The sequence below is a fragment of the Clostridium nigeriense genome (genome assembly GCF_050585245.1).
Taxonomy (GTDB): Bacteria; Bacillota; Clostridia; order Clostridiales; family Clostridiaceae; genus Clostridium; species Clostridium nigeriense_A.
The window spans coordinates 57,672-115,342 of record NZ_JBNOOF010000003.1 but is presented as its reverse complement, the minus strand read 5'-3'; the positions used below and the strand labels follow the sequence as shown (position 1 = coordinate 115,342).

Annotated in this window: 28 protein-coding genes (2 of these 28 cut by a window edge); 1 reads left to right on the top strand and 27 read right to left on the bottom strand. The window is 29.0% G+C overall.

What is annotated here, in order from left to right; genetic code table 11:
- From ACQPUY_RS06555 to ACQPUY_RS06425, 27 genes are all read right to left on the bottom strand, one after another.
- Window positions 1-2,160: the 5' portion of a S8 family serine peptidase gene (locus tag ACQPUY_RS06555; RefSeq protein WP_430840343.1), read on the bottom strand. It extends 2,877 nt beyond the left edge of the window; only the first 2,160 of its 5,037 coding nucleotides appear in the window; the start codon lies at window positions 2,158-2,160; its stop codon lies beyond the left edge, outside the window.
- Between the two features lie 483 nt (window positions 2,161-2,643).
- The gene (locus ACQPUY_RS06550; protein ID WP_430840342.1) at window positions 2,644-7,029 is read right to left on the bottom strand and encodes a glycoside hydrolase family 2 TIM barrel-domain containing protein; all 4,386 of its coding nucleotides are present in this window, start codon (window positions 7,027-7,029) and stop codon (window positions 2,644-2,646) included.
- A gap of 49 nt (window positions 7,030-7,078) precedes the next feature.
- Window positions 7,079-11,299 (bottom strand): alpha-L-fucosidase, encoded by a 4,221-nt coding sequence (locus ACQPUY_RS06545; protein WP_430840341.1) that lies wholly within the window; start codon window positions 11,297-11,299, stop codon window positions 7,079-7,081.
- Window positions 11,300-11,556: 257 nt separating this feature from the next.
- Window positions 11,557-16,848, bottom strand: a complete 5,292-nt coding sequence (locus tag ACQPUY_RS06540) for a beta-N-acetylglucosaminidase domain-containing protein (protein WP_430840340.1) — start codon at window positions 16,846-16,848, stop codon at window positions 11,557-11,559.
- A 364-nt stretch (window positions 16,849-17,212) separates the two neighbouring features.
- Window positions 17,213-21,370 carry a beta-N-acetylglucosaminidase domain-containing protein gene (locus ACQPUY_RS06535; protein WP_430840339.1) on the bottom strand — a complete coding sequence of 1,386 codons (4,158 nt, stop codon included), beginning with the start codon at window positions 21,368-21,370 and terminating at the stop codon, window positions 17,213-17,215.
- Window positions 21,371-21,591: 221 nt separating this feature from the next.
- Complete coding sequence (locus tag ACQPUY_RS06530) at window positions 21,592-21,783, bottom strand: hypothetical protein (RefSeq protein WP_430840338.1); 192 nt, start codon at window positions 21,781-21,783, stop codon at window positions 21,592-21,594.
- Window positions 21,784-22,007: 224 nt separating this feature from the next.
- Window positions 22,008-22,619: a sugar transferase gene (locus tag ACQPUY_RS06525; protein ID WP_430840337.1), complete on the bottom strand. Its 612-nt coding sequence runs from the start codon at window positions 22,617-22,619 to the stop codon at window positions 22,008-22,010.
- A gap of 291 nt (window positions 22,620-22,910) precedes the next feature.
- The gene (locus tag ACQPUY_RS06520) at window positions 22,911-24,671 is read right to left on the bottom strand and encodes a sensor histidine kinase (protein ID WP_430840336.1); all 1,761 of its coding nucleotides are present in this window, start codon (window positions 24,669-24,671) and stop codon (window positions 22,911-22,913) included.
- Window positions 24,643-26,205 (bottom strand): response regulator transcription factor, encoded by a 1,563-nt coding sequence (locus tag ACQPUY_RS06515; RefSeq protein ID WP_430840335.1) that lies wholly within the window; start codon window positions 26,203-26,205, stop codon window positions 24,643-24,645. Before ACQPUY_RS06515 ends, ACQPUY_RS06520 begins: the two co-directional genes overlap by 29 nt.
- 67 nt (window positions 26,206-26,272) lie before the next feature.
- Window positions 26,273-29,332, bottom strand: a complete 3,060-nt coding sequence (locus ACQPUY_RS06510; protein WP_430840334.1) for a glycoside hydrolase family 2 TIM barrel-domain containing protein — start codon at window positions 29,330-29,332, stop codon at window positions 26,273-26,275.
- Window positions 29,333-29,405: 73 nt separating this feature from the next.
- The gene (locus ACQPUY_RS06505; RefSeq protein WP_430840333.1) at window positions 29,406-30,251 is read right to left on the bottom strand and encodes a carbohydrate ABC transporter permease; all 846 of its coding nucleotides are present in this window, start codon (window positions 30,249-30,251) and stop codon (window positions 29,406-29,408) included.
- Entirely contained in the window at window positions 30,244-31,140 is an 897-nt protein-coding gene (locus ACQPUY_RS06500) for a carbohydrate ABC transporter permease (protein ID WP_430840332.1), read from the bottom strand. Before ACQPUY_RS06500 ends, ACQPUY_RS06505 begins: the two co-directional genes overlap by 8 nt.
- 227 nt (window positions 31,141-31,367) lie before the next feature.
- Window positions 31,368-32,678 carry an ABC transporter substrate-binding protein gene (locus ACQPUY_RS06495; RefSeq protein ID WP_430840331.1) on the bottom strand — a complete coding sequence of 437 codons (1,311 nt, stop codon included), beginning with the start codon at window positions 32,676-32,678 and terminating at the stop codon, window positions 31,368-31,370.
- Window positions 32,679-33,004: 326 nt separating this feature from the next.
- Window positions 33,005-33,994 carry a galactofuranose ABC transporter, permease protein YjfF gene (gene yjfF, locus ACQPUY_RS06490; RefSeq protein ID WP_430840330.1) on the bottom strand — a complete coding sequence of 330 codons (990 nt, stop codon included), beginning with the start codon at window positions 33,992-33,994 and terminating at the stop codon, window positions 33,005-33,007.
- Window positions 33,951-35,036: an ABC transporter permease gene (locus ACQPUY_RS06485; protein ID WP_430840329.1), complete on the bottom strand. Its 1,086-nt coding sequence runs from the start codon at window positions 35,034-35,036 to the stop codon at window positions 33,951-33,953. Before ACQPUY_RS06485 ends, yjfF begins: the two co-directional genes overlap by 44 nt.
- A 1-nt stretch (window position 35,037) precedes the next feature.
- A complete protein-coding gene (locus tag ACQPUY_RS06480) occupies window positions 35,038-36,552 on the bottom strand; it encodes a sugar ABC transporter ATP-binding protein (RefSeq protein WP_430840328.1) in 1,515 nt (504 codons plus the stop codon).
- A 96-nt stretch (window positions 36,553-36,648) separates the two neighbouring features.
- On the bottom strand, window positions 36,649-37,635 hold the full coding sequence (locus ACQPUY_RS06475) for an ABC transporter substrate-binding protein (RefSeq protein WP_430840327.1): 987 nt from the start codon (window positions 37,633-37,635) through the stop codon (window positions 36,649-36,651).
- Window positions 37,636-37,909: 274 nt separating this feature from the next.
- Complete coding sequence (locus ACQPUY_RS06470; RefSeq protein WP_430840326.1) at window positions 37,910-44,125, bottom strand: immunoglobulin-like domain-containing protein; 6,216 nt, start codon at window positions 44,123-44,125, stop codon at window positions 37,910-37,912.
- Window positions 44,126-44,439: 314 nt separating this feature from the next.
- Window positions 44,440-46,326, bottom strand: coding sequence for a substrate-binding domain-containing protein (locus ACQPUY_RS06465; protein WP_430840325.1), 1,887 nt, complete (start codon window positions 46,324-46,326; stop codon window positions 44,440-44,442).
- The gene (locus ACQPUY_RS06460) at window positions 46,316-47,527 is read right to left on the bottom strand and encodes a response regulator transcription factor (protein ID WP_430840324.1); all 1,212 of its coding nucleotides are present in this window, start codon (window positions 47,525-47,527) and stop codon (window positions 46,316-46,318) included. Before ACQPUY_RS06460 ends, ACQPUY_RS06465 begins: the two co-directional genes overlap by 11 nt.
- Before the next feature lie 14 nt (window positions 47,528-47,541).
- On the bottom strand, window positions 47,542-49,323 hold the full coding sequence (locus ACQPUY_RS06455) for a sensor histidine kinase (RefSeq protein WP_430840323.1): 1,782 nt from the start codon (window positions 49,321-49,323) through the stop codon (window positions 47,542-47,544).
- Between the two features lie 122 nt (window positions 49,324-49,445).
- Complete coding sequence (locus tag ACQPUY_RS06450) at window positions 49,446-51,422, bottom strand: KUP/HAK/KT family potassium transporter (protein WP_430840322.1); 1,977 nt, start codon at window positions 51,420-51,422, stop codon at window positions 49,446-49,448.
- 324 nt (window positions 51,423-51,746) lie between these two features.
- Complete coding sequence (locus tag ACQPUY_RS06445) at window positions 51,747-52,196, bottom strand: PTS sugar transporter subunit IIA (protein ID WP_430840321.1); 450 nt, start codon at window positions 52,194-52,196, stop codon at window positions 51,747-51,749.
- A 240-nt stretch (window positions 52,197-52,436) separates the two neighbouring features.
- Complete coding sequence (locus ACQPUY_RS06440; protein WP_430840320.1) at window positions 52,437-53,195, bottom strand: HpcH/HpaI aldolase family protein; 759 nt, start codon at window positions 53,193-53,195, stop codon at window positions 52,437-52,439.
- Between the two features lie 136 nt (window positions 53,196-53,331).
- Window positions 53,332-54,600: a PTS ascorbate transporter subunit IIC gene (locus ACQPUY_RS06435; protein WP_430840319.1), complete on the bottom strand. Its 1,269-nt coding sequence runs from the start codon at window positions 54,598-54,600 to the stop codon at window positions 53,332-53,334.
- Between the two features lie 38 nt (window positions 54,601-54,638).
- Complete coding sequence (locus tag ACQPUY_RS06430) at window positions 54,639-54,923, bottom strand: PTS sugar transporter subunit IIB (protein WP_430840318.1); 285 nt, start codon at window positions 54,921-54,923, stop codon at window positions 54,639-54,641.
- A gap of 319 nt (window positions 54,924-55,242) precedes the next feature.
- Window positions 55,243-57,321, bottom strand: coding sequence for a BglG family transcription antiterminator (locus ACQPUY_RS06425; protein ID WP_430840317.1), 2,079 nt, complete (start codon window positions 57,319-57,321; stop codon window positions 55,243-55,245).
- A gap of 274 nt (window positions 57,322-57,595) precedes the next feature.
- Between ACQPUY_RS06425 and ACQPUY_RS06420 the strand changes: the two genes are divergently transcribed.
- Window positions 57,596-57,671: the start of a zinc-ribbon domain-containing protein gene (locus ACQPUY_RS06420; RefSeq protein ID WP_430840316.1), read on the top strand. The gene runs 77 nt beyond the window's last position; 76 of the gene's 153 nt are visible here — the first part of the coding sequence; its start codon is at window positions 57,596-57,598; its stop codon lies off the right edge, out of view.

The window sequence follows — 57,671 nt, the reverse complement described above, 5'->3', positions numbered from 1 at the left end:
ATATTTTACTGAAACATTAAAGTTTTTTAGACTATCACCATCATTCTTTAATTTTAACCCTAATGTTTTCTCCTTATTTTTACCATCAACATAATTTCTATCAAAAGATAGTGAACCAGTAATATAATCTAATTCAATTAAATCTGAATTTTCATCATATGACTTAGTTTTATCTATTACACTTACACTAATATCGCTATGAACTGCCTTATAAGCATCAACTCTTCCTGCCCCAACAGCATTTATTGGATAATCCCCTTTTAAATCAACACAATTGTTCATTAAAGCAACTTTAACTTCTGATGGAGTCATATCTCCATTATTATCTAACATTAAAGCAACTATACCAGCAACATGTGGACTTGCCATTGAAGTACCTGATATTCTTGAATAAGCCTTAGAATAATCAATGCCATCTTCAGGACTATTAATATATTCAGGATAAGTTGAGAATATTCCATCTCCTGGTGCTACAACATCTGGCTTAATAGTTTCATCTGATGAAGGTCCTCTAGAGCTAAAATCTGCTAATATATCTGCCTCTGTTTTTGTTGTACCTGTAATATTAAGAGTTGTCTTTAATACATCTTCATTAGCCTTCGCTTCATTGATTAGAGACTTTATTTTATCTCCATCTTCTTTAGTAATAGCTATGGATGTAACTATCTTTTTAGCTTCTCCAAGATAAATATTAAGCTCTTCATTTTCAATATTATTAGCTATTAATATACCTGCTGCTCCTACATTTAATGCATTAGTATGCTTTTCATTAAAAGTAATTTCTCCTCTATCTATAAGAATTATTTTTCCTTTAGCATCAATTTGAGAAAGTTCACTTTCACTACCTAAACCACCATATACAATTTCATATTCCCCTGCAACAAAATCATCAAGTGATTCAAAATTTCTGCCAAATAATCTACCATTTACTGAATCTCCATTTGATAAGTTAATATCAAATGTTTCTACTTTTATATCTGTGCTACTTGCTCCAACTGAAATTGCTAAAGAAGAAGTTGCTGGTGCACCTATAGTTGAAAACTCTGGACCTGAATTACCATTTGCAACTACTGTAACAACACCTGCTAATGTAGCGTTATTACAAGCAACTGATCCTGGAAATAATGCATCTGTAGTTCCACTTCCTAAAGATAAGTTTATAACATCCATACCATCTTCAACAGATTTTTCAATAGCTGCAATTATTCCTGATGTAGCACCACTTCCATATGGTCCTAAAACCCTATATGCATATAAATCTACATCTGGAGCTAAACCTGTAACTGCAAATTCACTTTCTGAATTTGAACCAGTAGCCCCAATTGTTCCAGATACATGAGTACCATGGGATGTATAATAAGAACTAGTTTGAATAAACTCTACTGCTCCACTTTCAAGCCAATCCTCATATGTTGTTTCCATTGGGTCATTATCATTATCTATAAAATCATAACCGCCCTTATAATTATCTTTTAAATCTGGATGATTATAATCAATACCAGTATCAATAACTCCAACCTTTATTCCTTCACCAGTTATACCTTCTTCTCTAAGCTTGTCCACTCCTATTAGAGGTGTACTTGTTACCATACGAGAATTAGAATTTCCTTCATTAACAGAATAGCTTACTGCCTCTGTTGAAACTGGATCAACATTAACAACTTCATCTTTCCATATTGCTTTTACAACACCGCTTTCTAATAATGATTCTATATCTGTACCTTTTACTTCCATAGAAACACCATTATATGTGTTATAATAAGAATATTTTATTTTATATGTTTGACTTCTTTCTTTAGATTTTTCAGCTAAGAATTCTTCAAATACTTTATGTTCATTTTCAAGCTCTTTGCTGGAATCTATATTTTTTGCCCCATTATTTAATGATTCCTGCATTATAAGTGGAAGCGAGTTAAATTCAACTATTATAGATTGATATTCCTCTGTAGTTGTATCTACCCCTTCTCTTATAGGATTAATTTTTATCTCAGCTGCTGCATTTTCAATTTCTGTTTGATACTTTTCTGCTAAGCTTTTTACTGAATTAATCCTATCATTATTGTAGTAAGCACTTGCCTTTATAGGCGTTAATAATGACATAAATACTGTCATTGCAAGGATACTAGTTGCTATTTTTAGCCCCAATTTTCGCTTTAACATATTTTTCCCCCTTTTTATTGATAATGTAAAAAATCTTTACATTATTTTATTAAATATATATCAAGGTTTCGCAAATTTTTATATAAAAAAACGATTCCTTAATTTCAGTAGTTATAGCTTTAAAAACTCATATCATTATCATTAGCTTAAATCAAACTTTTTCACATTATATATTTTTAGTTTATTTGGAAAATAATGTTGATAGACTTAGTATATATAACAGCTGTATTTTTGTCAATAAATTACTTATTTTTATGACATTTTAGAAATTTATTAAATAATACTCTTGAAAAACTTCTAAAATATTGATTTTTTTAATATTTCCATAAAAATTTTATATATAAAATTTTACTCATTGCCTTCAATACTATAATTCGATATAAATTTACATATTTCATTTTAAAAACAGAAAGCAAGATAAAAGGAACTTACATTATGCAAGTTCCTTTATTACAATTTATTTTTATTTTATAGATTTATAAATTACTTAACTTTAGACTTTCTTTGTCTCATTACAAATATTCCACCTGCTATTAGCACTGCTGCTAATACAATTATTTGAGTACTTGATACTGCTGATCCAGTTGCAGGTAATTTATTATCTTGTTTTCCATCAGTACCATTTTGTTGATTTCCAGAATTGTTTCCATTATCATCAGAATTATCTGGTTTACTTGGTTCTTGTGGGTTACTTGGATTACTTGGTTCTTCTGGATCTGTAGGTTCACTTGGATCTACAACTTCTGGAATCTTTTCAAATTTAGCAGTTAATACCAAATCAGATTCTACTATAAATCTATAAGTAGCCTCTTTACTAAGTTCATTTCCTTCTGAATCAGACCATCCTATAAACTTGTAGCCTTCATTTGCAGTTGCAATTAACGTAGCTTCTTGACCTTCTACATATTTTCCTGCCCCAGCAACTGAACCACCCTCTACAGTATTTACTGTAACTGTATATTCCTTTGGTGCTGGTAATACATAATTTACAGTATAAACATTTTTACTTCCATCCTCTGCACGAACAACTATTATTGATTTATTATTATGAATTGGTAATACAGTTACTGCTGCATTATCCTCTGCTGATGCTTCAACTAATTCAGGTAATTTTTCTAAATTAATTGTATATTCCTTTGTAGCTGGATCAAAGTTTTCTAAAACTTTACCATCTAATTTTATTTCAGTTAAGGTATTTGTCGCTTTAGCTTTTTCTTGTGGTACATATTCATAAACATTTACTTCTGATAATCCAATACAATTGCCTAATTGTGGCTGTTGCATATAAATTCTAATACTATCAGTATTTATTACATTATCTAAGAAATAAGTTGTTTCACCAGCAGTATATGATACTTCTGTTGTATTTGTATGTGGTGCAACTACATAATTCCCATTTTCATCTTTATAGCTAATTTCAACTTTCTTTGGAATTCTTCCACTTAAATTATCTGTAAATAACCATAAATCTAAACGATCTATATCGTATTTATTACTCCAATCAAATTGAACATAGGCTCCTTTAGGTTCACCATTTTCATCTGCTAAATTACGTTCATTCCAGTTTGTCCAACGCTCTTGAGCGTTTGCTGTATCAGCTTTAACTCCATTATTAATTGAGTTTAAGTTATCTGCTGTTACTGTAGGGCTTTGTGATAATACTGGAATATCATCATTTTCACTAGCTTTATTTATAGCAATATTTCTAGCTGCCTTTAATGCTGGTGCTACACGTATACTTGCTGTAACATTATAAGTTTTTCCTAGTAAATCGACAGTACCTGGAACTACTACGTTAGTATTTTCCTTAGAAAAATCTAATCCATCAAGATTCCAATTAACAATAAAGTCTTCTGATTCAGAACCATTTTCTAAATAGCCTTTTAATGTATTTGGTAAGCTTGGTGTTGTTCCAGCATAGGTGAATGTAGAATAATTTTCAATAGATGACACATTGCCTACTACATGTATATTTACAACAACTGCTATATCTGTTCCATCGATCTTACCAGTAGCTTTAAATATTTGTGGAGTACTTAATTGAGATTTATCAAATTCATTCCAATTAACCTTTAAAGTTTCTGTTGTTCCATCACTATATCTAGCTGTAACCTCCTTTGGTAATACTGGATTTTCATCTAATGATACATAATAATCTTTTACTATATCATATGATTCTATATACTTATTATCTCCAGCATTATTAACAGTATTAATAGTAATAGATTTAGATTCTAAACCTTCTCCTGAAACAGTTAGTGTCATTTCTCCAGCATCTTTAGTGGATTGTACAATTACTAAAGCCTTACCATTGAATGCACTTCTAGTACCTGATTTATCTGTTTCTGGTTTATATCTATCAGTATCAGCTGCATTACCATTATCTAAACCAACTATTTTACCATTTCCTTCAAGAGTATAAGTTAATTCATTATTTGCACCTGAAGCTATATTTCCATCTTTATCCACTAAATCAACAGTTATATAAGATAAGTCATATCCATCTGCATCTATTGTAGTATTATCTGCACTTAACTCTACAGTAGCTACATCTCCATAAGTTTTAATTATTGATCTACCTTCTGTATTAGTTAACAAATTACCATCTTTATCATATCCCTTAGCTTCTATTGTTCCTTTTTCATATTTAACATTAAAGCTTGGATACAATGAATCATTATCAAAGGTATAATATTTATAACCTAAACTTGTTGTATTTTCTTTTGCTGTTTTAGTTTCAATAAGTTTACCATTTACGTATAATTCTACTTTATAAGCATCTGTAAATACATCAACTTGTACATTTCCATTTGAAACTGGAATATCTTCTTCATTCCATGTAGGCAATATGTGTAATGTATTTACATCATCATTCCATTGACTTTGATATAAATAGTAAACATCTTTTTCAAATCCAGCTGTATCAACTATACCGAAGTAACTTGATTTTGGTGCTGCACTACCTCCTGAAACACTTCCTGTTCCAGTTCCATTCCAAGGTGTAGGCTCTCCAATATAATCAAAACCTGTCCAAACGAATTCTCCAGCATTATAGTCATTCTTTATTGTATATTTCCATGCATCACTTGCTGAATGTCCCCAACCTACCTTGTTTGCATTATTATCAAACTCAGGTAATTGTAAATCTGAATCACTTTGAGAATTTTTCTCCCTTACTTTATAATATCCTCTACTATGAACTGCACTACTAGTTTCTGATCCATAAAGTATCCAGTTAGTTTTGCTATTTCTTAAACTATTAAACTGACTATCAGTAGCATAGTTAAATCCAACTATACCACCTTCATTAGCTACAACATCTGAAATAGCTACAGCATTTGTATTACCAAGTCCACCCTTACTCTTATTATCTCCAATAGTAACAGGTCTAGTTGTATCTTCTTCTTGAATCCAATCAATAATATTTTGTGCAATTGTAGCATAATTAGATGAATCTCCACCTATACCTTCTAAAACTTCATTTCCTATTGACCACATAATTACTGATGGATTATTCTTTGAAGTCTTAACCATTGTTTTGGCTTCAAATTCTCCCCATGACATTCCTGTTTCTCCATTAATAATTTCATTATCTTCTTCAATTGTAGTATTAAAGTATTTAGCAAAGTCATTTACATTTCCATTTTTAGAATTTGTCCATGTATCAAAGGCTTCATTTATTACTAAAAGCCCTAATCTATCACAAATTTCTAATAATGTTTCACTTGCAGGATTATGAGTAACACGAATTGCATTTACCCCCATCTCCTTCATTATTTCCATTTGGCGTTCTACAGCTCTATAATAAGAAGCTGCACCTAAGGATCCTTGGTCATGGTGCATACTAACACCCTTAAGCTTCATATTTTCTCCATTTAATGAGAACCCTGTATCTCTGTCAAAATTAAAATATCTAAATCCAAAATCTGTATAGTAAGTATCAACTACATTATCATTTACTATAACTTCATTTTTTACCTTATACATATTTGGACTGTCTACTGACCATAAAGCAGGATTATTTACTACTGCAGTTTGTTCAAAATCAGAACTTCCATTTGCATCTATATTTTTAGTTAATTCTACTGTTGTACTAACTTCATCCCCATTAGAATTTACAACAGTAGTTTTTAGTTTAATATCAGTAGCTTTATCTGATTCATTTTCTACTACAGTATCAACTACTACGTCAACATTTCCACCTTTTTGTGTTTCAACATTTGGTGTTGTTACTGTTGTTCCTAAATGTCCAACATGTATTTCATCTGTAACTGTTAAAGTAACATCTCTATATATTCCACTTCCAGAATACCATCTACTTGATGGAACTGGGTTTTTAACCTTTACAGCTATTACGTTTTCAGTTAGTCCATCACATACTAATTCATCAGTAATATCAAAGGCAAATGCAGTATAACCATAATTATGTTCACCTACTAATTTTCCATTCACATAAACTTCAGCATTCATATATACTCCATCAAAGTTTATAGTAAATTCCTTTCCTTCATATTTTTCTGGAACAACAAAATGCTTACGATACCATCCAGTACCTCCTAATAAAAACCCACTTTCAGCTTCACCTTCAACAGTAAAATCCCCTTCAATACTCCAGTCATGTGGTAAATTTAAAGAACGCCAAGATGAATCATTAAAATCAACAGCTTCTGCACCAGATTGATCACCTTTATAAAAACGCCAATCTTGATTAAATACTGTAGATCTTTCTCCATCTTTAATAAAACCTACATAAACTGTTTCTGCATCTTGTGTCTGTCTCGTTTCTGCTTTTACAGTTGTTGGAATTAAACTAGTCATTACAGATACTCCAACTAATAAAGCACAACATTTTTTTTGAAATAGTCTCATCTAAAATCCTCCTCTTATCATGTAATTTTGTTAGTTTATTTGAACAATATTATTTTTCTTTTTTTCTAAATAATATTGCACCAATTGAAGATAATGCAATTGCTATAATACTAGATATATTTCCTAATTCAGAACCCGTATTAGGTAAATTTTGAGAACCGTTATTATTACTGTTATTACCGCTACTATTGTTATTATTTTCGTCATTATTGTTATTATCGTTGTTGTTATTTTCATTACCATTATTATCGTTATTAGCTACAACCAAATTATCAATAGCATTTAAAATTTCTAATTTTATGCTATCTACACTTTCCTGTGTTGCATTTTCATCACTCATTATAGTTTCTGATTTTTTAATTAGAGATTCTAATATTGATACACTTTCATTTGTATATTTATCTAGATCAATAGTTTTTGATTCTTCTATTAAATTTAATAATTCTGTTTTATCTGCTTTTACTACAAGATTTTCTATAGTACTATTTAGTATATTTATAGCCTCATTAACTTCTTCTTGTGTCGCATCTTTATTAGATACTACACTATTTGCAACTTTTAATGCTTGATTAAACTTTTCTAAGCTTTTTGGTGTGTATTTTGATATGTCTACTTTATTTGCACTTTCTATAACTGCATTTAATTCTGATTTATCTATTATAAGAATTAATTTTCCTATTGCATTCTTTAGTGTATTTACAGCTTCATTAACCTCTTCTTGTGTTGCTTCTTCACTAGATGCTAAGTTTTGTGCAATTATGAATGCTTCATTAAATTTTTCTAAGCTTTTTGGTGTGTATTTTGATGTGTCTATTTTATTAGCTTCTTCTATAGCTGTATTTAGTTCTGATTTATCAACTAAATACCCCACTTTTGTTATCTTAATGCTATCAATATTCACTGTTGATTCGTTATTATTAAAAAACTTTAATTTATCTAATCCTTTATTAAGTGAAACTCTAATAGTTTTTGTTTCAAAATTAGGCTCTGTTTTATTACATTCTATTTCCCCTGATATTGATTCATCATTATTTGTATAATATAAAGTATTATTTGCTCCAGCAAAGTATCTTATTTCGATATCATATAATGCTGCTACTTCTGAGTTTACCCACATATTTAGCCATGCATTTCCTCTACTTGTATTACCTAGCCAACCTACAACTTTCCCCTCATTAGCACCTTCTTTATTTTCTATTTCTCCACCTATACCATCTAATTCTAATTTCTCAGCTTCAATTACTATTGGTTCAGATGTTAATATAATAGGATTTTCTTCACTGTTGGATATATTACCATCTGTATCCTTCAATTTAAAAATAACACTTATAGTCATATCCTTCTTTATGTTTTCTATAGTATAGCTATCTCTAGCCCCTACTGAAACTCCATCTACTATAACATCACTAACTTCATAACCCTCATTTGGTGTAAAAGTAAATGTTTTAGATTTTCCTTCTTCTAAAGTAACTGATCCAGATGGACTAATACTACCATTCTCTCCTGCAGTAGCAGTAACAGTATGTGTAGTTTCTTTTAAATCTTTAGGTGTTACTTCAAAAGCATCAATATTTGGTGAAGATTGTGCATCAGCTGTAAATATTAACTCTCCAGCACCAGCTTTTGTTACTGTAACATCAAAGCTTGTCTTTATTATAGGAACTGGATTTTGATTACCTGTTCCTGGTACTGATTTACTACCTGATTCAATATTAGTTCCACTCCAATTAACCTTATTTAGATTACCTTCACTTCTTCCTGATTGATAGGACATATTAAAAGTATATACGCCTGGCTTTTCAGCATAAAAAGGAACTCTTATCTTGTTTCCTGTTTCAAACCAAGTAACCATTTTTCCATTACTTGCTTCAGGTTTTTCTGTTATTCTTACATATTTACTACCTTCTATAGGATTAAGAGTAAATAATTCAGCTTCTAATAGCTTTTTCTCTTCTAAAGTGCTAGGTAATACAAAAGGATTTTCCTCTGTATAAGGTTTATCAATATCATTATCTATAATAGTTACTTCTGACTTCTTATTGAATCCTATTATTGCTCCATTAGTTGGAGTATCTATATTACAATAGAATTTTACATTTCCTGACTTCTCAGTATTATCTATAGTTCCTACAGATATCTTAGCTGTTGTTTGGCCGTCAGCGAATTCTATAGTTTCACTTACATCATTGTAATGTCTACCATGAACAGCACTATCTGGAGAAGTGGAAAAATGCACTGTAGCTTCTCCCTTACTTCCTCCTACTCTTTTTATAGTTATTTCTTTTGTTTCACCTTCATTAACTGTATAATTAGTATTTTCTATTTCAAACATTCCTGCTGCATTATTATTTAAATAATAAGCACCATCTAATCCTATAAATGCACCTGAAGATGAGGCATTCTTTTCTCCTTTAATAACTATTTTCAACGTATGTTGTCCATAATCTAAATCATCAGTTTCATATAAGATTTGAGAAATTGATCTTTTTGCATTATAAGTGTCCACATCTGAAACCTTTTTACCGTCAACCCACACTTCCATAATTCCATGTCCTGGATCAAAAGTACCAATAACCCATGCTTTTGTTCCTGTAAATGTAAAACTTGCATCTTTTCCTTTAGTATTTGAATACATTCCAGTATTTCCTATACCAATATTTTCTTGGGTCCAACTATTCTTATTTTCAAAATTTACATTATCAATAAAGTCTGTACCAGATGGTACTACTGATTTCACTTCGAAATCTTCATCTGCCTTATAAACTTCAACATTTTCAATTAATGGTACAGCTAAAGAACTCTTAATATTTATTCTAATTTTAGTAGCTTTTACTGGTGCACTTCTAACTAATCGTTTTGCTCCTATTGTATATCCTTTTCCAAATTCTTTCCATTCTCCATTAGAATACGTTTCCACTGAAAATTCTGACACTCTTTGTCCTAGCTTTATATATTCTTCAATAGATACAATATCAAAAGTCTTTTCTCCACCTAAATCTATTGTTATATTTCCAGTAGTTTGTCCATCATCCATTGTCCAATAAGTATCATCATTATCATCTAATACATTATTTGGACTGTAATCATTGCTATTTCCTCTAACTGATGAAGCTGTAGCACTAGTTGTTGTTGGCTCCGCTAAATTTTCATCAAATGAGTTATTAATAGAACTTGAAAACTCCTTTATTCTAGCAATATCTTCTGATGTAAAATGTCCTGTTCTATCTGGTGCTACATTAAGTAACAAAGGTTGACCTCTTCCTACTGAACTAAAGTATATATCTGTTAATTGCTCCATAGTCTTTGGACCATTTCCTGAATGCCAAAACCATCCACTTGTTAATGATACATCGCATTCTCCTACACTCCATATATCACCATTTGGATCTCCATTATTAAGATATTGATTTTCATCTCCTGCGCCTGAGTTATATCTATCTCTTATACGCTTTTTGTTAACTTTTGACCAAACTGGATCTCCTGCTTTTCCTGATTCATTACCTATCCATCTTACAGTTGAACCATATGGACTAAATACTACAGCACCAGGTTCTAATTCTTCTATTAAATCAAACCATTCTTCAAATTTATAATTTTGAGCTGCTGCTCCACTTCCTTTAGCACCATCCATCCAAACTTCAACAAATCTTCCGTTATTCCCATACTTATCATTTCCTAGTATCTCTCTTAATTGACTCATATAAAATTCATTATAATCACCATTGCTATCTGTTTCATCATTAGTCCCTGTTCCATAGCCATAAGAAGGTGCATTAGCATCCCATGGTGATAAATAAATTCCCATATCCATATCGTACTTAGTGCATGCCTTAGAAACCTCCTCCAATACATCCCCTTCTCCACCTTGAGTAGCTTGCCAATCAGTGCTCTTTTCTATATCATGTTCTGTAACTGCACTTTTCCATATTGCAAATCCATCGTGATGCTTTCCTACTATAATAATACGTTTGAATCCTGCATCTTTTAATGTCTTTACCCATTCATCTGCATCTAAATCTGTAGGATTAAAAGTATTTGGATCTTCTTTTCCATTTCCCCACTCACTATTTGTAAATGTATTCATCCCAAAGTGAATAAAAGCTGCCAGCTCTTCTTCATGATACTGTAATTGAGACTCATTAGGTGTTGCACCAAATGCTTCTGGTGGCTTTACAGTATTAAGTTCAGCAGCAATTGCAGTTATAGGTAGTATTTGACATGCCATACCTGCAATAATTATAGTAGATACTAGTTTTTTTACCCTTTTCATATATTTTCCCCTCCATAAATCTTATATAAAATATTAATTAAATTTTACCCACTCAATACCTCTGATATTTTATCCCTTCATTTTATTTTTTAGTTTATACTCAATTTATTCCATTAAAGTATAGCATTAATAATAATTAATTTGTTATCATTTGATAAACCTATTAGAAATTTATAGATTTACTTAAGAATTTTTATATATTTATTTATAAATAATTAGGTCTCAGTGACTTCCCCTGAGACCCGGAGAAATGAAAATTACTTTCTTCTTCTTAAGATAGATCCAGCACCAACAAATAATGCTGCAATTCCTGCTAATGCAAGTGCTGAAGTACCACCTGTTAGAGGTAGCTTGCCAGAATTATTATTTCCAGATCCTGATGTATTGCCACCATTGTTGCTTCCATTATTAGAATTATTATCTTTTACTACTAGCTGATCTATTGCTTGTTGTAGTTCAAGCTCTGCTTTTAATATATCTGCTTCTGTAACATTATTATCTTTTAATACTTTCTTAGCTTCTTTTAACTTTTCACTAAGAACTTTAAAGCTTTCCTTTGTATAATCTTTTTTATTATATTTTTCTGCTTTATCAATTAAAGCTTCAAGTCTTTCTTTACTTGGCTTTAATTGTAATTCAGAGAAAGCTTTAAATAGTTCATTATAAGCCGTTGCAACTTCTTCTTCAGTTGCATTATTATTTAAAAGTACCTCTTTAGCAATTTCTAATTTATCTACTAAGGCATTCCATGAATCTTCTGTATAGTTTTCACTATTTAAATTCATTATTTTTTCTATTAAAGAAGTTAATTCTTCCTTAGTATTATTTTCTAATGATAAAGCTTCTATTGCTTTACTTAATCTAGTTACTGATACATCTATAACATCTTGTTTTGCATTTTTATCTGCTAGTATAAATTTAGCTTCTTCTAAAGCCTCTTTAAATTCAGTGACTAATGATTTATCTGCCACATTTGAAAGATCTTCTTCAGATATTGAGTCTGCCTTATCAACTAAAACTTGTAATTGTTCCTTATTTGCAGGCTTTGTTTCAACTACAACTAAAGAGTCAATAGCTTTATTAACATTATTTATAGCATCTGTTACCATATCTTTTGTTGCATCAACATTTGCTAAAACATCATTTGCAGATTCTACAGCCTTTTTAAGAGCATTAATTGTTACTTCTGTATATTCTACATCACTTTCTATAATAGTATTTGCTTTACTTATAACAGCTACTAAATCTTGAATATCAACTAATCCAGTGATTGCATCTAATAAATATTCTCTAGCATTATCAATATCATCTTGAGATGCACTTTCTACATTGTTTAATATAGCTTTTGCATTTTCTAAAGCTTCTGTAAATTTATCAAAGCTTCCAACTGTATAATTTTCTTTTACATACTCATTAGAAGACTCTACTAGTTGTTCTAAATCAGTTATATTTGGTACATTATAATCAGTAATTGTAACTAATTCATAAATAGTAGGAGCTGTTCCTTCCCAATCAATTCTTATTTCATAAATATTATCATATTTAGAATTTAAAATTTCATTTAAACTCTTATCTAATGTTCCAATTTGATTCCAAACTTCTTCTCCAGCTTCATTATACCCTGTTCTAACCATCACCTTAGCATTTGAAATATCATTACCACTTTGAACAATATTAATCTTCTTAACATCAGTATTTTCAGATAAACGATATGTTAAGCTTCCTGATTTTATTTGTCCATTATTAGTATTTGGCTTATAAGCTGTAGTTAAGTTTCTATCATCAATATTTGATGGTGCAAAGCCTTCTAGTTCTATTGGATTAGATACATATGTCGGATTATTAGAATTTGGAATATATTTCCCATCATTTATTAAAATTTCACTTATATTAACCCATCTATGCATATAATTTGCTGTAAATAAGATTCTTACATATCTTGCTTCCTTAGCTGAATCTAACTCACCTCTTACAAAGGCATGAGATATTGGTACTATAGTTGTACTATCTCCATGCTTATATCCAGCATCAACTGGCTTAGAATTCATATCACTATTATTATTTTCAACACCATCTCCAATAGTTATTACATCTGTCCATTCCTTACCATCTAATGATATTTGGAATTTAGCATCTCTTAAATAATTTCTTTCTGTATCTAATACAGCATAAGTAAGATTGCTTATATCAATAGTTTGTCCTAAATCAAACACTATACTCTTATCTTTTATAGGATACGAATCAAATGATGCTTCTGTATTAAAGTTCCTATCAAATATTGATGATACATTTCCATTGATATTAACAAATGATGAATCTAAAGATATTGGATAAACCTCATTAGATTTAACTTCAAATTTATTTAAATTAAAAGTGACATCCTTATTAGCTATTAATCTAATATATCTTGCATTTGCTAAATCACTTTTATTTTGTAAATTAACATCAACCCATTCTTTTGCATTCATAGATGTTTGTAATGTTAATCCATCCATACTTGATACTTCTAAAGCAATTTCACTTAGGTCTTTAATTCTATCTAACTTTACTCCTACATACTCATTTGCATGTAAAGTTATATTTTCTTTTGGAAGTAGCTTAGTTAATTCTTGGCTTACTAAAAGTGAATTTAATTCCATATCAGTATTAGTATATACATACTTACTATTGGCTTTAACAGCTTCTTTAACTGTAAATTCACTAAATTTTACCCACCAATTAGTTCTTTCTAAATTTTTAATACGAATATATCTAGCTTCAACATTCTTTAAATCAATATCAAGAACATCTTTACCTTCTGACTTACCAGTATAGCTTGAATAGCCATCTACTGGAGTCCAATCATTTCCATTAACTGAAGTTTCGATTGCATATTTAACAAGTTTATCTCCACCAGAATTTCCAACAACTATATGAGCACTTTCAAGATTTATTACCCTACCTAAGTCGTATCCTAAATAATCTCCAACTAATGCATCGTCTGAATTTGCATTTCCAGAACCATCTGGATCATACCAAACAAAACTATTATCATCTCCATCATAAAGACTTTCTTCTTTAGTACCTTGAGATATTGTCCATAGACTAGATTTAATTACAGTATAAGTAAATCCTTCTGGTACTTCTTCAGAATTACTCCTATTTACAGTAATATCCTTAATTCCAAACCATTTATTGTCTCTATCTTTAGTTGCAATAACTCTAACTCCCATTGCATCTAAATTTAAGCCTTCTATGGTAATTTTATTAGGTGTTGTATATACTTTTCCTGGCTCTAAATCTACCCACTCTTTACCATCAACTGTATATTGAACCTTAGCTTCTTGCATTGTATCTTCTGCATTAGCAATAGCTCCTAAATTAAACTCTATATTTTTAATATTAATTACTTTATTATACTTAACACCAATATAAGTACCTATTGCTATACTTGCTGGATTTTTATAAACAATTTCTGTTGATTCCTTATTATCTAGAACATTATTTAGATTTCCTGTTGGTACATCTGTTCTATTAGTAATAACTGTTGCTAAAGCTTTATTAGGATCAATTGTACTTGGATCAACTATTCCTAAAACAATAGGTTCTAAATATCCTTCTAAAGATTCAATAAATGGAACAATATATTGAACACCAACTTCTGCATATTCAGTATGATCTACATAATTAAATCCATAAGTTTTTGACTTTTCAAAAGCTGTTTGTGCATTAGAATAGTTTGTCCAAACTTCATTATTATTTCCTTCTTCATTTGAAATAATAGAATTTAAGTATCCAATTGCAGCTGTTGTTGTATCTTCAAAGCAATTTAACCAGTAAATTATTTGATCTCTTGTCTTTTCATTTCCTGGATTATTTTTATAGTAATTAGCTGCATCTTTAAGCTTTGTAAATTCTTCAATTAAAGCTAATGCATCTTCTTTAACATCTTCACCTGCTTCATATTTTTCTTTAAATGCTGTTAATTTTGGAGCTAATTCAACAGATTCTTGTAATGAAGTAACACGATTATCCATATTTTGATTAATCATGTGCTTACTTATTTCTCTTAATGCACTTGAAGCTTCTGTCTCTAAAGCTGTATTATGATCCATATATTTAAATGAATCATTCCAGTTTTTATCTGCTTGCTCCTTAGTCTCCCAAATATTCCATGAATAATCTGCAACTGCAAATAAGGCTGATTTATTTGCCTCTGATTGTTGCATTGGGTTTAACATTATACCTTCAATAAGTGTAGGATCTACCCCTGGATGTAAGAATGTATCATTACCACCCATAATTAAATGTTTCTTAGAATTATCTGAACATGGCCAGTTAATCCAATAATAAGGTGCTCTACCTGTATTATTTTTAAAAGTTTCTGAGAAGCTTTGAGCTACTTCCCCCCATACTTTTCCCCCAGTCATAACTAGTTGAACATTTTCTGGTGCTTGCTTTAAATAACTAAACTCTGTACTTGAACCATTTCCCATATAATCAAAAGGAATATATGGTAATGTAGTTTTCATATCAGGATATTGAAGCTTTACTTCAGTTTGTAACCAAGTAGTTATATCATTTACTAATCTAAGTCCTAGTTCTCCACCTGGATTAGTAAAGTCATCTGCTAGTATTGCTACTTGTCTAACACCTTGATCTATAACCTGCTTAAGCTTAGCTTTTAAATCAGCTAAATCTTTATCATAATTTCTTGCACTAAAGGCATCATTTGATGGAAATGGATGAATTCCATAAACAAATCTAGTTTTAGAAGCATTACCTGCATCTGCTAGCTCTTTAATCCACTTTAATTCATCATCAGTATAAAGTGTACGCCACTCTGTTCTATGCTTAGGATCATCCTTTGGAGCATAGAAATAAGCATTTAACTTATAGTATCCACCATAAGTCATAAGATCTACTCTATCTTGAACTGACCATGGATTTCCATAATATCCTTCTATAAATCCACGAGTTACAACATTTGCGTAATCTTCTATTTTAAAATTTCTAATTTCATTATTATCTATTTGATTTATCACATGGTATAAAGTAGTTAATCCATAAAATGCTGAATCTGTATCTTTTCCAAGAACAGTTATAGTATTATTATCTACTGCTAAAAAGTAAGCATCTGTTTTACTAAAAAGATTTTCTGTTGACATACTATACTTATCGGCATAAGTATCAACAAATTCTCCAGAACTTTCAATACCAACTAAAATATTAGTCTTGTTATTAACAATTTCATTAGAAGTTGAAACTTCATAACTAATATTATTAGCTTTTAAAATTTCATCTTCTAATCTAGCTTTTGTATATTCATCTATGCCAGATTCATATACAACATTTACTCCACTAGTAAGATTAGTAATACCCTCTTGATATTCTATACTTTGTGGAGCAGGGTAAATTTCGTATTCGTTACTATTATTTGTAGTAACTTCAGCTGTAGATGATTCATTAGCTTTAGTCTCTGCTGATACTGTAATAGTACCTAACATATTAGACAATACCATCGCACCTGTTAGCATTACTGATAAATATCTTTTAGATTTCTTTATCATAATTTATCCTCCTTAATATTATTACTATAAAGTTATATGAATATTTAGTTAGCGAATAATTGAAATTCTATTTTTACAAAATATATATTTAATTGTAAAATATGTAATTGAAAAATTCAAAAATTTCTCAATACAGCTTAAAGCATCCTTTTATTTTTATATAAAAAAAGCTGAAAAGGCATAAAAATTCCTTTTCAGCTAATGCTCAAATTTAATTGATTACACGCTTTCTCCTAAAAATTATATATATTTTATAGTTTTTCCATTTTTATTATAATATAGTAAGAAAACTATTTCAATGAATTTATTATCATTTTTGTAAATTATCTATTAGCTTTATAATTAAATCCCTCCTCAAAAAAAATTATAACTTTGCCTTCTTTCTTCCTATTATTATTCCCCCTCCAACTAATAACAATCCAAAAATTATTAATTGAACTGAAGCTATAGTATCTCCTGTTCGTGGTAAACTGTCATTATTATTTTCTCCCCTATTATTTTCCCCAGTAATAGTTTCTTCCTTATTATTTTCTCCATTGCTATTCTCTTCATTATTAGGTTTCTCATCATCTGGATCTTCTTTCTTAGGCTCGTCCCCTTTAACTACTAAATTATTTATTGATTCTTTTAAATTATTAGTAGATATTTCTATTTCAGCTTCGCTTACTTCATTATTGCTTAACACTTCTATAGCTTTTTCTAAAGCTATTTTAAATTTATCAACAGAATCCTCTGTATATTTTGATTGATCTATTTTATTAGCTTTAATTATTAATTCTTCTAACTTATCTTTATTAGGTACCAATCTTAAATCAAGATATGCTTTTACTAAGCTTTCATAAATTTTAGATACTTCCTCTTCCATTGCATTTTCATCAACTATTACCTTATTAGCTTCATTAAGTTGAACTTCTAATAAAGACCAAGTAGACGGCTTATATTTATCTTTCTCTAGTGCATCTATAATTTTAACAAGCTTTATGAGTTGAGTTTTATCACCCTTTTTAAAATCTAGCATATGAATTACCTTAACTAACCTCTTCATTACTGTATCCACTTCTTCTTGCGTTGCATCTTCTTTAGCTAAAATTAATTTAGCTTCTTCTAATGCAGACTCAAATTCATTAACTACAGTTGGAACAACATTTTCAAGTCCTCCATTTGCTTTTACTTCTTCTGCATACTCTATAACTATTGCTATAGCTGTCTTATCACTTTCTTCAATGTTATCATCCTTAAGAATAAGGTTTTCAATTGCCTCTAGGATATCTTCTTTTAATTTATATACATCCTCTTGTGATGCACTTTCATCATTTAATAATGTTTTAGCATTTTCAATTAAAGCAATTAATATTGCTGTACTTTCATCTGTATAATCCTCTAAATTAATAGCCTCAGCTTGTTCTACTACTGCTCTTAATTCATCTTTATTTACTTCTGAAACTGCTTCTTTAGTTATTATTTCATATATCTTTGGAGCAGGATTTGAAGAGCTAAAGGTCACTTTAACTTCAAGTATTTCTTTATTAACTGATATCGTATTAAATTGCTTATCAAGTCTTCCTATTTCAATCCAATTTCCTTCTAAATCCTTAACACTTATAACAGCATTACTTATATTGTTATTATCTTGTAAAAACAATAATTCTTTAATATTTGTAATTCTTGACATTTTATATACAAAAGCATCTCCATCATTAACCGTTTCTGATTGAAAAGCTGTTGATAAATCTCCATCATATAAATAAGCAAAATTCCCTTTTGGAGTACCTTCAACTAATGACACTGAATCATCATCAATCTCCGCTACTGTCTTATTAATTTGAAATTCACAAAGTTGCACCCAGAATCCATCATTTTCTCCGTTAGCTTGTATTTTTATATACCTTGCCATTTTACCTTCTCCATTAACAGAAGCAAGTTTTTTACCATCCTTATCAGTGTATTTTAATTCTCCAAGAGAAGTCCATGATGATCCATCTGCTGAAATCATAAACTCAGAGTTTCTCATATAGTCTTGTCCATTGAAATAAGCATTTATGTCATATACAGGTATATTTTTTCCAAGGTCAAGCTGAATATAATTTCCTTTGCCCGTTGCCTTATCTGACCAATATTTAGTCTCAAGATTTCCATCTAATGCATTTTCTATTACATAGTCTTGATAGATTCCTATATTTTGAGATATTGTTGGATTAGCTTTATATACCGGATTTACTTGAAGATTTTCTATGTTTAAAGTAATAGCCTTATCTAAACTATTTAAAGCTCTAATAAATGTTGCCTCTATAACAGAATTAGATTTTAATGAATTATCTTCAATTGCTGTTTCTAAACTTTTCCACTCAATTCCATTTAATGAATATTCAATAGTAATACCTTCATATTTATCTGCATTAAATTTCACTTCCCTTAACTTCATAGCCTTAGGAAGTGCTATTCCAATATAATCACCTTTATCAAGCTTAATATTATTAATACCTTTAAGTGAGTAATTTCCCCCAGATGCTTCTACAGTATTACTTAATACATCAGCTATAGAACTAATTACCTTTGGTTCATAATTAACTAAAAACGATTTAGAAATAACAGCTTTAGAATCCCTAATAGATTCTTGTACTAATGGTTTTAATCTCTTTGACCCTACTGATACTACATACTCTTTAATAGCTCCATCTTTAACCCTCTTAACCTTAAATGTATTCATTAAATCTAAATTTTCTTGCGCTACTGAATTATAATTAAGCCAATTTTCTATATCTCCATTTTCTGCAGCAATTAATGCTTCCATAGAAGCAACACCAGCTTCTCCTAATGCCTTATATGCATTTAAAAATGGTTCTAATTCATCAAGTAAATTATCATTTGCAACCTTAGATACAATACTTTCATAATCTGAAACCATTGTATTAAATTCATCTAATAATACCTGTGCTGATTGTTTTATATTTTCATTATTTTCAATAGCACTTTTTAAGGTATCTATCTTTTCTGTTAAATACCAAGATTCATCATATTCAAAAGTCCCACTAGCTCCTCCATCATCTTTTAAGTAAGAAGTATTTGAAGCAAACCTCATAAATTCCTCTTTAACTTCTGGTACAAGATTTTCGATTGAGCTCTCCCAACTTTTCATATAGTCAAAAGTATCTGTGTTCCATGTATAATCTGCTATACTATACAAGGCAACCTTTGATGCTTCTGCTTGATTCATTGGATTAGAGAAAAAGCCAGAAACATTATCAAGGTCCTGATTTAAATTATGCAGTGGTGCCATTAATATTCTACTATCACAATAATCATTTACAGGATAGTTCCACCAAACTGCTAAATCCTTATTAACTCCAGTTCTTATCTTAGGCCATTCAAATACCTCTTTTGAAACATTAGACATTGTTGCATGACCAGTCCACATTACTTGTATATCATTATTCAATGTTTCCATGAATGGTTTGAAATACACATTCATATTAGGTCCCCAAGCTGAATTATATCTTGCTGATACAACTATCATTGGAGAAATATCACCCTTTGCTTTAATAAATTCAGTATCTATTTTATTAATCCATTCTGCTTGTTTTTTACCATTAGTCCAATCATCTGTATCATCAAATAATACTCCAAACTGACGTACACCTAAGCTATATAACTGCTCAAATTTATTTATAAGTGCTTGATAGTCTTCATCTGTAAATTTAAGAGTGGCACCAGGATGTACCGTCCAACAGAAATTAAAATTATTATCTTTTCCAACCTTTGCAAGTTCTGCTATCTGGCTTGCCTCATCTTCCGGATATAATTCTTTCCAACTTTGCCTATGATACGGATCATCTTTGGGAGCATAAATATAAGTGTTCATCTTAAACTTACTTGTATCCTCCATAAGACCTAATCTCTCTTCATGACTCCAAGGCTCCCCATAGAAACCTTCTATAAATCCTCTAAACTCAATTTCTGGATAATCAGAAATATTAACTTCTGCAAATCTCCCCTCAGATGTTGATTGCTCTAATATCTGACCTAAAGTTAAAACTCCATAATAGGCTCCATCTTCATCAGAACCTACAATTGATATATTTCCTTTTATATTTTCATCATCACTTGCTTTAAGAATATAAGCTTCTTTTTCACTTAAGACCTGATTTTCATCTAAAACCCCATAACTTTCATAATTGTTTTTATCTGAAGATACAATAATATTGGCTACTCCATCTAAGGCTTCATCTGATATTGAATAGTCTATATTATTTTTTTCTAATATTTCTTTAAGTTTTGTAATAGTAGCTTCCTCTTGTTCTCCCCTAATAACAACATTAACTTCTCCTTCTAATTTCATCCCCCCATCAGATAAATAATTTATATTTTGAGGTACTGGATAAATATCTGCTTTAACTCCTGGTGCTTCCCACTCCGTACTATCTTCTGCATTTGTTACTGTAGTTGATAATGTAGACATAATTATAGTTATTGCACAAGTAGTAGCTATAATATTTAAAATCTTTTTCTTTAATTTCCCTCCCATTTTAATCCTCATTTCTCCCTTCATTTTAAATAATTAATAATAAAATTGTTAAGAAATTGTATTACTCACCTCCTTTAAAAATTAAAGTATAGTAATTAAATATAAAAATGTTAAAAAAGATAACTTTTATATTGATATGTTATCTTATGCCTAAGAAAGATAATAAATTACTTGCAGAAATTATATTAGTATCTTTTAAAGTGAATCTCGTTAATAAAGATTTATCTTCTAAACATATTTAATCTTTTTATTGTATAATGTCTGATTCCTATACTTTTAAATTCATGGAGTAACTCACCTCCAGAACTTGCAACAATAACTTTATTCTTATTTTTAAGCTCCTTGCAAAGCTTTAAGATGCACTTAGTATCATCAGTTAGATGTAAGGAATTATTAATATATAAAATATTCAAGCTGCACCCCTTCTTTATATAATTAATATTAAATAGTCTAGGATTTTAAAATATCTAATTTTTAATATACTTAAATAACGAAACCCAATAAGTGAAGCCTTCTAAAAACTATCAAAATTATTCTTTAACATATTTTTATTAGGCCTCATTAGAGAATTTTACAAGAGATCTATTCTTTTCCACTATTTTTTCATATTTACACAATTATTTTCTTATCTTTATTACTAATAAGCATTCTTATCCCCGAATAATACTAAAAATGTTTTAAATATCAGTTTTATATCCACTAAAATACTCATTTCATTTGCATATTTGATATCAAGCTCCATCCATTCATGAAAGCCAATACTATTTCTTCCAGACACTTGCCAATAGCATGTAAGACCTGGTTTTACTTCTAATCGCTTTAACATCCAAGGTTCAAAACTTTCTACTTCCTTTGGAAGACTTGGTCTTGGTCCAACTAAACTCATATCACCCTTTAAAACATTTATTAACTGTGGTAATTCATCTATACTTGTCTTTCTTATAAAGCTGCCAACTCTCGTTATTCTAGGATCACTCTTAATTTTAAACATAGGTCCTGACATTTCATTTTTATCTTCTAAATTCTTCTTAAGGTCTTCTGCATTTTCTACCATAGATCTAAATTTATAAATTTTAAATTCTTTTCCATTTAAGCCTACTCTCTTTTGAGAAAAAAGTACTTTTCCCTTAGATTCTAACTTTATTAAAATTGATACTACTAATAATACTGGGCTTAACAAAACAATCCCCATTATTGCCCCAAATATATCTAGCGTTCTTTTAAAGATTGAATAAACAATCCTTGACATTACTACACCCCTATTCTTAAGTTTTCTTATCTAATTTCATCATTATATTTATATTTTATAAAAATTATAATTCCGTTATAAATTTATACAATTTTAGCGTAATTTTTTCTTATATATTCTATGATTTAAAATAAATTATGTTACTATAAAAATCCTATTCTTATATATTTTGTTATTTGATTAAATATGCCTAAATTTCATCACTGCTATTTATAAATTAATAAAAAAGAAAACAAAAAGGACCCTTTCACAAGTCCCCTTAAAACATTAATCTAACATTAAATTTGCTCTCTAGAGTTTACCTTTGGGAATCACTATAGTTATGGTAGTTCCCTTATTTAATTTACTCTTTATATCTATTCCATAGTTACTTCCGTAAATTAGCTTAATTCTACTATCAACATTATTAATACCTATACCACTAAAATGTCTATTTTTATTTTCCTTTTTTTCTTTTACTTCATCCAGCTTTTCTTTATCTATTCCCATACCATTATCATATATTTCAATCTTTATATTATCTGTATCATATTCTTTAATAAATACCTGGATTTCTCCCTCTTCTTCAGATGGAAATGCATGAAAGAAGGAATTTTCTATAAAGGGTTGAAGTATTAGTTTAGGAATTAAATATTCATAGCAATCAGGCATTATAAAATACTCTACCTTTATTCTATCTCCATATCTTATATTATTAATTAGTACATAATTTTTTAAGTTTTCAACTTCTTGTTCAATAGTTACAAATTCATCAGTCTTACTAATAGTATTTCTGATCATATTAATAAAAGCATCTATTGCATTTATAGACTTATCTTTACTTCCTTGCCAAATAAGCCATTTTATACTAGATAAAGTATTAAATAAATAATGAGGATTTATCTGCATTTGAAGAGCATGTATTTCTGCTTTTCTCTTTTCTTTTTGGACTTTAACTAATTCATCAACATAGGAATTTATATCTTTTATCATATAGTTATATGTGGATGATAATTCCTTTACTTCTTCTGCTCCACTAACCTCTATATATTCATCAAAATTTCCGTTTCTTACATTAGACATTTTTTCTGTCAATAAATATAAAGGTTTTGTCATTTGCCTTACTAGAAAAAATATACCTACTAAAATACATAATGTTATACCTGTACAAATAAAAGAAATATTCTTAATGTCATACATCTTTCCTAAAGCCTTATGATTATCTACAGTTCCACATATAGTTAAATTACAATATGGTAATCTTTGAATAAATATTGTATCTCCATTATCATCATAACTTTTACTTAACTCTTTACTTTCAATTAACTCATTAATTTTATCTCTAAAATCCTCTTGAGTTTGTCCAATGTTACTCTTCTTATTTGAAGATAAAACTAAATTATTTTCATCTAATAAAACTATATCATTTATTTCTAGTGTAAAATAATCATAAAACTTTTCAAAATCTTTCTCCTTAATAATAAAATATATAACTCCATAAGGCTTATCATCTTGCAAATTCAAAGCCTTTGAAATAACTATTACAGGGCTATCTTTAGTTGTAGAAGTTATTCCCTTTTCAATATATTGATATGTTATTGTTTTATTATTTTCAAGGGAATTCTTACTTATATCTAAATCTAGTATTTCCTGTGAATTCATAGTTAAAGGTTCTGAACTATTTAAATATGTTTTTCCATTTAGACCAACTACTAATACACTCACATTATATGTATTAGATTCTAATGCTGATTTTAACTGTTTTTTAAACTCAAAAATACTTTTTGATATTTCTTTTGTAGATAAATTTGTTTCACCAAAATATGTTCTAAAAGCCTTATGAGAATTTACTGAATCTATTACCTTAACTATTTCACTATGAAAATCAAAAATTTCATCATTTACCTGATCAAAGATTTTCTTTTGAGAATCTCTATAGTTATCTGTGAATATTCCCCTTGAAATATTTATTGTAGTATAACCTACAGAAAGTGAAACACATACTACTCCAATAACTACTACACATAATATTTTAAAGAATAAACTATTTAACTTCAGCTTCCTTTTCACCATCTACCACTCCCTGAACGCACATTAATCTTCTGTAGCTACTTGGTGTATATCCTGTAATCTTTTTAAAGACTCTACAAAAATAGCTATGATCTGAATATCCAATCATTGAACTAATTTCAGATACATACCTTTTATTTTCTTTTAATAATTCACAAGCCTTTTCTATCCTAATTCTATTTAGGTATTCTGAAAAACCTTCCTTACAATGATTGTTAAAATAATAAGACAAATAATAATAGTTAAAATTAAAAGCCTTAGATATATCACTTAATTCTAATGCTTTATCATAATGCTCCTCTATATACTCTAAAATTTCACTTATCCTATCCTCTTCTAAGTTTATATTCTTATTAACAAACTCTTTAAGCTCCAAAATTATATTATTAATTTCAGTTTTAAATTCCTGCAAATATTGGATTTTATCTATCTTTTTAAAATAGTTTTGTCGCAATTCCTCCGCTTCTATATCATAGGTTTCTAAACTTACTATTAAGTTATATAATAAGTTTTTAACTAAATTTTTCAGTTTATATTCATCCATATTACATTCTATTGCTGTATCAATATATGTCTTAATTAAATTTATTGCAGAGGTAAAGTCTTTTCTTTTTATTAAAGAATTGTACTTATGAAAATCAAACTTTTCTAATTTACTTTCTAGAACAACAGTATCCGTATCTAGAACTATTTTATTTTTATAATAAAACTTTTGAGATAAATAAGGTATAACTTTTTCATTATACATTTCTCTAACCTTATTTATATTATTAAACTGTGGAGTAATAACAAAAAATATATTTTCTTGAACAATATTGTTTTCCATATATTTTTCAAGCTTACTAACTATATTCTTATCTTCACTAATCTTATAATTAATTAAGTATAATAAGTTATCTTCATTAATAATAAACTTAACAAAAATAAAGTTATTATTTATAAAAAACTCCTTACTAACCCGTTTTACTTCCTTTAAAATTTCTCTATTCTTCCCATAAGCTTGTTTTATACTAGTTCCAAATAACCTAAAACATGTATTTGGAAAAACACTGAAAAAGCTATTACTATCTATGCTATCATCAAATCCAAGAATATATCTTTCAATAATATTGCTGTAATAATCATCTTCATCTTTAAATATTTCTAATCCTGGAATTCTATCAACTGCCTTATTTAATGTAGCTAAAAGCTGACTTGGACTTAAGGTTGGTTTTAAGATATAATCTACAGCTCCACTTAGAAGTGTATCCTTTACATACTCAAAATTATCATAACTACTTAAAATTATAATTTGAACTTCTGGATATTTTCTTTGAATTATTTTAGAAAAATCAACACCATTTAATATAGGCATAACTATATCAGAAATAATTATATTAGGTTTTAAAACCTCTATTAGTTCTAAGGCTTCTTGACCATTAGTTGCCTCACCAACTATTGTAAATCCTTCCTTCTCCCATTCAATCATATGCTTCATGCCTTGACGCATTATAAATTCATCTTCAACAATTAGAACCTTACAATAATTTTTATTCATCAAACCACCCCGCCAATTTTTACCCCAGTTGAGCAAACCTTACTTCAACTGGGGTGTATTTTCCCTTTTATAACTTAGATATTATAAAGCTTAAATCTATACTTTCTGTAGATGGAATTGTGAATTCCTCATGAACCCGAGCTCCCCAGCTATCATCTCCACCTACACCCATTTGTTTTGCAATTATTCTAACCCATGTATAATTAATCACTGGTAACTCATATATGTGCATTGCATTTTCTAGTTCATAAGCACTATATGGTAAAACACTTATTTCAAATGGTTTATCAATATAACTGAATCTAAGTCCTTTTTCATTTTCGCCCTTTATTTTTAGCCACCTAACTTCTGTTCTATTCCCACATTCTTGAGGTATTAAATATCTTGATAAATTATTTTTAGCTGTATTTTCAAATACTCCTAGTTTTGCTCCATTATTACGATCAATATAATTTTCTTCTGGACCATACCCATAATATTCAAAATTACATAATTCTTTTTTGAATTTAAAATCCATTGAGTATAAAGGAATCTCCGATAAACCCTCTACCCCTTCATAATGAATATTAACTTTTATATTGCCATCTGCTGTAACATCATATTTAACTGTATTACTAGCTTTAATACTTGTTGGCATCTCAAATTTATAAATTAAAGTTATTTCATTATCCTTTTCTTCATATTTAAAGTCTACTAATTTTTGATGTAGCCCTGCTATTTGCCAATCTGAAGTTCTAAAATTATGTCCATTTCCCCTATCATTGTCTGTAGTAGCTCTAAAGAAAGATGTCCTTGGTGCTCTTGTAATATACTCTTCTCCATTATAACAAAGAGAAATTAAACCACCTTCTTGAATTGAAAATATCATTTTAAAGTCCTTACCTACAACTCCTATATTTACATCTCCATGAATTACTTTTAAGTTATTATCCTCTAAAGCTCCCTTACAACCTTTACATTCATTAGAAGTAATATTATATATAGATTGTCCAAAAGCTACTTCATGCCCATTTTCTCCCCATAATTCATCTTTATTTATCCTCATAGATATATTGTAGCTATATTCACCAAAACTTTCAATTAATGGATAATGTATAGTTATATATTTGCTTTCTCCTGGTTTTATATCTATATTATCTAATTTTTCTTCAAATATTTTTTTCCCCTCTTTTTCAATATAAGCTATAAAGTCATAATCTTTTGTTCCTATAAATAAATTATCATTCTTAATAGTAACCCCATTTCTATCTGGCATTATCTTAACATTAGAATAAAGATATTTAACTTCTTGAGCCTTTGGAGATATTGTTCTATCTGCATAAACTATTCCATCTGTACAAAAACAATAATCTGTTGCCCTATCATCAAAGTCACCGCCATATGCTAATGTCTTTACTCCATTTCTGTCTATTTCTATAGCTTGATCAATATAGTCCCAAATAAATCCCCCTTGATACATTTGGTATTTATCCTCAAGATCTGTATAAAGCTTCATTCCTCCACAAGAGTTTCCCATAGCATGCATATATTCACAACTAATATATGGTTTCTTAGGATTACTATTTAAATATTCTTCTATATCCTTAGGCTTAGCATACATTCTACTTTCCATATCACTAGCATCATCAAACTCTCTATTCCAAAAGACACCTTCATAATGAACTAATCTTGTATCATCCTTCTTATGGAAGTGCTTTGTCATGGCTAAGATATTTTCTCCTGCATAAGATTCGTTTCCACAAGACCAAATTAAAATAGATGGATGATTTTTATCTCTTTGAAGCATTGATTCAGCCCTGTCAATTACTATTTCTCTCCATTCTGGTAGTGAACCAGGAACATTCCATTTTGGATCACAAGCCCCCATCTTTTGCCATGAACCATGACTTTCTAAATTAGCTTCATCTATTAAATAAATTCCATACTCATCACAAAGGTCATACCATAAACTTTGATTTGGATAATGAGATGTTCTAACTGCATTAATATTATGTTGTTTCATAAATTTTATATCCCACAACATTTCTTTTTCAGTTATTGCACGACCTCTTTTGCTACTAAATTCATGTCTATTTATACCTTTAAAAACTATTCTTTTTCCATTTATATGCATAATATTATTTTTCAATTCAAAAGTTCTGAACCCAATCTTTTGTGGAACTATCTCAATTAACTTATTATTTTCATCTAAAATTTCAATATATAAGGTATATAAATAAGGATTTTCAGCACTCCAAGACTTTACATCTTTAATTACAGTATTTAAATTTATTATTGTTTTTTCAGAATTAATATTTCCAAAGTCATAAACTAAATTATCTTCCCTATCTTTAAGATAAGACTTTATTTGAAAATTTTTATTTTCATTAGACGCAATTAATTCTAAATCAATATTTAACTTACCATTTTTATAACTTTCATCTAATAATGATTTTATAAATATATCTCTTATATGAATTTCTGGTATTGCATATAAATATACATCTCTAAATATACCTGAAAATCTCCAAAAATCTTGATCTTCTATCCAACTTGCACTACTTCTTTTATATACTTCAACAGCTAATTTATTTTCTTCATCTTCTTTAATATAATTTGTTATTTCAAATTCTGATGGAGTAAAAGTATCTTCACTATATCCAACAAACTTTCCATTAATCCATACATAAAATGCCGTTTCAACTCCTTGAAAAGATATAAAAGTTCTCTTTCTCTTTAATTCATCTTTTACTTTAAAATACTTTACATAACTTCCAACTGGATTGTATTCCTTTGATATATATGGAGGTCTAAGTTCTTCTACTCCATCCCAAGGATACATTGTATTAATATATTGACATTTATCATAGCCTTGCATTTGAATATGCCCTGGTACATTTATATAATCAAAATTACTACAATCATAGTCTTCTTTATAAAAGTCCTTTTCTCTTCTATAAGGATTAATAGCATAAGAAAACTTCCACTTACCATTTAATTTTTGCCTAAGTGGAGTATCATGTCCTAATGACACCTCTTCAATACTTTCATAATATAAATGATCCGAATGAGCATCTATTCTATTTATCTTAAATACTTCTGGATCTTCCAACCATTCTAAGGTTGGCTTAATTTCTGTTATTATCATTTTAAAACCTCCTAAAAATACTTAATCCCCCGAAATCCTTTTTCAAGGATCCCAAGGGATCAATTAATTTCTATTAACCCTTTACTGATCCTGTCATACCTGCTACAAAATGCTTTTGCATTAAAAAGAATATTATTGCTGTTGGTAACGTTGCTATAACAACTGCTGTCATTATTATACCATAATCTGGTGTATAAGATGAACCTAATGCTGATATAACCAATGGTAATGTTCTCTTTTCTGGTGATTGTAGAGCAATAAGTGGCCATAAATAACTATTCCAACTTGCCATAAAGGTTACTATTGTTGCTGCTGCATAAGTTGATTTCATTGTTGGCATATAAATTTTAAAGAAAATCCCAACTTCACTAAGTCCATCAATTCTTGCAGCTTCAATTAAATCCTTAGGAAAGCTTTTTGTATTTTGCCTAAAGAAAAATATTAAGAAGGCAGTAGCAATTGAAATAATTATTACTGAGCCATTAGTATTTATTGATATTCCCTTTAATGGTCCTATACTATTAAATTTACTAAACAATCTAAACAAAGGAACCATTAAAGCTGCAAAAGGAACCATCATAGAAAGTAATATAAAATTAAATACTTTCTCTCTAGTTTTGCTTTTATAAACTTCAAATGCATATCCTGCTAATGATGAAATTATCATAGCTAATACTGTTGTAATAACTGCAATTACTAAAGAATTTTTAAAGGCTATGGTATATTTTAAATCTGATGCTAATAAATTCTTTAAATTCTGTATGAAATAAGTTCCCGGAATTAAAGTCCCTCTTGTTACATCTACAGACTTATTAGTAGTTGCAATTATCATCCAGATAAATGGAAAAATTGAAACAAATGATAATATACTTAAAAAAGCATATTTTAGAAAACTTATTATGCTAAATTTTTTAGTCATTCTTATCACCTCCTGCTTTCAATTGAATAAAGGACAATACTACTATTATTAATACTATTACATAAGATATTGCTGCTGCATATCCGAAGTTTGGTGAGTATTTAAATAATAGATTATAAATATATTGTGAAATAGTTATAGTTGCATTAGCCGGTCCACCATTAGTAATATTCACAGTTTCATCGAATAATTGTAATGTACCAATTGTAGAATTAATAGTTGTAAATAAAATAATAGGCTTTAATAATGGAAGTGTTATACTTTTAAATTTCATAAAAGCACTTGCTCCATCTATTTCCGCTGCTTCATATATTGAATCATCAATAGATTGCATTCCTGCTAAATAAAATACCATATTATATCCTGTCCATCTCCATGTTATTGCTATAATTATAAGAATCTTTGCCCAAATAGGATGTGTTATCCATGCTATTGGTTCTGCAATTAAGTTTATCTTCATTAAAAATACATTTATAAATCCATCTGTAGCAAATAAACTTTTAAAAATTATAGAATAAGCAACTAAAGATGTGACACAAGGTAAGAATATTGCTGTTCTAAAAAATCCTCTTGCTTTTAATTTTTTATCATTTAATAATGCAGAAATAGCAAGAGCTAAAATTATCATAATGGGAACTTGAATTATTAGATATAGGATTGTATTAAATAATGCCTTTTTGAAAGTTGAATCTGTAAGTAATCTTTTATAATTATCTATCCCAGCAAAGCTTAAATTATTACCCATTCCACTTTTCAAGGATATAATAAAAGCTTGTACCATAGGATAAAATACAAAGGCTGTTACTAAAATTATACTTGGTAAAATAAATAACCATGCTTTTCTGTCTAATTTACGTTTTAATGATATATTTCTACTGCTATTTTTCAACCTTATTTCCCTCCTTAGAAAAGAAATAGCTATTTACTAATTTCTCTTTTAATAAATAGCTATTTTTATTATTTATGAATTTATAAAGAAATTATCTATTATCCCTTTTCATAATTCCGAATGAAATGAGGAATTATTACTTTCCTTCAGCTATGAAGTGTTAAAATATCGTAGCAGAGTGACTTGGAGCTTGCGATGGAACACTGATATGATATTTTAATACTTTTTTATTGAGCAACTGCTGATTCAATTTGAGTTTGGAAGGTTTGTAATGTTGAATCAATATCAGCTCCACCTAAGACAGCTTGAATAGCTTCTGTCATAATGTCTTCAATTGCATAAGTGTGTAAGCCATAATTTACTGAAGGTACTTCACTTGTCCATTTAGCAAGATCAGCAAATACTTCTTGTCCACTAAAGAAATCATTTGCTTTTGAATAGTTAGATGCTTCAGCTGCTTTATTTAAAGTACTAACTAAAGTTATTGAGTCTGCTAAGTCATTCATTAAATCTACATTTGATGCAAAGGTCTTACCTAAGAAATCTACTGCCATATCTGTATTTCCAACATTCTTAAGTACATACCATCCACCTCCACCTATTGAAGATGCATTAACTGAATCACTATTAGCACTCATCTTTGGAAATGAAGCTACAGCCCATTTTCCACTTTGATCTTCTGCCTTCTTAATTGAAGGTGCAATCCAGCAACCAGTAACTACTGATGCAACTTCACCATTATTAAATGCTCCAACAAATTGATCCCAATCAGCAACTTGCTTTACAGCTCCTGATTCCGATAAATCTTTATAAACCTTAATAGCATCTTTTAATGCTTTATTATCTGCTATAGAAACTTTTCCATCAGCATCTGTATACCATGCTCCAGCACTTTGTAACATCATTCTGATTTGTCCTAAGTCACTTGGATCTAATGTACACATATCAACTCCAGTTTTTTCTTTAACAGCTTTTCCAATTTCAATATATTTTTCCCAAGTTAAGTCTTGCATATCTTCTTGAGTATAACCAGCTTGCTCTATTAAATCTGTTCTATAAAACGTTGCTGCAACTCCACTATCAAAAGGTATTCCGTATAATTTTCCATCTATATAGTTAACACCAGTTTTATATTCTGCGAAATCATCCGGATTAGCTACTGAAGATAAATCTGCAAATTCATCTTGATATGCTGTTAAATATCCTTGTATTTTGTAATCTTCAATTAACACAATATTAGGAAGCCCTTCATAAGATCCTGATGATAAGCTTGTATTTAATTTTGCAACTATATCATCTTGAGCCATGGTTACAACTTCAACTTCTGCATCTGGATTATCCTTTAAATATATCTCCTTTGCTTTATTTGCTGCCACTATATTAAATGATTCATCCCAAGCCCATATAGTAATTTTATTACTTCCAGTATTAGTCGTAGTATTATCATCCGTTCCACCCGTTGAATTTCCACCACAAGCAACTAGTCCAAAAGTCATTGCTGCTGCCACCAAAATTGATGCTATTTTTTTAATTTTCATTTATACCCCTCCATATCAATATATAATAATGTAAATTACCAACAAAATAACTTATTAGTGTTAGTATTTACAAGTCTTTTGTAATGCTTTACACCTTCTATAATTATATTACCATATGGAGTTATAATTAATTTAGAAAATTATTGATTAAAACTTTTAATATTTTTAGATTATAATTCTAATTTTACATAAAGTTTATAATATTTTTAGATATTTGGATTATTTTTAGATATTTTTTCTCATATAAAAGAACTCATAGGATTATTACTTCCTTCGAGTTCTTGTTATTTTAAAATTATTTCCCATATATATTAGAAATATTAAAATTATGCTTTCTTATCCTTCATAATAATAAATACTCGTTGCAATATTATAAATAAACACAAAAGTGCAGCTATAACAATCTTTGTCCACCAAGAGCTTAAGGTTCCTTCAAAGGTTATTATTGTTTGTATAACGCCCTGTGTTAATACTCCAAGTAAGGTTCCAAATACATACCCCACTCCACCTGTTAGCATTATTCCCCCTATTACAGCTGATGCAATTGCATCCATCTCTAATCCAACTGTATGTTGTCCGTATCCTGATAACATATAAAAACTAAATACGACACCAGCAAGAGCTGAACAAAATCCACTTAATGTATAAACCAAAATTTTTGTTCTATCGACAGGTAGTCCCATAAGCCTTGCAGATTGTTCATTTCCACCTATAGCATATATGGTTCTTCCAAACTTTGTATACTGTAAAATATATATAGCTAATACCAAAACTACTAAAGCTATAACTACACTCCATGAAATAAAACCATTACCAATCTTAATTCTAGCCTGACTTATTTTTGCATAAGTTTCATTGCTAATAGTTATGGTATCTATACTTACAAGATAGCATAACCCCCTAGCCAAAAACATTCCTGCTAAAGTTGCTATAAATGGCTGAATTTTAAATTTAGTAACCAAAATTCCCATAAATGTTCCAAAAATACACCCAATTATAAGCATAAGTATAATAACAACCCAAGGATTCCATCCCTTATTTTCAAGCAGATATGCAGATAGCATACATACAAAAGCAATTACAGCTCCAACAGATATATCAATACCACCAGTAATAAGCACAAATGTAACTCCAATTGCTGTTATAAGCAAAAATGCATTATCAATAAATAAATTTAAAAATGTTTGTAATCTAAAGAACCCATTATATTTAAAAGTTCCAAATGCACATAACACTAAAAATAGAACTATTGTTACTAAAATAGGCAAGTATTTAGTTTGTAATATTTTGTTTTTCAACACTAGTAAGTTTTTCACTATTAGCCCCCCTCTTCTTATCAAACAAATTCCTAAAGATAGCTCTAAATTCTTCTGATTGTAATAAACAAATAGTTATTACAACTAAAGCTTTTACAACTAAAGTTACTTCAGGTGGAACACCAAAAGAATAGATTGTAGTTGTTAGACTTTGGATAATTAAAGCTCCAACTATACTACAAGGAACAGAAAACTTACCTCCTGACATTGAATTTCCTCCAATAGCAACAGCTAAAATTGCATCAAGCTCTATATATAAGCCTAAATTATTTGCATCAGCACATTTAATATTAGAGCTTAATAATATTGCTGCAATACCTGCGCATAAACCTGATATTGTGTAAACAGCAACCTTAATCCAATCAACTTTAATTCCAACATATTTACTTGCTGTAGAGTTACAACCTGAAGATTCTATAAAAAGTCCAAATGCAGTTTTCTTAACAAGAAGCATAATAACTAAAAGACAAGCTGCCACTATATACACAGAAAATGGTAATCCAAAGAGATATCCTCCTCCAAAGAAGAAGTATGGCTTATAATAAATTGTAATAATTTGAGCCTTTGTTATAAGCTGAGCTATTCCTCTACCTGCAACCATCAATATCATAGTTGCAATAATTGGTTGTATCCCTATCTTCCCTATCAATACTCCATTCCAAAAACCAAGAAGAGAAGCTAATACTAACCCAATTATAATTGCTAATGGCATTGGAATTAAACTAACATATTCTTGAACCCCATCTACAAATGTCATCTGTCCACCAATTAAACTTGCTACTACAGCTGCTGTAATTGCTATTACAGATCCAACCGAAATATCTGTACCAGCTGTTGCTATTACAAGAGTTAATCCTATAGATAAAATCATTAATGGAGCTCCTCTATTAATAATATCTATTAAACTTCCAAATAAATGACCATCCCTCATTTCTATTTTGAAAAAACCTGGGGTGAAAAATAAATTAAATAATAAAACTAAAAATAGTGCCACAAGAGGCCAAAACACCTGATGTTTTCTTATACTTTTTAATGCATTCATCCTACTTACCCCCTGCTATAGTATTCATAATAATATTACTTTCTAAGTCTTTACCTATAAGTTCTTTAATTTTAATTTTATCTCTTAAAACTATTAATCTACTGCAAGTTCTAAGCATTTCATCTAATTCTGAAGAAATAAATATTACTGAAATCCCTTGTTTTGCTAAATCTAATACTAATTTTTGAATTTCAGCCTTTGTCCCAATATCTATTCCTCTTGTAGGCTCATCTAAAATTAGAAGCTTTGGCTTTGTTAATAACCACCTTGCTAAAATAACTTTTTGTTGATTACCTCCACTTAGCTCCTTAACAAGTTTTTCTGCTGATGGAGTCTTAATGTCTAATAACTTAATATATTCTTCTGCAATTTTCTCTTGCTCTTTAATTGGAATATATTTAAACCAACCTTTCTTTACTTGAAGAGCTAACATGATATTTTCTCTTATAGATAGATTAGGTATTATTCCTTCTCTTTTTCTATCTTCAGGGCAGTATGCAATTTCATTTTTCATAGCTACTAAAGGATTGTCCATTTTCTTCTTTTTATTATTAATAACTATTTCTCCTGTATCAGCCTTTTCTATTCCAAATAATAAATTAACAAGTTCAGTTCTACCAGAACCTAATAATCCAGCTAACCCAAGTACTTCTCCTTTATAAATAACTGTATCAAAAGGCTTTATAGAATTTCTTTTTCCTAAATTTATTGCCTCTAATAAAACTTCTCTTTCATTTTCACTATTTATATTCTCAACTGGCTTGATATTAGAATTTATCTCACCATAATCTTTTCCAATCATTTTTGCTACTAATTGAACCTTTGATAATTCGCTAGTTTTATATTCTCCAACTAACTTTCCATTCCTTAAAACTGTGATAGTATCTGTAATTTCATATACTTGATCTAAAAAATGAGTAACAAATATTATTCCTATACCTTGAGATTTCAAATTTTTCATTATTTCAAACAACTTTTCAACTTCTTTTTCATCCAAACTTGCTGTTGGTTCATCTAAAATTAATATTTTAGCTTCAATATCAACTGCTCTTGCAATTGCAACCATTTGTTGAATAGCAACAGAATAACTATCTAGGCTCTTTGTTACATCGATATCTATATTTAGCTTTTTCATAGCTAAAATTGCTCTTCTATTTATTTCTTTCCAATTGATTCTGCCAAACTTCATAGGCTCTCTTCCAATAAAGATATTTTCTGCCACTGATATGTTACTGCATAAGTTTACCTCTTGATATACCGTGCTTATTCCAAGCTCTTGAGCTTCGTATGTTGATTTTGGATTTATTTTATTTCCTAAGAAAGCAATATCTCCACTATCTAGCTTTTCAACTCCTGTTAATACCTTAATTAAAGTTGATTTTCCTGCTCCATTTTCACCCATTAGTGCATGTATTTCTCCACTTCTCAAAGTAAAATTAACTTTATCTAATGCCTTTACTCCTGGAAACTCTATACTTATATTTTTCATTTTAAGTAATACATTTTTTTCTTTCATTGCTACATCTCCTTTTTTTAGATTTAACATAAGCTGTTGCAAGTATAAATTTTTCTATGCAACAGCTCACATTAAATTAAAGAAAATTAATCTAAATTAATACTTTCTATTTGGAAGGTCTTGTGCTGCTGTGTCTTGTCTAAATACACCCTCTTCTGATGGAATATACTTAGTAACATCTTTGCCTGCAACTATATCTTCACAAACATCAAAGAATTGTGGTCCAAGTAGTGGGTTACATTCAACTGTAACATTTAATTTACCAGCTATCATAGCTTCAAAAGCACCCTTAACTGCATCAACTGAAACAATTTTTATATCTTCAGCTGGCTTCTTACCATACTCCTCAATAGCTTGTATAGCTCCTATTGCCATATCATCATTATGAGAGAATAAAGCATCAATATTTTCACCATCAGACTTTAAGAAAGCTTCCATAACTTCTTTTCCTTTAGCTCTTGTAAAATCACCAGTCTGAGACTTAATAATCTTAATATCAGGATACTTTTCATTTAATCTTTCTAAGAATCCTTCTTGTCTTCCAACAGCTGCTGAAGATCCAACAGTTCCTTGAAGTTCAACTATGTTTCCCTTTGAATCTATTAATTTAGCAAGCTCATCTGCTGCCTTTCTTCCTTCTTCTACGAAGTCAGAACCTAAATAACAAGTATAAAGATCTTCTGAAACATCAGCTTTTCTATCAACTAATACTAATGGAATTCCTGCATCCTTAACTTCCTTAAATACAGTTTCCCATCCAGATTCAACAACTGGAGATACACCTATAACATCTACCCCTTGAGCTATAAAAGAACGAATTGCCTTTATTTGATTCTCTTGCTTTTGCTGTGCATCAGAGAATTTCAATTCTATTCCTCTCTTCTCAGCTTCCTCTTTAATAGAGTTAGTACATGCAGTTCTCCATTCGCTTTCTGCTCCTAATTGTGCATAACCTACGACAATTTTATCTCCTGAAGTATCTCCACTTCCCTCGCCTTCAGCTTTATTCCCCCCACTAGAACATCCAATAGAAAGAGCCATTGCTCCAGCTAATACTAATGATAATAACTTTTTAAATTTCATTTTTAATCCCCCTCATAAACTTCTTTGATTACGATTACAATTAGATTTTAATATTTTTTACAGAAAATGTATTTATAATAAAAAAGTATAATTTATAAAATTCTGCACAACCAAAATAAAAAACAAGTAAATATGTTATATTAGTTGCTCCGTCGCAAGCTCCAAGTCGCCCTAAAATAACATATTTACTTCTAAAAACTGAAGGTAATATTTCATAAAGAGTAAAAAAGATTGATTACTTAATTAGGCAATCAATCTTTTTTTACTTTAATCTTTATTTATCTTGTTCTCTTTTTACTTTTTCTCTCTTTATAAATAAAACTCCTACTCCAATTACTAATACTGCACCTAAGAAAATTAATGAAGTATTTCTTCCTCCTGTACTTGGTAGATTGTTATTTTTATTATTATTTGAAACATTATTACTATTATTGTTATTCCCATCATTATTACTATTGCTACTGTTGTTGCCATTATTATTTCCATTACCATTATTTCCATTGTTATTGCCGTTATTATTGTTTCCATTATCATCATCGCCATTTCCAGGATTATTAGAATCATCTTCTTTTAAATTACTAATAGCTTCATTTAAAATATCCTCAGCGTTATGAACCTCTTCTTCTGTAGCTTCTTCATTATTTAATACTTCTTCAGCAAGTGCTAAAGCCTCTTTAAGTACCTCAAAACTTTCCTTGGTATATTTTGAAGAATCTATAGCCTTTGCACTATTTATTAAATTAATTAATGCTTCTTTATTCGGTCTTGGCTTTAAATTTAAATATGCTTCTAATAAAGCTGTATAAGCCTTATTAACATCTTCTTCTAATACATTATCATCATTTATAACAATCTTTGCATTTTCTAATTTACTTTGAAGCTTATTCCATTCTTCTAAGAAATACTTATCTTCTTCTAAACTTTCTACTTTATTTGCTAATTCAATTAAATCACTCTTATCTCCCTTAAGAGATGAAAGCAATTTCATCATTATTGTTTTTAAATCCTCTGTAGCTATATCAACTTGTTCTTGAGTCGATGCTTCATCAACTAATATACTTTCTGCATTTTCTAATACTTCTCTAAATTCTCTAACAACACTTGGTATTACATTTTCTAAGTCTTCATCAGTTATCTTTCTTGCTTCTGAAACTTCTATTTCTAAATTATACTTAGCAACATAACTACCATCTCCATAAGCTTTCATTATATTATCATATTCTTCTTGAGTAACTGATAATACTGTTCCATGTCTTGGACCATATGGTGAAGCCCCCTTTGGTAATGAATACTCTGATGTATCTAACTTTACAAATTGTCCTCCCTCTAAACTATCAGTTACTGACGGGTAATATTTTATTCCACTATATTCATCTAATAATAGACACCATTCATCCCTATCATTAAATTTAAAAATAGTTGGTCCTTCAACACCATTAAAACCAGTAACATTTGAATCTACCTTAGTCCATGTTCCAAATATAGCGTCACTCTTTTCTAAAAATACCTTCTTTGTTACTTCATTTTTAGTAAATCTATAATAGGTTCCATTATCTTCAATAATAGTTGTATCAATTACATCTGTTGCTGAATTATTATCTAGCTCTATTGAATAATAAAGCTCTGGTTCAGTAAAAGTATAAAAATCTCTAGTCTTTGCGTAGTAGATTCTATGATGATAATTTCCATTTGAATCTGGTCTATCATTATCCTTTGATGCCCAGAATACTACATACTCTCCAGTTGTTTTGTCATACACTGCCTCAGGTGCCCAAGTACATCCGGCTGTATCAATTGCTACCTCTACCATTCTTTGATTAGACCAATTAACTAAATCAGTAGATTCCCATACCATAATGCTTTGGCTTCCACTACTTTGTGCTGCTCCCCAACCATTTCCATTATATATTTTTAAATCTGTAGCAATTAAATAGAACTTATCTCCTTCTGGCGATCTAATTATAAATGGATCTCTTACACCCTTTTCTCCTAAGTCAGAGGTTAAAATTGGCTTATTATCATTTAACTCTTCCCAATTTAGTCCATCCTTACTTGCTCCTAAATAAATTTGTTCACCATTTGCAAAGTTTTCTCCTATAAAATAAGTAAATATATATCCCTTATAATCAAGATTCTTTACTTTTGCCTTTACTTTAGCAGTAAACTCCTTTGTTACTATTTCATTATCTAAGGTTAATGTTGCAACTAACTTTACTTCCACATCATCATCTTGTCTAGTAACAACTCCTGCCTTAATATCTCCATTATCTTTTGAAGCAATTATAGACTCATCAGATGATGTCCATGTTATATTAGATCCATAGTATCCATTAGTTAATAAAGTTAAATTTCCTCTAACATCATCAATATTGTTAATTATTAATAAATCTTTATCATAGTTTAACTTTTCTAATGCAGTCATTTCTCTTAATACTGTAAAATTAAAAGTTTTTTCAATAGATTTATTAGCATATTTAAATTTAGCTTTTAATACTACATCTTTATTTTCTGTAGAAGCTATTACCTTACCTTCCTTTGATATAACACTTTCATCAGAGCTTTCCCATTCTATACTTACAGCTCCTATTGAAGTTGGAAGCTTTAAATCACTTACTATATTATCCTTGTCCTTATTTCCATTTAATATAGTTTCATATTCTACAGAACTTACTGAAAGATTTAATATTAAATCATCACTTTCGTCATTTAATTCCATAATTTCTTCTGAGTTTAAAGCTTTATTAAATATTTTAAAATCAGCTAATTCTCCACTAAAATAAGGATCAGCAGAATAAAAAGATTTTCCTATATACCCATTAACACTTCCGCTTTTTAATATATCTTCTAATTCATAGCTAATATTTTTGTTTTCTCCTACTAAATTTTCATTTAGATATAGAGATAATGTGTTATTATCTGAATCAAAAGTAATCGTAACCATCGACCATTCATTAGATGTTAATTTTGTTGTGTGAGATGCAGCCTTTTCAGTCTGCCAACCATTTAGATTACTTCCATATGCAAAACCTGATTGAAGCTTAGATGAATTATTAGATGGAGTAACAAATAAATACTTACCACTATCACTTCCTAAGGTATATAACCAAGATGCATTAACTCCACCCTTCCAATTTACTATAGCTGAAATTGTAATATCCTTTAATCCATTTACTGTTCCATCTGGTATCTCAACATATAAAGGATCACTATCATTATTAAATACTAATCTACCATCTTTTACATCTTCGTCCTTTAAATTTTTTATACTACCATTTTTATTACCTGACTTATCTACTAATGTTCCATTTTCAATAGTCATATCATAATGAAGTATATTACTACTCTCTTCAACAACTCCCTCAACTGTAATTGTTGCTTCTATATTTTTATTTTCTGAAGAAACCGCTTGATCACTTGTCATTTTCAATATCGGTGTTCCATCAGCTGCCCAGTGAACATTTCTAACTCTTGCATGTCTACATGGATCATATAGAGGAGATTCACTTGCATAATCACATTTATCTTCATAACACTCCTCTGATCTTGCATGATAAACAAAAACATCATTTCCATTTTCATCAATAGTAAATGAATTATGTCCTGGTCCATATTCTCCTGGAACATCATTAGATGTTAAAACTGGATAAGGATTTTTACTCCAAGACTCTTGCTTCATTAAATCTGAATTTTCATCTGCAGATAAAACTCCCATACAATATTCAACACCAGTTGCAGAAGCTGAATAATAAACAAAGACTTTACCATTTCTCTTAATTACAGCTGGCCCTTCATTTACATTTTCATATATTCTCTCCCAAGCATATTCAGGAGTAGTCAATAACATAGGCTTAGATATTAGTTTCCAAGGCTCATCTGGATTAATAGTTGCCATATATAAATCTGATGCTACACCCTTTTGAGCCCAGATTACATAATGTTCACCATTACTTTCAAAGTAAGTCATATCTAATGAGAAATCTTTAAAGGAGAAACTATCACCCTCAGTTGTTTGGAATACCCCCTTTTCTACCCATGAATTTGGATTCATTGGGTTATTCCCTGTACACTGAAGAACATGAGGTTTAATTCCCCAAACGTTACTAGAACTTGTGCTACCTGTAAAATATACATACCAAACTCCATTTATTTCATGAATTTCTGGGGCCCATATATATCTAAATATTTTACTGGAATTCTTACTATCCCAAATTGTAATTTCCTCAGATTCCATAAGACCTTCTATAGTTTCTGATCTCCTTAAAGTCACCTTGCTATATCCATTTTTATCACTTGATCCATACATAGGATAAGATGCTGTGAAATAATAATATCCATCACTACCTTTTGTAATCCATGGATCTGCCTTTTCCTCAATAAATGGATTTTCATATTCTTTTCTACTAACAGAGCCGTTTACTGTATAGACTCCTGGTTTACTAAAATTAATTTTATCTATATCTTCCTGACTCCATTCAACAGAAAGTGATGCAGTAGAACCATCACTATAATTTCCAGTTACTAATTCTGGTAAGTTAAGCTCTTCATTATTTGAAATATTGATATTAACCTCTTCTATTCCTGTGTTGGATATAACCCCTAGTTTATTAACTACTTTAAAATACTCATCCTTTGTAACTTGAATTATATTTCCATTTATAGCCTTGTCAGGTAAAACTGCACTATCATTTTTTCCTAAAACTTCATACTCTTCTTCAATAGGTTGACTTATGTTTATAAAGTCTTTAGTTGTATTTTTATACTTATTATTACCATCCGCCCAATTTATAATATAATCTCCAGTAGAATTATCATAATAACATTGGGGAGATAATACTTTTATATTGCTGTTATTTAAAGTTATCTTAGTCTCATTATAAAAATTAATTAAATCCTCTGATTCATAGATATAAACGTATGGGGAGCTATCATTATTTGTTGCAATTATTCCATATGTTCCATTATTTTTTCTAAATATAAATGGAGATTTAAGTCCATTTTTATTATCATTTTTAGTAGTGGATGTATTTTTAGCAAATAAAATTCCACTATTAGAATTCAATGCTGTAAAATTGCTTCCATCAATGCTATATCCTAAGTGTAAGCTATTATCTAAAACACCATTGTCTGATTTTGTATAGCTCATTAGGTATCCATAATATTCTTCTATAACTGTTACTAAAAATTCCTTTGTAGCCTTTACACCATTCAATTCAATTTCAGCCTTTAAAGTTATCTCTTTATTTCCTTCTCCCACCGTAGGTCTTGTTACCTTTCCCTCATTAGTTATATAGTCTTCATTGGAACTAGTCCAATTTACTTTAGAGTCCTTACCAGCAGTATTGGGTAATATAAAATCTTTATCTACATAGCCTGCATTTAAATTAAAATTTCTTACTACTTCATTTAAGTCATTTTGAATATTACTTGATAAAACTGTTAAGTTAAAAGTTTTATCAATATTCTTTACACCCAATGTTAATGTTGCCTTTAAAGATACTTCCTTATCACTATCTTCTGGTCTATTAACAACACCACTATTTGAAATATATTCTTCATTAGAAGAAGTCCAAGTTATTTTAGAATAATTTATACTTCCCTTTTGTGGTAAGGATATATCTTCAATAATATTTCTATTTTCTATATTTAAAGCATTACTATCTTCTAATAATGCATTATTTATAGCCTCTTCACTTGCTAAGTTAAAATAATCTTCTTTTATTTCTTCATCTGAAAGTTCCTTATTATACACTTTTACTTCCTTCACCTTGCCTTTATAGAAAATATCTGAATAAGATGATCTTCCTATATAAGCTACTAAATTCTTACCAAAATCACTTACATTTCTAGTTAAAACATCCCCTCCAATATATTTTCCATTGTAATATGCCTTTAATTCACCATTATTACTATCAGTTTTGGGAGTTATTACTGTTGTAAATAAAGCCCAGCTATTATCAGTTTTTTGTCCCGATGAAATTCCTTTTTCTGTTGACCATGGTTGGCTTACATTCACGGAATTAGTAAATACAGATTTGAAACATCCATTAGGCGCTGATGGATTCAAAAGCCAGTATTGAGTTGGTAAACTTTCCATAGTTCCAAAAAACATAGCGCTATAATTTCCTGCACCCGTTTCATTTTTTAACCACACTGAAATAGTTAAAGTATCCTTGCTATCAAAAAGTCCTTTTGGCATTTCAACATAAGCTGCATTACTATTAGCATTTCCCCCTGGTAATGTTAATACACCATCACTAACTTCTGCACCACTTCCATTTAATACCCCATCATTTCCATTTCCAGAAGAATCCTTAATTATAGTCCCAGAAGTAGCTGATGTTTCATTAAACTCATAATATAAAAGTAAATCATTTAAGCTTACCTCAGATTCTAAGTTTAAAGAATATACAACGTTTTCAAAACATGTAGAAAGTACAAATACTATCATCAATAAAGTTGATATACACCGCTTTAGCTTATTCATTAGCATTTACATTTCCCCTTTCAATTTTTTTATAAATATCAGATATATATTAGCATATTTTTCCATATAAGTATTTGTAAAAAAACTAACTGATTTTCGATTTTCTGCACAAAATAAAAAAATAAGTAATTATGTTGTGTTAGCAGCTCCGTCGCAAGCTCCAAGTCGCTCTAACACAAGATAATTACTTCTATAAAATAAAGGTAATAATTCCTCATTCCTCGGAATTATGAATTTTTATTCTATCTTTTCGCTCCAAGTCATCGCAAAATTAATAGAAGCACTTCAAAACTGAAGGTAGTAATTCTTCATTTTTAATTCTAATATGTCCTATTTAACCACTCTCTATCAAAGTCTTGTTCTTCAAATATCTTCTCATCTGTAATTATCATACTTGTTGTGTCTTTTCCACTTAATATATCTTTCGAAAGTTTCATTATTTCTGGTCCGATGAGTGGATTACATTCTATAATGCAGTTTATTTTTCCTTCTTTCATTGCTAAAATTCCTTGCTTTATAGCATCTATTGATACTATTTTTATATCTACGCCTGGCTTAAGTCCGTATTCCTCAATTGCTTCTATTGCTCCAAGAGCCATGTCATCATTATGAGAGAAAACCAATATTTGTAAATCACTATATTTTTTATAGCTTTCATTAAGAAAATTCCACATTACCTTTTTTCCACCTTCAAAGTTATAGTCTCCACTATCAGACTGAACTATTTTTATATTATTATTAGACGATGCTATCACTTCCTCAAAGCCTTTTTTTCTTTCAGTAGTTGGTGTTGAACCTAAAATCCCTTGAATTTCGAAAACTTTTATATTGTTTCCTAAATTATCAATACACCATCTTGCTGCCCGTCTTCCTTCTTCTCTAAAATCTGATCCTAGAAAAGTATTATACAAAGTCTTATCTTCTATATTTATAGTTCTATCTGCTAAGATAACTGGTATATTAGCTTTTTTCGCTCGTTTTAACACTTCCTCAAAGCCATCTTCCTTAACAGGAGAGAATGAAATTATATCTACATCCAAGTCTATAAATCTATTTAGTATATCTATTTGCTTTTCATAATTTAAATCTGCTTCAGCATATATTAAATCAATTCCAAAATCATTAGCTGCATTTTTTATTGATTTTTCATTAGCCTCTCTCCAACCGCCTTCATTTCCAACATTACAAAATCCTAAAGTTATTTTATCACTTTCTTTATTCGTTTCTTTTTGTAATGTGTACTCATTAATATTATCTTTAGTAATTAAGCTACTTCTTAATATAACTTTTTTAGGAATTCCCTTTTCTTTATTCAAAATATCAACTGCATATTGAATTGCTTCTTTCCCACCCGTTGGACAAGTAAAGGTAGAATTAAAAATCCCATTTTCAACTAAATTTAATCCTCCCATTTCTCCTGTTAATCCATCAATACCAATAAACTTTATCTCTTTATTATAATTAGAGTTTTTATATGCATTATATGCTCCTAAAGCCATTGCATCATTATGAGCAAAAACTAAATCAATATCATCATTATTTTCAAAAATCTTTTTCATTTTATCTTCTGCTTCATCACGATTCCAGTTTATACTTATATCACTTACTAAATTTATATTATTATATTGATTAATCTTACTCCTAAAACCACTACTTCTTTCAATAGTTGCATTTGAATCTAAATTGCCTTTTATCTCAACTATATTTCCACCATCATCACCTAATAAATCTATAACACAATCTCCAACTTGCTTTCCTAAAGTACTATTATCAGGGCCTATATATAAGGTATAATCATATCCTTCTACTCCTCTATCTAAAACTATTACGGGTATCTCTTTATAAACTTCTGAAACCTTACTAGTCACACTCTTAGAATTTGCTGGAGAAATAATTAATAGATCTATATCAAAATTCATAAGCTTATCAATATCATCAATTTGCTTACTAGCGCTTCCTACTGCATCTAAATATATCACTTGAATATTATTATAATTACTGGCTTCCTTTTTTATCTCTTCATTTATTTTAATTTGCAAAGGTTCCATTAATTGCGATTGAGAAACACCTATTATAAATGTCTTTTCCTCTTCTTCATCATTTATAATTACTTTGCTACAAACAATAACTCCTATTGTAAATATAGAGAAAACTATAAGTAAAACAATAGCAATAAAATAAATAGAATCCTCATATTTAATCTTCATTATTCATGCACATCCTATAATCATTTGGAGACATTCCCATATGCTTTTTAAATACATTACTAAAATAATGCTGAGTACTATATCCTACTAAACTAGCAATTTCATATATTTTAATAGAAGACTCCTTCATAAGCTCTATGGAGTTTTGAATCCTAACATAAGTTAAGTAATCAATAAAATTCATTCCAAGTTCCTTCTTTAATAAACGTGTTAAATAAGTCTGACTAATTCCAAGTTTGTTAGATAACTTCTCAATAGATAAGTTTTCATTTCCATAATTCTTTTTTATATATTTCTCAACCTCTAAAACTATAGGTGTCTTCTTGCTTTTTTCTAAAACATTACTTTTTAATTTACTAAAGACATCTTTAATCTCCATTGGATTCTTACTTAATAAAGAATTTTCAATTATAATATCAATACTAAATAAACTACTTATTTTCTCTTCTAAATTTAACAAAGTATCTTTCCATAACCTTATAGATTCTACCTCACATAATAGCACTACTCTAGATGATGAATATTGAAATACATATAGATTATTAAAGCTACTCATAAAATCCTTTGAAAGATTAACAATTCCATATGAAATTAATTCTCTTTCATTTTTATTAACAATACCAACAAAATTTTTTTCTAATATTTTGATTAATGCAAGTCCCATATTATTAGAATAATTTATATTAAAATTCTTCATTTTTATTTTTAATTCATCATAATCTAATTTTCCACTTACCCAAGACTTAAAAAAATCATCCTTTAAATAAGAAATATTATTTTCAAGAACCATATTTTTAAAGTTTTCTCTTTCACTTTCTTTCCTCCTGAAAATAACCTCTTCCTTTGCTTTAAAAAGCAAGGTTTTAAAATTATCTCTATCGATAGGTTTTAAAATATAATCAAAAACTTTAAGTCTTAGAGCAGCTTGTGCATAATTAAATTCATCATGTCCTGATATTATTATTACAACTGGATTATATAAAACTCCATTTAACTCCTCTATTAATTGAATGCCATTTAAAAAGGGCATACAGATATCTAATAATAATATATCTGGATTTTTTTCTTTAGCTAAACTTAATGCTTCTTCTCCATCCTCTGCTTCACCAACTAACTCAAATCCCTCGTCTTCAAAGTTTATTATACTTTTAATTCCTCTCCTTATTCTGGGCTCATCATCAGCAATCAAAACTTTAATCAAAGATAACTTCCCTCCTACCCCTTATAATTATTCTCAAATGGTAATGTTATTTCTACCTTTGTCCCCTCTCCTAATTTACTGTAATATCGTAATCCATATATTTGTCCATAAGTAAGTTTAATCCTAGTATTAACATTAGATATTCCATATCCTGAGCCACTTTCTGAATCGATACAAAAACTATTGCTTGTCTCTAACATGGAATTTATATTCTCAAGCTTTTCCTCTGGCATTCCTGCTCCATTATCCTCAACAGTAATTATTATTTCATCATCAATCTTTCTAAAATTAATACTTATGCTTCCCTTGCCTCTCTTTTCCTTTATGCCATGGTAAATAGCATTTTCTACTATCGGTTGAGTAATAAGCTTTAAAATTAAAGTATCTAAAATATCTTTATCAAAGTTTATTTCGTAGCTTAATTTATCTTCATATCTATATTTTTGTATAATTAAATAACTATTAATATGTGCAATTTCATCTTTAAGATTAATTACTTCCTTCCCCTTACTTAATCCAATTCTAAATACTTTTGTTAATGCTCCAACTAAATTAACAATATCTTTTGCATTATAATCCTCTGCCATCCAAGCTATAGTGTCTAAGGTATTATATAAAAAATGTGGCTTTATCTGAGCTTGCAATGTCTCTATCTCTGCCTTTCTTTTACTTCTTTGCTCCCTATATACCATATTAATAAGTTTTTTTATTTCACTTACCATATGATTAAAACTATGACCCAGCTCTCCAAATTCGTTTCTATATCTCTCCTCTTCAAACTTTAAATCTAAGTCTCCAGACTCTACCCCCTTCATTAAAGTTTTTAACTCCTTAATAGGTGTTACTATACTATTTGTAAATAAAAGCGAAAAAAATACAGCTAAAAAAGAAGTAGCTATAGCTATTATCAAAGTAAACCTTTCCATAACTGTTATGTCTTTAGATATATCCTTAAAAGAAAATACACCTATACTCTTCCATCCAGTTACATTACTTGTAGTATACATTATCTTAAAGGTTTCATTATTTATAGATCTTATGAAACTATCTGTCTTACTATCAAAATTATTACTATTTATTCTATATATTATTGGATTAACAGGAGAATATACTATATTATTGTTATTATCTAACAGATAAAAAAATCCTTTTTCACCAATATAATTGTCCTTTATTATATCATCAAACTTTTTTAAATTAATATCAGCCATAACAACACCTATAGGCTCATTAGTATTTTTATCTATAACAGCTTTACTGATAGATATTATATCTTCTGCACTATAACTTTTATATGACCTTAAATTTCGTCCAATAGGCTTACTAAAAAAGTGTACCTTTTCACTTTTATTAATAGATTCCATGTACCATATTTCACTTGTTAGTGAATCTCTTGTTTTTTTCTCTAATTCGTTGCTTATATATTTATCATCATTATTAACAATTAATAATCCAAATATTTCAGAATTTATATCAGTATATACTTTTAAACTTCTTTTTATTCTCTCCTCCAAAGTATTTAATTCATAAGTTTCATTACCTTCATCTGATTGATTTAAAAAGTTTATTATATCCTCTGAATTAGATATATACATAAGAATATTTTCTACTGATTTTATATAGTTATCTATATTTAACTCTATTTGATTTATCATTTGCTCTGTATGCTGATTAACTTTATTCTCAACAATTTTTGTATAAATTAAGTTAGAAAATACACCTAAAGTTGTTATAGGCAAAAAAGTAATAACCAAAAAGAATATCAAAAGCCTACTTCTTATTTTTCTTTTATACATAAATTTCCAAATGCCTCCCCTAACAAAATTATACATTTAACATAGATAAAACGGAAGTACAATCGGAAAGTTTTGGAAAATAATTGTACTCCAGAAGAATTCCTTCTGGAGTACAATTGCTTCTATAATACTTTTTTTCCCGTGCAAGGTTTCATACACTTTGGAAATACTCTTGTTAACTTTGGAACTTCTCTATGTCCTATTATAATAGGTGCTTTTTCTATCTCAACATTACTAGTATCTATTCCAAACCATTTTGATGGAGATACTGTTAGCTTTTTAATTGATAATTTTGTACTTGTTATAAAATTATCCCATCTTGAAAGTTCACTTTCATTTGAAAGAACTTCTTCTAATAGTATAAATTTGAAATCTCCAAATACAAATTCACTCTTTTGATTCATCATATACTTCTTTGGTTCATATTTAATTTCTCCATTTTGGGCTAAGTCTTGAATTACTTTATGTAAAAACATATTTATTCTTTGATCTATTCTAAATCCAAGATTAAATTGAACACTATAAGCTTCATTTGGAACAATAGTTCTAACTACGTATTCTTCTGTATATGGTTCATCTGTTACTTTTATATTTACAAACCAATAAAATTTTGCTCGTTTTGGCTGCTTATTAAATATAGAATAAACTATTTTTTTCTCAATCATCTTATAATTTAAAGATTCTGTTAAATAAACTATATTAGTTGCATAAAGAGGTAATTCTTGATCTTCTTGAAGAGCTTTAAAATGCTCTTTAAAATCTAATATATTAACATACTGTCTAAATCTTTTTCTAATAATAGTCCCATATATCCATATATACATAAGGAAAATAAGAAGTCCTGCAATAATTACAGTTACATATCCTCCATGTAAAAACTTAAATAAGTTTGCATATAGGAATCCGCCTTCAATTGTCATAAATGTAATACAAACTATCCAAGATAAAACTTTTTTCTTCTTATTAAATCTTAAATACTGTGTTAATAAAATTGTTGTCATTAACATTGTTATTGTAATAGCTAATCCATAGGCAGCTTCCATATTCTCTGACTTCTTAAATTTAAAAACTAACAATATACATCCAATATAAAGTAACATATTTACAGCTGGTATATAAATTTTCCCCTTGTCGTTATTAGGGTATCTAACTCTAAGTTTTGGAAATAAATTTAATTTTATTGCTTCTGATACTAAAGTAAATGATCCTGTTATAAGGGCTTGGCTAGCTATAATAGCAGCTATTGTTGCTATTATTGTTCCAGGTACTATAAACCATTCTGGCATAATTAAAAAGAATGGGTTATCTTTTATTACACTTCCTTCTCTTGCAATAAGCCATGCACCTTGTCCTAAATAATTCATAATTAAACATATCTTAACAAAAACCCATGTATAGTGTATATTTTTTTTCCCACAATGTCCCAAATCAGAATATAAGGCCTCTGCTCCTGTTGTACAAAGGAATACAGCTCCTAAAATGTATATACTTTTAGGACTTGTTAAAATTAAATGTATACCATAATAAGGATTTAAAGCTTTTATTATTTCTGGATAATCAAATATTTGAATAAACCCTAATATGAAAAGCATTGAAAACCATAAAACCATCATTGGCCCAAATAATTTTCCAATTACATCTGTTCCGAACCTCTGAATTGAAAATAAAATAGTTAATATTGTAACCACTATTAATATTATTCCCCTTGTATCAATAGGTAAAACTAATGTTAAACCTTCTATTGCAGATGTTACTGTTACAGGTGGAGTAATCATTCCATCTGCAAGTAAGGAGGCTCCTCCTATTACAGCAGGTACAATAAGCCACTTTGCATTTCTTCTAACTAATGTATATAAAGAAAATATTCCTCCCTCACCCTTATTATCTGCTTCTAATGTTATCATTACATATTTTATAGTTGTTTGAAGAGTTAATGTCCAAATTACTAAAGAGATTCCTCCTAAAATAAGATTCTTTGAAACTTGTCCATGATTTACTGTTAACATTGATTTCATAACATACAAAGGAGAGGTACCTATATCTCCATACACTATTCCTAATGCTATAAGCAACGATGCTATACTAACCTTCTTTTTCATTTTTAGTTTATTTCCTCCATAAATTGTACTAAAAGTCTAACTCACTAGATTATAGTACTCTAAATTTAAAGTGTCTACCTTTGTAGAACTTTTTAAGAAACTTTACTATTTTAATAATTTTTATAATTATTTTTCAATTTTTTATCTATTTATTAATAAATTATTAATATTTATTGATGTGAAACCGTTTTTATTTTGAATGCACTTTCAAAATACTAATAACTTAGAGCAAAAATTTAACAATTAAAATTTCATCACTTACCATAAATTCTCCTAAAAAAATATCCCAATGGTACTTCCACCGGGATTTAAAATATCTAATTTTTATTTTTCATTTTCCCTTATATAATCCATAATTTCAGAAGGATCTTTAGCATTATCTAAAATACTATAGAATTTTTCTTGCTCAAGAAGCTCTGCTAATTCTGACATAGCTTGGATATGACTTTCACCATCCTTAGCACTTAAACAAAAAACATATTTAACAGGATCATTAGCCTTATTACCAAACTCAATAGAATTTTTTAAAGTGGTTATTCCAATAGCTAATTCTTTAGCTCCCATCTCAGGTCTAGCATGAGGAAGAGCTACATGCTTTGTTATAACTATATATGGTCCAAACTCTCTTTTAGACTCTACCATTGCATTAATATATGATTCTGTAATTTTATTGTTTTCTAATAAAGCTGCACCTGCTTTTCTAATAGCATCCTCCCAATCCTTCGCTAATACATTAAGTCTAATAAGATTTTCATTTATATAACTGCTTAACATAATGTTCCATCTCCTTTTACATTTGAATACCTTTACAAGTGTTAATAACATTATTTTAGTCTATATTAATATATCTACTATCTTCTCAGTAACTAAAAAAATAATAATGATTTATCTTTATCTATCAATATATACATTGTAAATTTTCAATATAAATTATTCAATCTTATTTAAGTTCAAGTTTTGTCTACTATAAATACATAAACTGTTCTAAACACTTATATATAAAACTTTGAAAAATTATTTATAGAGTGATTTCATATCATCTACAGCTTTTATAAATCCCTCTCTAATAATATCTAAGTCTATTTTCGTAATTAGTAGGTTTATTTCTTTCTTGTATTTTTCAATTAATTCCAATTTACCTATTATTCCAAAGCCCTTTTTATATTTCTTACAGGCCTCTACTACTTTATCTATAGCATCAATTTCTTTAATGTTAAAATATTCCTCAGGTATTCCAAGAGAAATAGCTAAATCAGCAGGACCTACTATAATTGCATCTATACCTTTTACAGAAGCAATCTCTTCTATATTTTTTATTCCTAACTCAGTTTCAATTTGGGCAACTGTAATAACCCTATCATTTATCTCCATCATATTATTTTTATGATTACCAGAGCCTTTATAATTAGTATTAGCTCCACCTGCATAGCTTCTTTTACCTATTGGTAGATATTTAGACCATTCAACTAGCTTTTGAGCCTGAATCCTATTTTCTATCATGGGAACCATTATCCCTGTTGCACCACAATCTAGAGCTTTTGATATATCTCCTCTAGCTAACTGTGGAACTCTAACAAAAGCTGGCATATCTATGGCATTTCCCATTAATAACAAGTCATGTAATCTTTCATAGGTGTACATTCCATGCTCACAGTCATAAAATAAAAAATCCATACCTGCATTTTTCGCTAATATTGTTATAGAAGTATTAGTCATTATCTTAATAAAAGAACCATATAACTTTTCATTTAACATTCTTTCCTTTAAAGTCATAAAATGTGACCTCCTATCATTTCCTCTAATTAAACACTTTTTAAATTATTATCTACTTATAAATTAAGAGCCCCTTTACGGCTCTTAATTTATAAGTTTTTATAGTGCTATTTTAAATACTTAGCACTTTATTTAATTAATGAACTATTGATGTTATAAATTCAGTAATCTTATAAAGTATAGTTCCTATAATGTTATAATCTATATTTGGGAAAGATGCTCCAACAATACCCATATCAGCAAATATCGGATATAGTAATAATGGTAGTGTTACTAATAATATTCCTACTATGAAGGAACCTGCAATACATCCCTTCCATCCACCTGTTGCATTACCGAATACACCTGCAGTTCCACCTGAGAAAAATGCTATACTAGCAGCTGGAATCATTATAATAGGACTCTTAAATAAGATCATAAATCCCATTGCCACAAGTCCTGCTGCATAAGCACTTATAAATCCAAGAATAACTGCTGTAGGGGCAAATGGAAACACTGCTGGGCAATCAACAGCAGGCCTTGAGTTTGGTATATACTTTTCGGAAATTACTACGAAAGCTGCAGTAATTTCTGATATAAACATACGAACACCTGTTATTAAAACGCTCATACCAGCTGTAAATTGTAAACCTTGAAGCAATGGGAATACTAGCCAATGAGCACTTCCTGCAAGTTCTTGTGTAGCTTCCCTACCTGCTGCAATAGCCGCAACATAAAATAATACAATCATAACAATAGCAATGCTCATTAAAAAATCTCTAAAAATTGATAACCATTTTGGAAATTTAAAATTTTCAGTACTTTTTTCTGGATCTCCTATCTTAGAACCAATAAATCCTGAAAGTGCATAACCCATATGATTATAGTGTCCAATAGCTAAACTATCACTGCCAGTTATCTTATTCATATAATTTTGACATAGACTTGGTAAGCTTGCAGCACTAAATCCTAAAATAATACCTCCACAAATAATAGTAACTACATCACTAACATTAAAAGCTTTTAATACTAAAGTTAAAACACATGCAAAGTATAAGCTATGTTGTCCAGTTAAGAATATATTTTTAAATTTTGTAAATCTAGCAAAAAATAAATTCATAGCAAAACCAATTATCATTACAATTGCAACTATAGTTCCAAACTTATCTTGAGCAAGAGCAGTTGCCGCTTCAACTTGAGTAACTACCCCCTCAATTCCAAAACCTGTTTGGAATAACTTATTGAAATTTCCTAATGTTCCACTAATAGCTGAACTACCAATATTAAAAATCATAAAGCCAATAATAGTTTTTGTAGTTCCCTTAAATACCTCATCTGCTGATTTTCTCTGTAATATTAAGCCTATCATCGAAATAATTCCCACTAAAATTCCAGCATTACTTAACAAACTAATAATAACTTTCATTATTATTTCACTCCTTATTTTTATAATTTATTTTATTGTCATTTATTTTTTATAAATTCTAAAAAGCCTTCTATTCCTTTTTTTATTTCATTTTTATCCATTAAATTGTGTATGGCTACACAATATTGAACCTTATCTCTCACGTCGTCTGTTATATCAGCCATTGTTACAATAAAATCCCATTTCCTCTCTTCTATGGCATCAAGATTAGAGTGAACAACTTGTATTGGGTAATTATTTTCTTTTACTACTTGATCTACCTTAATTTTAAGCAACATACTTGATCCCATTCCTGTTCTACAAGCAACTAATGCATTATACATAATTCTCATCCTCTCACTTTTATTTAATTCAAAAATTTATTTTCTACTTTTGCCGGCATAATAGAAAATATATTATTTATTATCCTTATATCTTAATTCTATTTTCCTCTGTATACATTTACAACAATTATTGGGTTTAACTTATGTTTATAAAATAAATATAAATCACATCATATTTATTGATCTAATATGTTCTATTTCTTTAGTTCAATTTTTGTAAATTTTAATTATATTTATAACTAATATAAACATTATTTATAAAGTAAAAAGACTATAAGCTTCATTATATTTATCCACTTACAGTCTTTTCTATATATTATTATTCGTAGTTTTTTATATAATCCATAACTTCTTTAGCATTTTGTGCATTATCTAAAACATTATAAAATTCTTCATCTTCTAAAAGTTCTATTAGTTCCGCCATTGCTTGGAGATGTTTTTCATGGTCTAATGAACTTAAACTAAACACATATTTAACAGGATCATTAGCTTTATTACCAAAATATATTGGATTTTCTAAAATTCCAATGCCCATGGCAGTTTCTTTTGCCCCATCTTCCGGCTTTGCATGTGGTAATGCAACATGCTTTGTTACAACTATATATGGACCAGACTCCTTAGCTATATTCACCATAGAATCTACATATTCACTTGTAACTATTTTATTATCTACCAACGCAGCAGCAGAATTTCTAATAGCATCTTCCCAGTTATTAGCTTTAACCTTAAAACAAATAAGATTTTCATTTATCATATTGCTTAAAGTAATACCTGTATTTTTAGTATCATTTAGGTTTTCTGCGTTATAAAAATATGCCACAAGTTCATTATATAACATAGATTCTGATGCTATTTGTACATATTTTTTAATAATACTAATTACCTCGTCCACCTTTGGTTGTTTTAATAATCCATTTCCTAACAAAATACTTACATCACGCTTAATATTATTCTTCTCTTTTAAAGTCATTACAGGATTTACTTTAATAATTGGTTTTTTTAATTTTATAATTTCATCATAATAATTCGAAGTAAAAACTATATCTACAGTCTCCTCAAAATCTTTTAACTTTGATATCTCAACTGGTAATAGAAAGTTTAACTCTGGAAATAAATTATTAAGTTCTGCATAAAGTAGAGCTGAACTTCCCACCCCTCCAGAACAAGTAATAAGTGCTGTCTTTTTAGTAGAGATTGTATCATCTCTTTCATTAAATAAAATAGCTCCAAAATGTATAGTCAAATATCCTATCTCATCTTCTGGTATTTCTTGTTCAAATAAATAATTGAAAGGTTTCATTGTTTCTTTTACTAACTTATACAACTCCTTATACTCTTCTTTAACTCTTTCACAAAGAGGATTATCTATAGGAAGCTTAAATAGAAGTCTATAATAGGCAGGTCTAAAATGAGAATATAATTGTTCAAATATCTTCTCTTGATCTATATAATGAAACCCACTTATATTTTCAAATCTTTTCATTATCTTTATTACCATTCTAGATATTATCGCCATATCAGCTGTTTTATCATTGATATTTCCTACTGATATACCAATAATCCAAGCACTTATATAATTTAGATCAAAAGGTTTAATATTATCAATATTCCCGTGATTTTTCAATAAATCCTTTACAAAATCATATTCTTTCATAGATTCCATTACAGAGATATTGGTTAATTTAGATATAGGATATTCCTTTTTTTCATTAGACAACATCCTAGATTTAAGAAATATATAAATGTAAATAAAATCTTGTAATCTATCTTCAACAAAAGTGATATTATGGTCAGTTGCTAGCTTAGATATAATCTCCCTAGATTCTTTAAAGCTATCTAAGTCATATTCATCTATTAGTAAATCTAAAATTTTACAATCTCTGCCGCCAGATAATGATTTACTAGCAAAAGATATCATAAACCTTCTTATTTCTACTTCTGGACCTACTAAATAATATCCTGAAGTCCTATTATTTTTAATATATATATTGCTTTCTTTAAGTATATCCTCTAACTCTTTAATATTACAAAGAACGCTAGATCTACTTACTTTCATTGAGTTAATAAAATGATTAAGTGAAAGATATTCAAGGTTAATAAAAAGAGTTAAATATATAAATGTTAGTCTTTCATCTTTACTTAAATAATAAGTATTTTCTGTATTATACTCATTAATAATTTCAAGAAGTGAATCCCTAATTTCTGATTTAAGAATTATATCTTTTTTATGTTTTAAAGCTATAATTTCTGAGCCCTTAGATTTTAATAAATTATTTACTTTATTAAGTCTATATGTAACCTGTCTAGTTGTTAGTCCAGTATCATCTTCTAGGCTCTTTATTGTTACCAATGTTTTCTCTAATAACAATTTTATAATTAATACTAACTCTTTATCCATTCCTCCACTCCTCTATAATCCTTATTTGTATTACTATACCATATGCCAAGTATACAAATAATATTTCCTATAAAAATATATAAAAGTTAATTTTAAAATTTTCTAAAAATAATTAATATTTTTAACAAATAGTCTTGCATTATATTTATATGTGTGATATTATAAATGAGTAGCAAAGATGCTAACAAAATAAAAAAGTTTCATTTAGATAATTAGTTTCTCAAGATTAGAGATTATTATCAAAGTAGAATCTTTAATTTTAGGAGGACTATATATGTCAGATAAAACAATAACATGCAAAGATTGCGGTAGCGAATTCATTTTTTCAGTAGGAGAACAAGAATTCTATA

Excerpts from the sequence above, each read along its gene's own strand:
- ACQPUY_RS06440 (WP_430840320.1), bottom strand. The coding sequence starts at position 53,195 with ATGACTTTAAAGGAAAGAATGTTAAATGAAAAGTTATATGGTTCTTTT.
- ACQPUY_RS06545 (WP_430840341.1), bottom strand. The coding sequence starts at position 11,299 with ATGAAAAGGGTAAAAAAACTAGTATCTACTATAATTATTGCAGGTATG.
- ACQPUY_RS06505 (WP_430840333.1), bottom strand. The coding sequence starts at position 30,251 with ATGACTAAAAAATTTAGCATAATAAGTTTTCTAAAATATGCTTTTTTA.
- ACQPUY_RS06550 (WP_430840342.1), bottom strand. The coding sequence starts at position 7,029 with ATGAGACTATTTCAAAAAAAATGTTGTGCTTTATTAGTTGGAGTATCT.
- ACQPUY_RS06480 (WP_430840328.1), bottom strand. The coding sequence starts at position 36,552 with ATGAAAGAAAAAAATGTATTACTTAAAATGAAAAATATAAGTATAGAG.
- ACQPUY_RS06525 (WP_430840337.1), bottom strand. The coding sequence starts at position 22,619 with ATGTCAAGGATTGTTTATTCAATCTTTAAAAGAACGCTAGATATATTT.
- ACQPUY_RS06465 (WP_430840325.1), bottom strand. The coding sequence starts at position 46,326 with ATGAAGATTAAATATGAGGATTCTATTTATTTTATTGCTATTGTTTTA.
- ACQPUY_RS06445 (WP_430840321.1), bottom strand. The coding sequence starts at position 52,196 with ATGTTAAGCAGTTATATAAATGAAAATCTTATTAGACTTAATGTATTA.
- ACQPUY_RS06425 (WP_430840317.1), bottom strand. The coding sequence starts at position 57,321 with ATGGATAAAGAGTTAGTATTAATTATAAAATTGTTATTAGAGAAAACA.
- ACQPUY_RS06455 (WP_430840323.1), bottom strand. The coding sequence starts at position 49,323 with ATGTATAAAAGAAAAATAAGAAGTAGGCTTTTGATATTCTTTTTGGTT.
- ACQPUY_RS06520 (WP_430840336.1), bottom strand. The coding sequence starts at position 24,671 with ATGGTGAAAAGGAAGCTGAAGTTAAATAGTTTATTCTTTAAAATATTA.
- ACQPUY_RS06510 (WP_430840334.1), bottom strand. The coding sequence starts at position 29,332 with ATGATAATAACAGAAATTAAGCCAACCTTAGAATGGTTGGAAGATCCA.
- ACQPUY_RS06540 (WP_430840340.1), bottom strand. The coding sequence starts at position 16,848 with ATGATAAAGAAATCTAAAAGATATTTATCAGTAATGCTAACAGGTGCG.
- ACQPUY_RS06495 (WP_430840331.1), bottom strand. The coding sequence starts at position 32,678 with ATGAAAATTAAAAAAATAGCATCAATTTTGGTGGCAGCAGCAATGACT.
- ACQPUY_RS06535 (WP_430840339.1), bottom strand. The coding sequence starts at position 21,370 with ATGGGAGGGAAATTAAAGAAAAAGATTTTAAATATTATAGCTACTACT.
- ACQPUY_RS06430 (WP_430840318.1), bottom strand. The coding sequence starts at position 54,923 with ATGTATAATGCATTAGTTGCTTGTAGAACAGGAATGGGATCAAGTATG.
- ACQPUY_RS06435 (WP_430840319.1), bottom strand. The coding sequence starts at position 54,600 with ATGAAAGTTATTATTAGTTTGTTAAGTAATGCTGGAATTTTAGTGGGA.
- ACQPUY_RS06485 (WP_430840329.1), bottom strand. The coding sequence starts at position 35,036 with ATGAATGCATTAAAAAGTATAAGAAAACATCAGGTGTTTTGGCCTCTT.
- ACQPUY_RS06470 (WP_430840326.1), bottom strand. The coding sequence starts at position 44,125 with ATGCTAATGAATAAGCTAAAGCGGTGTATATCAACTTTATTGATGATA.
- ACQPUY_RS06450 (WP_430840322.1), bottom strand. The coding sequence starts at position 51,422 with ATGAAAAAGAAGGTTAGTATAGCATCGTTGCTTATAGCATTAGGAATA.
- ACQPUY_RS06475 (WP_430840327.1), bottom strand. The coding sequence starts at position 37,635 with ATGAAATTTAAAAAGTTATTATCATTAGTATTAGCTGGAGCAATGGCT.
- ACQPUY_RS06515 (WP_430840335.1), bottom strand. The coding sequence starts at position 26,205 with ATGAATAAAAATTATTGTAAGGTTCTAATTGTTGAAGATGAATTTATA.